Raw genomic sequence first — 55,882 nt, forward strand, 5'->3', positions numbered from 1 at the left:
GGCGGGGGTCGATGTCCATGCAGATCAGCTTACGTCAACCTTTAGCAATCTTTATTTGCGCTTCAGCGCAATAACTCCGGACAATTGCGCGCATGAGCTTCCTCGTTGACGCCCTCGGCTGGCTGGGCGCCGCGTTATTGCTGTTCGGGTACGCCATGGTCTCCTCGTCACGCATGTCCGGTGACGGCGCCCACTACCAGTTGATCAACCTGGCCGGCTCGATCGGCCTGATGGTCAACAGCGCCGCGAACGCCGCCTGGCCCTCGGCGGGCCTGAACCTCGTCTGGGCCCTCATCGGCGCCACGGCCATCTACAAGCTCACCAGGATCGGATTCGCTCAATGATCGTCGAACTCAGCCACCGCATCACCGACGGCATGGTGACGTACCCGGGCATTCCGGGGCCGGTGATCGGTACGCACCTCAGCAGGGAGGCCTCGCGCGAGGTCTACGAGCCGGGCACCGAGTTCCACATCGGCACGATCGCGCTGGCCGCCAATACCGGCACCTACCTGGACACCCCCTACCACCGCTACCCCGACGGCCAGGACCTGTCACAAGTGCCGCTGAGCAAGCTGGCCGATCTGCCAGGGCTGGTGGTACGGGCCGAGGGCGTCAGAAAGGTCGTCCTCGACGAGGACCTGGACGTCCGCGGCCGGGCCGTACTGATCCAGACGGGCTGGGACCGGCACTTCGGCACTGACGAGTATCAGCGCGAGCACCCGTATCTGGCGCCGGAGTCGGCGGCCTGGCTAGCGGAGCAGGGGGCGGCGCTGGCCGGCATCGATTCGCTGAACATCGACGACACCCCGTCGCGCGGCCCGCGCCCGGCACATTCGGTGCTGCTCCAGGCCGGCATCCCGCTGGTCGAGCACATGACCGGGCTCGCGGCGCTGCCGGACGAGGGTTTCCGCTTCCACGCCGCGCCGCCCATGGTGGCGGGCATGGGGACGTTTCCCGTCAGGGCCTATGCGGTGGTCCCTTAATAGCGGGCCATTCAACGCGCATTCAGCGAAAAGCAGGCTACGGCGGGCCACCGCCCGGTCAGCGGCCCGCCGTAGCCTCAGAACTTACTGCGCACTATCGTCTCCGGGCCCACATCCGAGCCCGGATCCGAATTACGAGCAGACCGATGCGATACAGACGTTGATCTTCTTGATGATAACCGTCGGGTTGAACGACGCGTACGTGTTGAAGACCGAGTTCTTGATGGCCGTGACGTTCACGACGGTGTTGTTGCAGGTGACGACGTTGGCGAGGCCGTTGGAGCAGGAATAACCGCCGGTGGCCTGGGCCATGGAAGCGCCACCCACGAGCGCGGAGCCGAAGAGACCGAGCATAAGTGCGACCGAGGCCACTCGCTTGTTCGCCTTCATGGAATTATCCATCCCCTCTTTTGCGTGGCGCCCTTTCCGCGATTACGGAAGAGTGTTCTCCTTGCCGCTGTGCGGCTGATGCGAAAACGGCTCAATTTCTATCTCAAAGCAGCCCCCCTTTCGCCGCCTCGAACTTTCTACCCCGACGTCGGCCGATGACTAGCCCCGAGTTTCGCTCGGCGCTTTATGGTTGATCACCGTCAGCGTTTTAATTCGAGACCTTACGCGCCCCATACAAGCATTTTGAGGATGCTTGTCCGATAAAGAGCTGATTTATTTGGGGGCGTTTGTCCGCCCCAGGCGAATTGGAGTCACAGGGAATCGGTCTTGCCCGTGACAGCGGCACAACCCGAGCCGCTCAGAAGACGACCACGACCTCCAGGCCGCCCCCGGGGTTGGGGCATGCCCGTACGCCCGCCTCGTGTGCCTTCGCGATCGACGCGACGATCGACAACCCGAGTCCGGCACCCTGCTCACGGGTCGTGTGGAGCCGCCGGAAGGGCTCGAAGAGGTCGTCCACACGCTCGCCCGGCACGTCCGGGCCGGTGTTCCGGACAGTCAGAGCTCTGTCGAAGAGCGTCAACTCGACACTGCCGCCGGGATGGTTGTAGCGGACCGCGTTGTCGAGGAGGTTGGTGACGAGCCGGTTCAGCAGGATCGGATCCCCATCGACGGTGAGCGGTTCGATCCGGGTGGTCACGGTGAGGCCGTCCGCGTTCCCTTCGGCCAGGACCACTCTCACCACCTCGTCCAGGGCCACCGGGAGCCGCTGCTCCAGGCCGTGTTCCGCTTGGGCGAGGACCAGCAGGGCGCCGATGAGGCTCTCGGTACGTCGGTTGTGGAACAGGAGCTTGTCGCGGATCTCGCCGACGTTCTCGGGCAGGCCGATCTCGATCGCCGCTCGCTGGACGGCCAGCGGGGTCCGCAGCTCGTGGGAGGCGTTCGCGATGAAGCGCCGCTGCGCCTCGACGGAGTGCTCGAGGCGGTCGAGCATCGCGTCGAAGGTGTCGGCCAGTTCCTTCAGCTCGTCCTTCGGCCCGACGAGCGCGATGCGTTCGTGCAGGGTCGACATGGACAGCCGCTGCGCGGTCGCGGTGATCCGGTGGACGGGCCGCAGGATCCGCCCGGCGACCAGCCAGCCGACGACCACTGACACCACCGTCAGGAGCCCGACCGTCAGCTCGGTCACCCCCCACTGGTACTGGATCACGTCGTCCACCAGATCGGGCAGCACCGGCGGCGGATCGGCCGGCACTTTCCGCAGCGGCGCCAGTGGCGCCACCGGCGCCCCCTGGATCCGCGAGATCCCCCTGTGCAGCGCCTGGCTCAGCAGCAGGTTGACCGTGATCAGCAGCACGGTCGAGGTCAGCAGGAACAATCCGGAGTAGATCAGCGTGAGCCGTACCCGGACCGTCGTCACAACACGTATCCCGCGCCGGGAACCGTCTGGATGCAGGCCGGTTCGCCCAGCTTCGCGCGTAAGCGGCTGATCACCACCCGCACCACCGTCGTGAACGGGTCCACGTTCTCGTCCCACGCCTCTTCGAGCAGCCGTTCAGAGCTCACGACCGCGCCGTCCGCCCTCATCAGCACCTCAAGGACGGCGAACTCCTTGAGCGACAGGTGCAGATGCCGCCCGTCCCGCGAGGCCTGCAGCCGGTGGGCGTCGAGCACGATCCCGTGCCGCGTCAGCACCGGCGGCACCTGCGCCTGGCTGCGCCGCCCCAGCGCCCGCACCCGGGCGACCAGCTCGGCGTAGTCGAACGGCTTGGGCAGGTAGTCGTCGGCCCCCATCCCGAGACCGGCCACCCGCTCCGGCACCGCCGCGGCCGCCGTCATCATCAGGATCCGCGTACGGCTGCCGCGCGCCACCAGCTCACGGCACACGAGGTCACCGTGCATCCCGGGCAGGTCCCGGTCCAGTACGAGGACGTCGTAGTCGCTCACCGCCAGCCGCTCCGCCGCGGCGGCCCCGTCGTACACCACGTCGACGGCCATGGCGTGGCGGCGCAACCCCACCGCCACGAGATCGGCCAGATCGCGTTCGTCTTCGGCCACCAGCACCCGCATGTCGACGTTCGTACCCGAATCGGGGTAACAGCGGCGTTAACGGATCCGTTCACGGCCGTGCAATCCGCTTCCCGTCACGCTGGCGGCCATGATCAGACTCCTCTGCACCGCCGTGCTGACGGCGGCCTGCGCCCTGGCCGCGCCCGCGTCCTCGCCGGCCGCCGCCTCAGACGACCGCTGCGCCGCCGCCACGTCGCCACCGCCGCAATCGGCGCCACCCACCTCGGTGAACACCCTCCGTCAGGCGTACTTCTGTGTGCTGGACCATTACTACAGCGGTCCGGCCATGGATCCGAAGGCCCTGCTGAAGAGCGCTTTCGCCGCCTACACCCAGGACCTGATGCGGCGCGACGCCGACCGGGCCGACCTCCGGCTGCCCGAACTGACCGGCGACCGCGACACCGACTGGGCCGCCTTCGCGCAAGTCCTCGGGGCCGGTGACGTGTCCGCGCTGCGCGCCGCGATCACCGGGATGATCACCGGACTGCACGACAACCATGCCCGCGCGGTCCGGCCGACTCCCCCGCCGGAAGGGGGGCCGACCGGAACGGGCATCGTGGGCGTGTCAGCCGCGCAGGGCCCGCAGCTCGACCCGGCGGCCAAGCCGCCGTTGTTCATCACCCGCGTCCTGCCCGGCAGCCCCGCCGCCAAGGCCGACATCAGGCCCGGCGACATCATCGTCAAGGTCAACGGCATGCCGGCGTTCATCGGGGACACCGCGAACCAGAGCATCGTCAACGCCTTCGCCGCCGACACGGTAACGCTCACGCTCAAGCGCCCTACGACGGGACGGACCCGCACCATCGATCTCAAGGAGGGCCCCGTCACGGTGCAGCCTCCGGGGGTGACGTCGAAGACGCTTCCCGGCGGCGTCGCGTACATCCAGCTCCCCGGGTTCTTCGAAGGCGCCGCCGACCAGGTCATCGCCAAGCTCCAGGACAAACCGAAGGCGGTGGTCCTCGACCTGCGCGGCAACGGCGGCGGGTCGCCCCGTGAGGTGACGCGGCTGCTCGGCGCCTTCGCCCACGGCAAGGTGACCAGCTACTTCTGCCCGCTCCAGGGAGACTGCGTGCCCAACCGGACCGACGACAGCGTCCCGCTGCTCGGCCTGCGCCTCGTCGTCCTGACCGACCGGGCCTGCGCCTCGGCCTGCGAGGACTTCAGCGCGGCCGTCAAGGACAACGGACTGGGCACCCTCATCGGGACCCGCACCGCGGGAGCCATCTCCGGCCCCGCCGAAGGCTACCTCCTCGACGACGGCAGCCTCCTGCTGCTGCCCAAGGTCCGGCACCTCGGGCCCGCCCGCGAGATCATCGACACGATCGGTGTACCGGTCGACCACCACGCCCCGATGACCGCCCTTGACCTGGCCACCGGCCGTGACCCGGGCGTGGCGAAGGCGCTCGCGTCGCTGTAGATCCGCGAGCCCGGACGTAGGATCTGCGGCCTAGTCCTCGTCCTCGTCGGCCTCGTCCCACGCCTTGTTGCGGTCGGCGGCGCGCTGCAGGGCGCCGGCCGCCTCTTGCTCGCTCTCGTAGGGGCCCATCCGGTCCTTGTTGGGGCAGCCCTGTTCGGGCTCGACGCGCATGTGCTTGAGGCAGAACCACCACTGGCCATCGCTCACGGGATCAATCCTGCCCCGTAGACTTGCCTTTCATGACGACATTGCTCCAGCCAGGGCGAGTTTCGCCCATTCGAAAGGTCCCCGCGCACATCCAGCGGCCGGAGTACGTCGGCAAGAAGCGTCCCAAGACCGGTGAATCCGACGTCAAGACCCCGGAGACGATCGAGCGGATGCGGGTGGCCGGCCGGATCGCGGCGCAGGCGATGGCCGAGGTCGCCAAGCACATCCAGCCCGGTGTCACGACCGACGAGCTGGACCGGATCGGCCACGAGTTCCTTGTCGACCACGGCGCCTACCCGAGCACGCTCGGCTACAAGGGCTACCCCAAGTCGCTGTGCACCTCGATCAACGAGGTGATCTGCCACGGCATCCCCGACGACACCGTGCTGCGCGACGGCGACATCGTCAACGTCGACATCACCGCCTTCATCGGCGGCGTCCACGGCGACACCGACGCCACCTACCTGGTGGGCGAGGTCGACGAGGAGTCACGGCTGCTGGTGGAGCGCACCCGCGAGGCGATGATGCGGGCGATCAAGGCGGTCGCGCCGGGCCGGCAGCTCAACGTGGTGGGCCGGGTCATCGAGGCCTACGCCAAGCGGTTCGGCTATGGGGTGGTGCGCGACTTCACCGGGCACGGCATCGGCACCACCTTCCACTCGGGCCTGATGGTGCCGCACTACGAGGACCCGTCGCTGCGGGTCGAACTGGTGCCGGGGATGACGTTCACGATCGAGCCGATGCTGACGCTGGGCACGATCGACTACGACATCTGGCCCGACAAATGGACCGCCGTGACCAAGGACCGCAAGCGCACGGCTCAGTTCGAGCACACGATCGTGGTGACCGACACGGGCAGTGAGATCCTCACCCTCGCCTAGGCACCACGCCGCTGACGGTGGTGCCCTCGCCCTGCGTCCCGGTGACCGACAAGCTCCCGCCTAGTTCGGTGAACGTGGCCCGCATCCGCGCGATGCCGCGGCCCGCTCTGAGCGTGGTGAAGCCCCGGCCGTGATCGCGGATCGTCATCCGGAGGCCGTCCCGGCCCGAGGTCACCGCGACGGAGACAAGGCTCGCGCCGCTGTGCGCCTCGACATTGCCGAGGGCCTCGCGCATGGCGGCCAGCACGCCCGCCCCAATGCGGGACGGCACGTCGGTCGAGGGCAGCGCCCACGTCTCGACGGCGATGCCCGTGCGCTCCGACCACTCCGCCAAGTAGGTCTCCAGCGCCTCCGCCAGGCTTTGCCCCCCGCGCATGCGCGTCTCTTTCGACAACTCTGATCGCCTCTCTGAGCACATGGGGCACCCATCGGCCCCCATACCGATGTCCCATGCGCGTGCGCGAAGTTCCCCCCTCGGGCCTTACGCACACAGCTCATGAGGTTATGCCCGTCTCCCCTGCGAGCAAGGCTACCCGGCGGTTCGGTTACGCGCGGGGGAGGATAGAAGGCCGTGGCCGAACGGCTACTCGGCCCTGTCACTTCTGTTGAGCTTGGCGAGGTAGGCGTTGTAGGAGGCGAGTTCGGGGTCGCCCGCGCCGCCGCGGTCGGCCTTGCGGTCCGCCCGCCGTGCCTGCCGCTCGTCGTCCTGGTACCACTGCATGGCGATCGCCAGCAGCACCATCAAGGTCGGGATCTCGCCGAACCCCCAGGCGATCGCGCCGCCGTTCTGCTGCTCCTCCAGCAGCGGGCCGCCCCACGTACGACCGAGCTGGTCGTACCAGCCGGAGGCCAGCACGGTGCCGGTCATCATCAGCGCGACGCCGAAGAACGCGTGGAAGGGCATCGTGACGAACAGGACCAGCAGCTTGCCCACGTACGGCAGGCGGTGCGGAGCCGGGTCGACCCCGATGATCGCCCAGAAGAACAGCGACCCGCTGAGCAGGAAGTGCAGGGTCATGAAGATGTGCCCGAGGTGTTCCTCCATGGCCGACTCGAACAGCGGCGTGAAGTACAGCGCGTACGTCGAGGCGATGAAGATCGCCGTCGCGATGCCCGGATGGCCGACGACCTTGACGAACCCGCTGTGCAGGATCGTCGTCAGCCACTCGCGCGGCCCCCGGTCACCGCGCTTGGCGGCCGGCCTGAGCGCGCGCAGCGCCAGCGTGACGGGACCGCCGAGGACCAGGAGGATGGGCACGACCATGGCGAGCGTCATGTGCTCGACCATGTGCACGTCGAACATGACCTTGGCGTAGCGGGCCATACCGCTCTGGGTGGCCACGACCAGCAGCGCCACCCCGCCGAACCAGGCGGCGGTGCGGCCCCACGACCAGCTGTCGCCGCGCCGCATCAGCCTGATGACCCCGGCGGCGTAGAGGCCGCCCAGGGCGGCGGCGACCACCGCGAAGAACAGGTCGAGCCACCACAGCGAGGCCAGGTTGCCGATCGTGATCGGCGGCGGCATCGGGAACCCGAGCAGGTCGAAGGCCCGGTCGGCGGGCACGCTGACCGGCGGCGGCGCGGTGCGGGAGAGCACGACGGCCAGGCCCATGGTGGCGGCCATGAGCAACAGCTCACCGCAGGCCAGCCGGGTGAACGCGCCATGGCGGCCGGCGCCCATCCCGGCCAGGGTGCGCTGCCGGTGCCACCAGCCCACGTAGCCGAGCAGGACGAACGCGATGATCTTCGCCACGATCAGCACGCCGTACGCCGACGTCCAGAGATCGGAGACCGAGGTCAGCCGGGCGAGCACGCTGAACACCCCGGACGCGCCGACCCCGATGTAGCACCACAGGGCGAGCCTGGAGAACCTGGCCGCGGCGATCTCCAGCTGCGGCAGCTTCCGTACGGCGTGCAGGGCCACCACGGCGAGGCCGCCCACCCACAGCGACAGCGTGAGCAGGTGCAGCGCCAGCCCCGAGGTGGCCAGGTCGTGGTTGGGCGAGGAGGAGGAGTGACCGGTGAGCGCGGGCGGCAGCAGCGTGGCCAGCGCGAGCACCAGCAGGCCGGCCGCGGCCCCGGCGGTGATGGCACCGCGCGAGAACAGCGCGATGGCCACCCCGAACAGCACTACGAGCGTCAGCGCGATGCCCTGGCCGAACTGGGTGGCGAAGCCGGTCAGGTAGTTGGATTCGAAGATCTCGGTGACCGGGCGGGCGAAGAAGTCGGCCGCCCCGAACATGATCGCGGCGAACGCGGCGGCGGCCCAGGACAGCGCGCTCCAGGAGGCGGCCTTGACGTAGCCGAGCGCGGTCTTGCCCAGCAGGCCCTTGTCGTTGGGCAGCAGGAGGGCGGCGGTCAGCAGCAGGCCGATGGTGACCACGCCGGCCGCGTCCATCCACAGCTTGGAGACCGGCAGCCCCCATCGGGTGATCGGCCCGGCGTCGGGCAGGCCGGCGATGATCCGGGGGAACGCCGCGCCGCCGGCGACCATGGCGATCACCAGGGCGACGAGCGCCGCCCCCACCGCCGCGAGCGCGAGACGCGCGGCCCTGGTCACGGCTTCTTCTCGTCTGTGGGCGGTTGTGTGGGCGGCCCGCTCGGCCGCTTCTGCCGCGCGCTGAGCAGGAAGCCGATGCCGATGCCGACGAGCGCGCCGACCACGACGATCAGCCACACGGGGAACGACGTCGAGGCGGCCCCCGCCTGATCGGCCGGCACGGCAGAAGCCGGAGCCTGGGCCTGGGTTTGGGCTACCGGAGCCTCGGTGACGGGCGCCTGCGACTGCGCGCTCGGTGGCGGCGCGCTCGGCGAGGGCGACGGCGAAGGCGCCCCCTTGACCGTGAACGGGATCTCGCCCTCGATCGGGTGCCCGTCGGAGGAGACGACGCGGTAGGCGATCGTGTATTTCCCATCGGGCAACGCGCCCTTGAGCTCCTGCGTCACCACCTTGCCGTCGGCCCGGGGGTCGCCGCTCTGGTGAGCGGTGCCTTCCGCGCCGCGGACGACCACGACCGGGATGCGCACGCCCGAGGTGAACTCGAGCTTGACTTCGTCGACGGACTCGACCGTGGCGCCCTTGGCCGGGTCACTGCTCTTGAGAGCGTCGTGAGCCAGGGCCGGTCCGGCGGTGCCCAGCAGGACCAGGGCGGCGAGGAACGCGGTGAGAGCCGCGAACGGGGATCTCTTCATGACATCCCCAAGGCTACCGACGCCGCCGCCCGGTCCTGACCCCGCTACAGGCCCGCGCAGGCCAGCGCGCGCTGGTAGGCCTTCACGGCGTTGTCGGCCTCGCCCAGCTGCTCCATGGTCTCGGCGGCGGCGTACCAGGTGGCGGCCACGCTACGGGAGTCCGGCAGCGGGTCGATCCACTGGCGCACGGCCTCGAGCTCGTTGGTGGCCTCACCGAACCTGCCCAGGCCGCCGTAGGTGCGGCTGAGCACGAGACGCAGCTCGGCGTCGAGCGTCCTGGCGGACTCGGGCAGCAGCTCCGTACCGGATCGCGCGTATCTGATGGCCTGCTCGTAGTTGCCGTCCAGGATCTCGGCGCGGGCCAGCTCCACCAGGCAGCTGGCCCGGTCGGCGGTGCTGGCGGAGGACTGGGCCAGCTCGTGGTCGGCCTTGAGGAGCAGCTGACGGGCCTCCTTGGCCGCCGACGGCCTGGCCCTGAGCATCAGCGCCGCGTACGCCTGGCGCATCCTGGCGAGGTTGCGCGGCTGGCCGGTCTCGGACTGGACGGCCAGAGCGCGCTCGGCGAAGCCGAGGGCCTCCTCACCATGCCCGGTGCTCTCGGCCACGATGGCGGCGTTCCAGCAGGCGGCGACCATGGATCGCGGCGTGCCGAGCAGGTCGGCGGCGTTCAGCAGCTCGGCGGCGAACTGGCGGGCGCGCAGGAGGTCGCCGCGCTTCAGGTAGACGTTCAGCAGGGTCGCGCCGAGCTCGATGATCAGGTCGGACCACGCCGGCCGGCTCGCCCCGCCCAGGACCCGCTCGCCGATGCCGACGGCCTCGGTGAGCCTGTCGCTCCTCATATAGAGGCGGCACAGCGCGATGGAGACCTCGATGCGGCGGTCGGGTGAGATGTCCTCCTCGCTCAGCCGATCGAGGAGAGCGATGGCGCCGCTGTGGTCGCCGCAGGCCTCGGTGGCCAGGGCAAGTCCGAATTCGGTGTCTTGACGGAGAGACGTCAGACCTGTCAGGTTATTGTTCGCCATCAGCTCGGCGAAGCGGGTGCGGGCCTCGGTGACCTCACCGTTCTCCAGGGCCAGCCGCGCGTAGCCGAGTGCGAGCTCGATATCCTCCATCTGCTCTGCGGTTACGCCGTTGACCAAGTAGGACAACGAGCAGTCCAGCTTCTGGGCCAGCAGTTCCAGGACGGCAGGAGTCGGGGTACGCTTGCCACTCTCGATCAAGGAGACGTAGCTGTCCGAGAGTTCGGGATGCGCGAGTTGGGCCTGAGACAGGCCACGCTGTCGCCGAACGGTCTTAATACGGAGTCCGACCAGGTCAGATGTGGTCACAGTCGCCGCTCCTTGAGATGATGACAAACGCACAACCCATATAGGCGAGGGAGCCCTAGATGCGCAAGCGTCTTATCCTGTCAGCACTGATTGCGACTGTTTTGGTCGCAGCCACCAATGTTACGACTGCGGAGGCCGAAGTGGCGCCCAGCATCGCATTTGATGTCATTGCGTGCTGCTAGCCACCTCTAGTTAGGCCGCCCGAACCGCTCTCCAGGCCGCGGATCCCTCAGCGTGCCCGGAGCGCCAGAAAAAAATCGACCCGATCCGTCATCGTCGACAGGTCGCGGCCGGTCAGCTCCTCCACCCTCCTGATCCGGTATCGAACCGTGTTGACGTGCACGTGCATCCGCTCCGCGCACGCGTTCCACGAGCCGGCACAGTCGAGGAACGTGCCAAGCGTCCGCACCAGCTCTGACTGGTGCCGCCCGTCATAGTCGAGTAGCGGCGTCAGCAGCCGATCGGCGAAGGAGCGGCGCACATCGCCGGGGGCGGTGGCCAGCAACAGGGCGTGCGTGTAGATCTCATCGCTGGTCACCACTCCGCCGCCGCGCACCTCCGCCAGCCGCCGGGCGTGCCCGGCCTCCTCGACCCCGCCCTTCACGGCCGCCGCGCCGGTGAGCGCGCCGCTCAGTCCGACGCAGACGCGCGTGCCGGGCAGCGCGGACAGCACCTCCGCCCCGGCGCTCAGCCGCTCGGCCACCCCGCTCACGGTCGAGCCTCGCAGCGGCACCAACCCCACCGCGCCGTCGGTCCGTACCGCACCCTCCGCCCGTGCCGCGCTTTCCGTCTGTACCGCGCCTTTCGCCCGTGCCGCGCCTTCCGTCGGTACCGCGGCGACGATCTCGCGGTCCAGCAGTTCCTCCACGGCCTGCCCGCCCAACGTCGCCGCGTCCGGATCGCCCGGCCGGCCCGTCGTGAGGACGGTGGCGTTCACGATCGCGTACGGCTCGGCGGCGTCGAGCCCGCAGGTGCGGAGCCTGGCGTCCAGCTCGGCCGGGCCCGCCCCCGCCAGCGCGGCCGTGACGAGCTGCTCGGCCAGCCGCCGTTCGACCCGGCGCCCCTCCTCCATCCGGCTGTGCTCGACCGCGACACAGGCCGCCAGCTCGTAGCCGAGGTCGGGCCGGTCCAGCAGGTCGCCGTCGCAGGCCAGTACCCAGCCCGCGGCCCGGTGGCCGCGCCCGACGCCGAAGATCGTGTGCTCGCCGACGCGGCAGGGCAGCCGGGACGCCGTCAGGTACGCGCGGGCCAGCCGTGCCGGATCCTCGGCGGAACCCACGATCACCCGGCCGGAGGCGGAGACGACGGCGCCCGTGACGCCCAGCTCCGCGGCCGTCAGCGCGAACAGCTCGGGCAGCGCGGCGCCCTCGGCCACCGCGGTGAGCAGCCTGCGGTGGCGGCCGAGCGCGTCGCGCGCGTCGCCGGACAGGCGGGGCACGACGAGCTCCGCGAGCGTACGGAACGAGGTCTCGGTGGGCACCTCGACGAGCGTCAGCCCGGCCGCCGCGCACGCCGCCACGAGGTCTTCCGGAACGTGGCCGAGCCACGCCTGGCCCGCGCCGAGCGCGGCCACCCCGGCCTCGGCCAGCGCGGCGACGAAAGGGGCCGCGTCGTCCGGCGAGGTGCGCCACATCATCCCCGTGAGCACCAGCTCGCCGCCCGACAGGTAGCGCCCCGGCTCGGGCAGGTCGGTGATGTGCACGCCGGTGAACTCCGTGGCCGGGTCGCCGGTCAGGAGCCTGAGGCGCAGCTCGCCGATGGCCAGCAGGTCACTGATGCGCACTTGGAGGAATATACAAGTCGGCCCGCCAAGCTCTGACCTGGATTTAACGTCACACGCATAGGACCGCCGACACGCTGGTGCTCTACTCGGAAGATGACCGAAACGTCGAGCGAGACGCGGCCGCTCGAGTCCATGGGCGTGGGCGAGAGCGCCCGGCGGCCGGACGCCACACTGAAGGTGACAGGCGAGTTCGCCTACGCCTCCGACCTGTGGCTCGACGGCATGGCGTGGGGCGTGACGCTGCGCAGCCCGCACGTCTCGGCGTGGATCCGCTCGATCGACGTGGGGCCCGCGCTGGCGATGCCGGGGGTGTTCACGGTGCTGACGCACGAGGACGTGCCCGGCGAGAAGTTCTACGGCCTGGAGCTGAAGGACCAGCCCGTGCTGGCCATCGACCAGGTCCGCTATCAGGGCGAGCCGGTCGCGCTGGTGGCCGCCGACCATCCGGAGACCGCGCGCAGGGCCGCGGCGGCGATCGTGGTCGAGTACGAGCCCCGTCCCGCCGTGACAGACCCCCGTGAGTCCCGAAATTTCGTACGACATCAGCCGGTGCGGGTGGGCGACACCTTCGAGGCGGACGTCGTGGTGTCGGCCGAGTACGAGGTCGGCATGCAGGACCAGGCGTTCCTCGGCCCCGAGTCCGGCCTGGCCGTCCCCGCCGAGGACGGCGGCGTGGACCTGTACATCGCCACCCAGTGGCTGCACGTGGACCGCGACCAGCTCGCCCCCTGCCTCGGGCTGCCGCCGGAGAAGGTACGGCTGACCCTGTCGGGCGTCGGCGGCGCGTTCGGCGCCCGCGAGGACCTGTCGATGCAGGCGCACGCCTGCATGCTGGCGCTCCGGCTGAACCGTCCCGTGAAGATCGTCTACAACCGCGAGGAGTCGTTCTACGGCCACGTACACCGTCACCCCGCGTGGATGCGCTACGAGCACGGCGCCACTCGTGACGGCAAGCTCGTCTACGTCAAGGCCGACATCCTGCTCGACGGCGGCGCGTACTGCTCCTCCTCCCCCGCCGTCGTCGGCAACGCCGCCTCGCTCGGCGCCGGCCCGTACGAGGTGCCGAACGTCCGCATCGACGCCACCGGCGTCTACACCAACAACCCGCCGTGCGGGGCGATGCGCGGGTTCGGCGCGGTGCAGGCGTGCTACGCGTACGAGTCGCAGATGGACCTCCTGGCCGAGGCGTGCGGGCTGTCGCCGGTCGAGATCCGGGTGCGCAACGCGGTGTCGCAGGGTTCGTCCCTGGTCACCGGCCAGATCATCGACTCCCCCGCGCCGCTGGCCGGCATGCTCCGCGACCTGGCCGCGATGCCCCTGCCGCCCTCCCGGGAGTCCGATCTGCGCACGCTGCCGGGCGGCGTCTCGCAGACCACCCACGGCGAGTCCGTACGGCGAGGCGTCGGGTACGGCGTGGGCATCAAGAACATCTGCTTCTCCGAAGGCTTCGACGACTACTCCACGGCCCGGGTCCGCGCCGAGCTGATCGGCGGCGAGCCGCACGTCACCGTGCACACCGCGGCGGCCGAGGTCGGCCAGGGCCTGGTGACGATCCAGGCCCAGATCGCCAGGACCGAGCTCGGCGTCGAGAACGTGACCGTGGCGACGGCCGACACCACGGTGGGCTCGGCGGGCTCATCGTCGGCCTCGCGGCAGTCGTACGTCACCGGCGGGGCGGTGAAGGCGGCCTGCGAGGCCGTTCGGGCGCGATTCGAGGGGCTGCCGGCCAGGGAGGCGCTGGAGAAGTACGGGACGATCGAGGAGACGCGGGAGTATCGGCACCGGCCCACGTTCCCGATGGACCCCGAGACCGGGCAGGGTGACTCGCACACCCAGCTCGCCCTGTGCGTACACCGGGCCGTGGTGGACGTGGACGTCGAGCTGGGCCTGGTCAAGGTGGTCGAGCTGGCGGCCGTACAGGATGTGGGACGGATCATGAACCCGCAGGCGCTGGAGGGCCAGATCCACGGCGGCTCGGCGCAGGGACTCGGGCTGGCGCTGATGGAGGAGATCCAGATGCGTGACGGGCGGCTGCTGAATCCGTCGTTCACCGACTACCTGATTCCCACCATTCTCGACATGCCGCCGATGGCGCTGAAGATCCTGGAAAATCCCGACCCCAACGCCCCGTACGGGCTGCGGGGCGCGGGTGAGCCGCCCACGCTCTCGTCCACGCCCGCCATCGCGGCGGCGGTGCGGGCGGCGACCGGACTGCGGTTGACGCGCGTTCCCATCAGACCGGAAGATATCGCCTTGGTTAATGGGCGGATCGACTACGGGGAGGAATCCGATGACCAGCGCACGTGACGCGGCCAAGGCGGAGTTCGAGCGGTACGACACCGACGGTGACGGCCTGCTGTCGACCAGCGAGATCAGGCAGGTCAACGCGGCCCTCGGCGGGCACGGCGTCACCGACGCGGAGATCAGCGCGTTCATCGACGCCATCGACAAGGACGGCGACGGCCGGATCGGCCTGGAGGAGTTCATCGGCCTGGTGGGCGGTGGCAAGCACGAGGCATGATCGGCGCCTTGCGAGGCGTGATCGGCGCCTTGTGGGACCGGCCGGAGGGATGATCACGCACCCGGCCGGGTAAGGCACCCGGCACTCCCCCTTGATCGCGAGGGGGAATGGCCGTGCTCGACAGGTTCTTCGAGCTCTCCGGCCGGTCGACGACGGCCGGGCGCGAGGTGCGCGGCGGCATCACCACATTCATGGCGATGGCCTACATCATCCTGCTCAACCCGATCATCCTGGCCGGGGCCCGTGACGTCACCGGCGCCAGGCTCTCGATCGTCCAGCTCACCACCTCGACCGCCTTGGCGGCGGCCGTCTCGACGCTGCTCATGGCCTTCATCGGCAACGCGCCGTTCGGGCTGGCGGCCGGGCTCGGCCTGAACGCGGTCGTGGCCTACCAGGCCGCGCCCCACATGACCTGGGCCCAGGCGATGGGCCTGGTCGTCCTCGAAGGACTCGCGATCGTCATCCTGGCCGTGACGGGCCTGCGTACCCTGATCATGAACGCGATCCCGCTGGCGCTCAAGCACGCGATCAGCGTGGGGATCGGGCTGTTCATCGCGCTGATCGGCCTGGTCGACGCGGGCTTCGTGGCGGCGGGATCCGGCACGCCCGTGCAGCTCGGCGCGACCGGGCACCTGGCGGGCTGGCCGGTCACGGTGTTCTGCTTCGGGCTGCTCCTGATGATCGTCCTGTACGTACGCCGGACTCCGGCGGCCATCCTCATCAGCATCGCGGTGACTACTGTCCTGGCCGTGGTCGTGAATTCACTGGCCTCCATCGACCCCAAGACCTGGGGCGTGGTGACACCCCGGGTGCCGAAGTCGCTGGTCGCGGCGCCCGACTTCGGGCTGGTGGGACGGTTCGATCTGTTCGGCGGGTTCGTGAGCGCGGGGGCGCTGACGGCGGCCGTGGTGCTGTTCACGCTGATTCTGTCCGGGTTCTTCGACGCGATGGGCACGATCATCGGCGTCAGCGACGAGGCCGGGCTGGTGGACGAGCAGGGGCGGGTGCCGCGGCTGGGCGCGATCCTGACCGTGGACGGCGTCGCGGGCATGATCGGCGGGGCGAGCAGTTCGTCGGCCAACACCGTCTTCGTCGAGTCGGCCGCCGGCGTGGGCGAGGGGGCCAGGACCGGGCTGGCCAGTGTGGTGACCGGGGCGCTGCTGGGCCTGGCCCTGCTGTTCACGCCACTGGCCGGGATGGTGCCCGCGGCCGCGGCGGCACCCGCGCTGGTGCTGGTCGGGGCGCTGATGATGACGCAGAGCAGGAACGTGCCCTGGGAGGATCTGGAGCTGGCGGTGCCCGCGTTCCTGACGATCGCGCTGATGCCGTTCACGTACTCGATCACGAACGGGGTGGGGGCCGGGGTGATCTCGTACACGCTGATCAAGGCGGCTCGGGGGAAGTTCGGGGAGATTCCGTGGCTGCTGTGGGTGGTCTCGCTGATCTTCCTGGCCTATTTCGGGATCACCGCGCTGGAGGAGCTGTTCGGGTAGCTGCTTGGTCGGCTGTCAGCGGATGTCGGCGGTGTTGCAGGCCACGTTGTTCTTGTCGAGGTCGGGGTACCAGGCGTACTCGGGGTGGACGCCCTTGGTGTACGGGCCGTCGCCGGCGGCGACGGCCGCCTTGCAGCTCGCGTAGTGGGGGTCCAGGCTGCCCCGGACGGGAGAGGTGGCACGGCTGGCCGGGGCCGAGGCGCCTGATGTCGGCGCTCCCGCGTTGGGCACGCCCGTCGTACCCGTCGTGCCCGGGGGGGCCTGGCCCGTGGTGGTCGGCGCTCCACCGGTCGGCGCTCCACCCGTTGGGGCTCCACCCGTTGGCGCTCCACCCGTTGGCGCTCCACCCGTCGGTACCCCTGCGGTCGGGGCGGCGTCGGTCGGCCCTCCGTTGGTCGGCGCTCCGCCGGTCGGCGCTCCGGGCGACGGCGTGGAGCCGAGCAGGCTCGCGGCCAGGGCCTCGGCCGCCGCCTTGTCGAAGCCCACGATGCTCAGGCTGTCGCCGTCCATGGGCTGCGTGACGATCGGTGCTGCCACAACGGTCTTGGGCACCTGGACGACCGCCACCTGCCGCTGGTCGGTCACCAGCTCGTCAATGAGGTCCGACACCTTCTGCTTGAACGCGGGCGCGATCGCGATGCGCACCGAATAGGTGCCGTCCTTCTCGCGTACGGCCTCGATCCGCTGTACGGCGTTGACCGTGACCCCGTCCTCCAGCAGGTAACAGGTGGTCTGCTCCTTGTCGAGCACGGCCGTGACACCCGGGCACGGCGCCGGCTTGGTGTCTCTGACCGGCGCGAAGTGGATCGGCGTCGCCAGCCGCAGCGGCGGGACGCCCCCCAGGAGCGGCGCGTCGGGGCTTCTGGTCATCAGGACGGCGACCGTCCCCAGCACGCCGGAGATGAGCACAACGATCACCAGCGAGACGATCAACACGATGGTGGTGAATCTGCTGGCCTTGGGTTCTCCGGGCTCTCCGGGCTCCGCGGGTGGCGGCTCTTCCGGCTTCTCCATCGTTGGCGACCCCATCCTGACGTTCGGGCTGCGGGTGAGCCTATCGAGGACCGGCTGTAGCGGGGTAATCAGGCGAACAATCCTCATCGTCCAGCAAGAAATGGGGAAGATGGGGAAAAGGGCTGCAGATTGTCGATGGATCCTTACGGCGGTCGAGAAGAAAGTGACGCCGCCTGAAGGCAGGGGTTTCCACGCTCAAGGAGTCTCGATGAAGGTCGGCGTTCCCCGCGAGGTCAAGGACAACGAATACCGCGTCGCGCTCACCCCCGCGGGCGTCCACGAACTGGTACGGCACGGCCACCAGGTCCACGTCGAGCACGACGCGGGCCTCGGCTCGTCGATCCCCGACGCCGACTTCGCGGCGGCCGGTGCCGTCATACTCGACCAGGTCGACGACGTCTGGGCCGAGAGCGACCTGGTGCTGAAGGTGAAGGAGCCGATCGCCGAGGAATACCACCGGATGCGCAAAGGCCAGATCCTGTTCACCTACCTCCATCTGGCCGCCTCCCGGGCCTGCACCAAGGCGATGCTCGACTCGGGCGTCACCGGAGTCGCCTATGAGACCGTACAGACGCCGAACGGCGCCCTCCCCCTGCTCGCCCCCATGTCGGAGGTCGCGGGACGGCTCGCGCCTCAGGTCGGCGCGTACCATCTGATGCGCTCGCAGGGCGGCAGAGGCGTGCTGATGGGCGGCGTGTCAGGCGTGCGCGCGGCCCACGTCGTGGTGATCGGCGCGGGCGTGTCGGGCATGAACGCCGCCGCCATCGCGCTCGGCATGCAGGCCGAGGTGCTCCTCCTCGACAAGAACATCGACAAACTCCGCCAGGCCGACATGATCTACCAGGGCCACTGCCAGACGGTCGCCTCCAACACCCTGGAGATCGAGAGCGCCGTACGCGAGGCCGATCTGGTCATCGGCGCGGTCCTGGTGCCCGGCGCGAAGGCGCCCAAGCTGGTGACCAACGAGCTCGTCAGCCGGATGAAGCCCGGCTCCGTGCTGGTCGACATCTCGATCGACCAGGGCGGCTGCTTCGAGGACTCCCGGCCCACCACGCACGCGGAGCCGACGTACCAGGTGCACGAGTCGGTCTTCTACTGCGTGGCCAACATGCCGGGCGCGGTCCCGTACACCTCGACGTTCGCCCTGACGAACGTCACGCTCCCGTACGCCCTGGCCATCGCCGACCGGGGCTGGGCACCGGCCATGCGCCAGGACCGGGCGCTCGCGCTGGGGCTGAGCACGCACGAGGGCCGCCTGACCAGCCAGCCGGTGGCGGAGGCCCACGGGTTGGCATGGACGCCGTTGGAAGACGTACTGACCCGAGCATGACCAGGCGACCGCTGAGCACCTGATTACTGACCTATGCGGCCGTCGATGCGCTCGCGCAGCAGGTCGGCATGACCCATGTGTCGGGCGTACTCCCAGATCATTCCGAGCGCCGCCTCGCGCAGCGACATCAGCCCTCCACCGCTGCCATGCAGATTCGCGGCATCGTCGGCGGTGATGTCGAGACTGGGCGCCTCGGCCATGAACCGCTCGGCGAAGTCCACCTCCGCACGCCATGCCTCCCACGCCTCCGCCACGACCTTGGGGTCGGCGACAGCGCCATCGAAGTCACCGTCGCGGTCGGTCTCGGAGGTGAACAGCTTGGGGACGTCCTGTCCGGCCATCAGCACCCGGAACGTCCCACGCTCCACCTCGGCCAGGTGCCGCACCAGGCCCAGGAGCGACATCGTCGACGGCTCAACGGACCGCCGCGCCATGGCCTCCGCGTCGAGATCCGCGCATTTCATCTCCAAGGTGAGGCGTGCGCAGCGCAGGTTTTCGATCAGCGTGGTGCGCTCGTCGCCCAGCGTTGGCCCGTTCTCACGTGGGTCGTCGTCGGATGGCTTGCCGTCCGCGGTGAACATGTCGGCTCGTCGTGTGGTTGCCATGGCCGCCATCTTGGGCGAAGCGCCTGGCGGCCGACAACTGATTAACGATCCCTAGACTCATGGTCATTCGCCGTAACTCACGGAAGGACGACAGTGGCCAAGACCGCTCTCCTGGTGATGGATGTCCAACGGGTCATCGTGGACCGCTACCCGGACCCCGCCTACCTGCCGCGCCTGCGCGAGGCGATCGACGCCGCCCGGGCCGCCGGCCTCCCGGTGATCTACGCGGCCGTCGGGTTCCGTCCCGGATATGCGGAGATCAGTCCCCGCAACAAGATGTTCGGCGCGATCGCCCGCATGGGGGGAATCGCCGGAAACGAGCAAGCCATGGAGATCCATCCGGACGTGGTGCCGGAGCCTGGCGACGTCGTCGTCACGAAGAAGCGGGTCAGCGCCTTCGCCGGCAGCGACCTCGACATGGTCCTGCGGGCAGGCGAGATCGATCACCTGGTCCTCACCGGCATCGCCACGAGCGGCGTCGTGCTGTCCACCCTGCGCCAAGCGGCCGACCTGGACTTCCAGCTCACCGTCCTGTCCGACGCCTGCCTCGACTCCGATCCCGAGGTGCACCGGGTGCTCGTGGAAAAGGTGTTCCCCGGCCAGGCGGACGTCACCACCGTGGCCGAGTGGGTGGCGACGACCAAGTGATCCGAGGCCGCTTCTATGGCAGCTGGGTGCCGGCGGCCCATTGATCCGAGGCTGTTTGCGTCCCTGACATCTGTTTTCCTGACACCCCGACGGGTACGCCGGGGTGATGCACGAGCCCATGGCAGAGCGGATACGACGACGCGCCGAGCACCTGCTGCCCGAGGAACAGGCAGCAGGCAGCGACGACACCGAGATGCAGGCGGCAAGCATCCTCGCCGACTCCGACGCCCGCGAGGAGTACGCGGAATCAACACCCGATCTACGGATCGACCACCGCACCTCCGAGGAGACCGTCGACCCTTGACGCGCTCTCCGGTGCGAACGCCGGAGATTCAGCCTGTGCCGTCGGGGCCCGGCTGGGGCTGGACGCGCGCCCGACTCCCAGGACCGCCCCGGCGTCCTCTCTGTGCAACGCGCAGGCCGGGGTGTCCGCACACCAGGTGGTGAATTCGGTGAAGACCTGTTCCAGGACGGGCAGGGTCGGCAGTGTCCGGTCGCGCCAGCCGTCGGCGTGGTTGATCGTCCTGTCCAGCTGCGCAGGGAGCTGACCGCCTTCGGCCGCAAGCGGCTGGGTACGGTCGCTCCGAAGGAGATCGCCTTCGAAAGGAAGCTCGCCGCCCCGGCGAGACCAGATTTGCACTGATGGGTACCCCTGGGGGTATATTTGAGACATGGAGCTGAACGAGGGCATGGTGGGTGACGCGCTGACCCGGCTGAAGCGGGCACACGGCCAGTTGGCCGGGGTCATCGCGATGATCGAGGCCGGCGAGGACTGCACGAAGGTGCTGACCCAACTGGCGGCCGTCTCCAAGGCTCTCGACCGTGCCGGCTTCAAAATCGTGGCGACCGGGCTAAGGCACTGCCAGGACGCCCAGAACCGCGGCGATCAGCCGGCTATGAGCGTCGCCGAGCTGGAGAAGCTCTTCCTGGCGCTCGCCTGACACCCGCGGCCACGGCAGACGCCGAGGCCGCACTTTTTTGACCCATCGATACCCCCCCGGGTATAGAAGGAGTGAATGGACCATGGATGTCATGTTGTTCCGGACGCTTGGCCTGGGCGACCAGACCTACCTGCTGACACACGAGGGCAAGGGCGTCCTCGTGGATCCCCAGCGCGACATCGACCGCTTCCTGCGGGCCGCCGCCGAACGGGACGTGGACCTGCGGTTCGTGCTGGAGACCCACCTGCACAACGACTACGTCTCCGGCGGCGAGCAGGCCGCGCTGCGCACCGGCGCCGAGCTGGTGCTGCCTGCCGCCGCGGCCCCCTCCTATCGGCACACACCCGCCTTCCACCTGGAGGAGATCAACGGCGGTGGCCTGACGATCCGGCCCATACACACGCCCGGCCACACCCCCGAGCACACCAGCTACCTGGTGCTCATCGACGGCGAGCCGGTCGCGCTGTTCTCCGGCGGCAGCCTGCTCGTCGCCTCGGCCGGCCGTCCCGACCTACTCGGCCCCGAGCGCGCCCGCTCTCTGGCCCGCCTTCAGCACGGCTCGCTGCACCGCCTGGCAGCACTGCCGCCCGGCATCGCCCTGTATCCGACCCACGGCGAGGGCTCGTTCTGCACCGTCACCGGTGCGGGCAGGCTGACCTCCACCATCGGCGCGGAGCTGAAGGACAACCCGATGCTGGCCATCGAGGGGCCCGACGAGCTGGCCGATACGCTGCTGGCCGCGCCCATGCCCATCCCGGCTTTCTACAAGTTCATGGGTCCGGCCAACACCCTCGGTGTGCCGCCCATGCCCCCCGCCCGAGTGGCTGAGCTCGACCAGCCCGCGCAGGGCAGCCACGTCGTCGACATCCGGCCCCGCCAGGTCCAGGCGCGCGGCATGCTGCCCGGCTCCCTCGGCATCGAACTGGACGACGACTTCGGCAGTTGGACGGGATGGCTGCTGCCGTACGCCAAGCCGATCACGCTGGTCGCCGAGCCCGGCCAGGACGTCGCCGAGGCCGTCACCCAGCTCGCCCAGATCGGCATCGACACCGTCCAGGGCGTCGTGCGCAACCTGGGCGAGGCCGCCACGCAGACCTACCAGCTGGCCGCGCTCGACGCCTTCGTCAAAATGCTGATCCAGCCGACCGCCCAACTGCTGGACGTACGGATGCCCACCGAACGGGAGCAGACCCGGCTGGCGGGCGCGGTGGAGCGCTTCCTGCCCGACCTGTTGACCCAGGGGACCCCCGGCAAGCTCGACCCTGCCCGTCCGGTCCTCATCGCCTGCGCCTCCGGCCGGCGCGCCGCCATTGCCGCCGGACTCCTCGCCCGCGAGGGATACCGGCCGATCGCGCTCACCGGCGCGGGAGTTCCCGAGGTCGTCGCTTCGCTCCGCGAGCGAAACGCCGCCTGACCACCAAGACCAAGCCAGGAGAAACCCCGTGTCCCACATCGACGCCGCCACCGTCCGCTCGCTGATCGCGGCCAACCCCGACGTGCTCGTCGTGGATGTACGCACCCCGGCCGAGTTCGAGTCCGCGCACATCGACGGCGCCATCAACCTGCCGCTCGACCAGGTCGACGCCCACCTGCGGCGCATCGTCGCCGACGCGGGCGGGCGCATGCTGCTCATCTGCCAGTCCGGCAACCGCGCCGAACGTGCGAGGTCGGCGCTGAGCGGCGCCGGTCTGGACGACGTCGCGGTCCTTGACGGCGGCATGAACGCCTGGATCGCCTCCGGAGCGCCGGTCAACCGCGGCCGGGCGCGCTGGCCGCTGGAGCGGCAGGTCCGGCTCATCTCCGGGAGCATCGTGCTCGCCTCGGTCGTGGCGAGCCTCTGGATCCCGGCCACGGTGCTCATCGCCGCGTTCATCGGGGCGGGCCTGGCGTTCGCAGCCGTCACCGACACCTGCGCCATGGGCATGCTGCTGGCCCGGCTGCCCTACAACCGGACGGACGGCGCGGACGTCGAGGCCGCCATCGCGCGCCTGCGCCGAATCTGAGCAGAGACGGACCCCTGACCTCCGACCCGCCGGGCCAATCCATCAAACCCTTATACCCCCGGGAGTATTGGTGATCGTCTTGACCCTTGCTGCCGCTGCCGTGATCGGCGTGACGCTCGGCCTGTTCGGCGGCGGCGGGTCCATCCTCACCGTGCCGGTGCTGGTCTACCTCGTCGGCGTGCCAGCCAAGCAGGCCATCGCCATGTCGCTGTTCGTCGTGGCGATCACCAGCGCGGTCAGCGCCGTCGGCCACGCCCGGGACGGGCGCATCCGCTGGCGTACCGGGCTGATCTTCGGCGCGGCCGGCATGGCGGGCGCGTACGGCGGCGGGCTGATCGGCCCGTACCTGCCCGAGACGCTGCTCATGGCGGCCTTCGCGGCCATGATGCTCGCCACGGCCGTGGCCATGATCCGCAACCGCCGCATCCCCGCCGCCAAGCCTCAGCGTCGCGAACTGCCCGTCCCGCATGTGATCACTGAAGGCGTGGTCGTCGGCCTGGTGACCGGGCTAGTCGGCGCGGGCGGCGGGTTCCTCGTGGTGCCCGCGCTGGTGCTGCTCGGCGGTCTGCCCATGGGGGTGGCGGTGGGCACCTCGCTGCTCGTCATCGCCATGAAGTCCCTGGCCGGCCTGGCCGGCTACCTGCACAGCACGCTCGTCGACTGGTCGATTGCGCTACCGGTGACCGCGGCGGCCGTGGCCGGTGGGCTCCTCGGCGGCTGGCTCGCCGGCCGGATCAACGCCGACCGCCTGCGCACGGCGTTCGGCTGGTTCGTGCTGGCGATGGGCGCCTTCGTCCTCGTCCAACAGACGCCGCCCGCGCTGCTGCACAGCACCTGGAGCGCCGTGCTCACGGCCATCGCGGTGGTGACGGTCGCCGTCACGCTCATGCTGAGGCGCAGACGCCGGTCAATCGTGCGGAACTCGGCTTCGTCGAGTGCTCAGTCCAGCGGCTGTAGCGGGACTTCAAGCCGTCCCAGTCGAGCATGAAGTGCTTCATGTCAGGAGACTCCACGCCCAGGTGGGGTGGACGATAGCGCTTTTGCCGCGCGCATTGTCTGGAGTGAGCAATGCGATTCACCCCGCCGCCGCTGGGGGCAGCGCACGGAGTTCGACGATCACGAACTGTAGAGGCAGGGGCACGCTCAGACTCAGCCAGTGACCGGAAGCGCGTACCGCACGGCGGTCAGCCGTTCCGACAACTCCCACAGCCGGCGTCCGGTCTCGGCGTCGGCGGCGGCCGGGGCCAGTCGCACCCGTGTTGGCGCGCCACGCAGTTCGCCCATGCCGTCCGGCCCGAAGAACTGCCCGCCGGACGCGTTCGGGGCGGTGGCCGCGTACAGCTGGGGCAGTGCGCCCCGGTCCGGGGGCTGGGCGAGCGGGGTGAGGATACGGCCGTACAGCATTTTCACCATGCCGACCGGTGCGCTCGTCTGCAGGTTGGTGGCGGTGTAGCCGGGGTGGGCGAGCATGCTGGCCACCGGGCTGCCGGCGGCGGTCAGGCGGCGGTGGAGTTCCCAGCCGAAGACCGCGTTGGCGAATTTCGACTGGTTGTAGAACCTCATCGGCGCGTACGCGCGCTCACCGGACAGGTCCTCGAAGAACAAGCGGCCCTGCCGGTGGTTGGCCGAGCTGACGGTGACCACGCGGGGGTCGTCGCCGTCGGCCAGGAGGTCGAGCAGCAGGCCCGTGAGGGCGAAGTGGGCAAGATGGTTGACGGCGAACTGCAGCTCGTGGCCCTGCGCGCTGAGGGTACGGGGTGGCGCCATGACGCCGGCGTTGTTGATGAGCACGTCCAGCCGCGCGTGGTCGGAGCGCAACCCGTCGGCGAAGGCGCGGACGGAGTCCAGATCGGCCAGATCGAGGCGGCGTACCTCCAGACGGGCGCCCGGCTGCTCAGCGACGATCTTCGCGACCGCCTGGCGGGCCTTGAGCTCGTCGCGTACGGCGAGGATGACGTGCCCGCCCTTGCGGGCGAGCGCTTGGGTGGTCGCCAGGCCGAGGCCGCTGGTGGCTCCGGTGACGACGAACGTCCGGTTGGTCTGGTCCGGAATATGCGCGGAGGTCCAGGATTCAATCACACGACACACGCTGCCCTTAGAGGCACTGAGTGTCAAGTTGCGCTTCCGTGCTACCAGCGGCATGGGATGTAAGGTGGGCTGGTGACCATTCGCCCCGAAGTGAGCCTGGCCCAGCGCAAACGTCAGCTCGTCTCTGACGAGCTGACACAGGCGGCGCTGAATCTGCTGACCCGGAAAGGGTTCGACGCGGTCACGGTCGACGAGATCGTGACCGCCGCAGGCGTTTCCCGACGCACGTTCTTCCGATATTTCGCTTCAAAGGAGGACGTGGTGGTCCAGTTCTTGGCCGAGATGGGCGCCGGCATGCGTGCGGAGTTGGCGGCCCGCCCCGCCGAGGAGCCGCCATCGGCCGCACTGCGGCACACCGTCTGGGCCTCCGTCAATGCCTGCGCCAGCCATGCCGACCGGGCGCTGCGCGTGGTGCAGCTGATTCTGGACACACCGGCCCTGCTCGCCCGCTTCCTGGAGCGCCAGGCGCAGTGGCGTGCGGAGTTGACGGCGGAGCTGGCCCACCGGCTGGGACTCGACCCCGCGGCCGACCTGTACCCGCACATGGCGGCCGGGATGGCGCTGACCGCTTTCGACGCCGTGCTGCGGCGGTGGAGCGACAGCGACGGTTCCGAGGACCCCACCGCCCTGATCGACCAGGCTTTCGCCGTGATCGCGCCGGCGCTGGACACTGTCGTAGGACAACAGCCGCTATCCACAGGCCGGCCAGCAGAGTGAAGCCGTCCTCACTTGCGCCCGCCAGCGGCAGTCGGAAGCCGGTTCTGTAGTCGCCTATGGTGTGTTCGTGACTGCCAGTCCAGACCGCCGTGACCAGCTCAAAGAGTTTCTGCGTGCCAAGCGGGAAGCTCTCTCCCCCGCCGACGTCGGTATGCCCGCCGGAGGGCGCCGCCGTACTCCGGGACTGCGCCGGGAAGAGGTGGCAGTGCTCGCCGGGGTGGGAGTGTCCTGGTACACCTGGCTGGAGCAGGGACGCGACATCAAGGTCTCCGATGCCGTGCTGGACGCGGTCGCCCGCGTGCTGAAGCTTGACGAAGCCGAGCGGGCGCACCTGTACGTACTCGCCGGGCTGAATCCACCGGACCCCGCAGGCCGGCCGGGCGCGCCGGTGAGCGAGCAGTTGCGCGCGGTACTGGACGCATGGATGCCCAATCCGGCGCACGTACTGGATCGGCACTACAACCTGGTGGCCATGAACGACGCCGCCAGGTGGGTGTTCGGATTCGACGACGATGTCCGGAACTGCATGGTGGCGTTCTTCACCCACCCGATCTACCGCGGCAGGTTCACCGAATGGCACGAGTTCGCCCCGGACATGGTGGCCGACTTCCGTGCCAGCGCGGCCCGCTATCACGACGATCCGGTGTTCGGCCAGATCGCCGACGAGCTGTGCGGCGCCAGTGCGGAGTTCGCCGAGCTGTGGGCCCGGCCGGACGTACGCTCCCGCTCCCAGGGGATCAAGGCGATCACCCACCCCGAGGCCGGGAACCTCACCTTCGAGTACTCGCTGTTCCGGCTGCCGGATCGTACGGACCTCAACGTGGTGCTGCACACACCGCATCCCGACACCGACACCAAGGAGAAGGTGGAAAGCCTGGTGGTGGCACACCCAGGATGAGCTGACACTGCCTTCCCGAAAGTCTTCCCACCACGATGGAAGACATGAAGGCAATCACGATTCCCGAATTCGGCAGTGCTGATGTCCTCCGCCTCGATGAGGTCGAGCTCCCCGAGCCCGGGCCAGGGCAGGTCTCCATCGACGTGGCCTACGCGGGCGCCAACTTCGCCGAGATCCTCTACCGGCAGGGCGTGGTGGACGTACCGCTGCCCTTCGTGCCCGGCATCGAGGTGTCCGGCCGCATCCGGGCGCTCGGCCCCGGCGTCGAGGGGCTGCGTGTGGGCCAGTCGGTCGCCGCGCTGACGATCGTCGACAGCGGCGGCTACGCGGAGGTGGTGACTACCTCCGCCGACCTGGTGGCCCCGTTGGACGGCTACGACCTGGGGCTGGGCGTAGCGGCGGCGCTGCCCTCCAACAGCACCACCGCGTTCCTCGTACTCGACCGGGTAGCCCGCATCGAACCAGGCGAAACCGTGCTCGTGCACGCCGCCGCAGGAGGCGTGGGCAGCCAGCTCGGCCAGGCCGCCCGGCTGCTGGGCGCGGGCCGCGTGGTGGGCACCGTGGGCAGCCCCGCCAAGATCGAGACCGCCAAGGCGTTCGGCTACGACGAGGTCGTGCTGCGCGAGCAGGTGGCCGAGGCCGGTCGGTTCGACGTCGTGGTGGACATGGTCGGCGGTACGGCACGACGCACCAGCCTGGACCTGCTCGCGCCGATGGGCCGGATGGTGGTGATGGGCAACGCCTCCGGCGCCGAGGACGTCGGGATCTCGGCCGACGAACTGTGGTTCACCAACAAGACGGTCTCCGGGTTCAACCTGGCCGCGTTCTCCGCCGCTTTCCCGGCAGAGGCGGGTCGGGCGCTGAACCGGGCTGTCGCGGCGGCCGCCAGCGGGGAGCTTCGGGTGCAGGTGGAGTCGCTACGGCTGGAGCAGGCCGCAGAGGCGCACCGCCGCATCGAGTCCGGCCGTACGACCGGCAAGCTCGTGCTCGAAGTCGAACGAATCTGACGTTTGCTCGCTCCGCCTCGCTCAAAGACCTTGGCCAGGCCGTGGCGGTTCTCTGTGGATGCACTCCGGCATCGCTTGTACCTCTCCGCTTGTACGGCTCTGTCCCCATGGCATTCACTCCCACGGGACGACTCCATTGCACATGCGTGGCCTGCCGGTTCGGCAACTGGCGACGCTCCGGTCACTCGCGGGTCTCCGGCGACCGGTCGGAATAGCCGTGGCAGGCCGGCGCCGACCAGGCGGCCCGGCACTCAGCCCGCTTCGTCGAACAGCCCTTGGAGGGTCTGGGCGGTGGCCGCTCGGGCGAGCCAGGTCTCGAGTTGGGCAAGGTCCGTGCAAGTGACGATCCGGGTGCTCACCTCGTCGGGAACGTTGAAGCCACGGGCAGCCAACACGAGCAGCACCGACCTGCCGGCCTCTTCCGCCTTGCCCTCTGTCCTGCCCTCCGCCTTACCTTCTGCCTTACCTTCGGCCTTACCTTCGGCCTTGCCTTCTGCCTTACCGTCTGCTTTGCCGCGGCCGTAGTGCTCGCGGGCGAAGGGGCTGTAGACCGGCCATTTGGTGGACGCGGACTTCATGATCTCCTCCAGGAGGCAGCGGATGGCGGGCGTGGACATGCTGTATGCGTATTCATAGTAATCCGGAGCGTGTTCGTCGGTCACGTCCGCCAGGGCGGTGGCGAACGCCTCGACGACCTTGGGGTCGCGGCCGTGCACCATGACCGACATGGCCGCGAGGTCGGGGTGCGCGGCGGCCTCTTGGGGGTCGGTGATGGCCGGGATGTCGTCCGGCCCCAGCACCCAGGGTCGCAGGCGGTAGCCGGTCAGCCCGGACTCGATCGGCTGCGCATAGTCCTCGGCGACTCTGCGGTCGGGACAGACGACCAGGACCGAGACGTCGCAGCCCAGCATCAGCCACAGGGCGGCGGCGTAACGGGCGAACTGCCGGGGGTTCTTGGTCTTGTCCTGCTGGATCTCCACGATGATGGCGTGGACGGGCGATTGTGGTGGCCCCAGCACCAGAACCAGGTCGGCCTCGATGTCATCGGAAGGGCGGGTGTTGAAGGTGCTCGTCTCCCGCCGGATCAGCGGAGTGGCGGGCAGGTCCACCCCCAGGAAGTCACGCAGGATCTCCACCGCCAGTTGAGGGCGGTGGGCGAACAGCTTGACGAGGGTGTCATGTGGAGGGGATGGCATGACACTCATTGTTACATCAAGAGCACGCAAAGTGACGATCATTCGCCTACCTCCGGCCCTGCCCGGACGTCAAGGCGCCACAGCGCGTTCCCGTAGTACTCCAGTGACACCGCCCACGGATACCCGCGGTCTTCATCAGAGCCATCAGCGGCCTCTCCGTGGGTGCGGAGCAGTGCTAGAAGGCCAGTTCACCGGTGGTCAGGTTGCGGCGGCGGATCAGCAGCCCCCGGTATCCCTCGGCGGTGGTTTCGTCGATGCACCCAGACCCAGGCATACCAGCGCGATCCTATGGCGCCATGGCCGGCGCGGTAGCGGTGCCAGTGCCGATCGGCCACCCCGACGGCGATATCGGCGGCGCTGCTGTCGGTTCCATCCGGGTTCACCCGCCGGTTGCCCGCGATCGCCAGCACGTAGTCGACCCCGCGCTGCTCCAGCAGGCCGCATAGGCGCGGGTCCTGGCCGTAGACCTCATCACCCCCCACTGGGCCGACAGTCCAGCAGCCTGTGCCCCCGCGTCTGACAGCCGCGACGGGATCGCGTCCGGGGGTAGCGGGGGCTAGCAGGCCCCCGCCGAAAGGCGGAGCCCCACAAAAGACAGCCTGAGCGAAGAGCGAAGACCATGCTTTTCGGGGGTCGAAGGGGGCGGAGCCCCCTGGGAGGCGCCGCCCGACCGCCAGGGAGGCCCGAGCTTGGGGTTACTTGTTGGTGGGGCTGGGGCTGATCATTTCCGTGGGGGGCTGGCTGGCCTGCCCCTTGGGCTCCGGGGGGAGGGGGGCCTGGTCTGCGGTCGTGGTGATGGCGTCGGGGCCGCCGCAGATGGCGCCGGCTTCAGGGGTGTCCGGGCCGTTCTGGTACTTCTTGATGAACGCCGCGAGCTTCGGGTCGTCGGCCTTGTCGAGCTTCAGCTGGTGGCCCCAGGAGGATGCCACGACCGGAGCGGGCAGGTTCGGGTACGGGCTGACCAGCATGTAGTCCTGCTGCCCCGTCGAGGTGGCCGTCTTCTTCAGCGCGTCGACCTGCGCCTTCGGCAGGTCGGGGCGGTAGGTGATCCACAGGGCGCCGTGCTCCAGCGAGTGGACGGCGTGCTCGTTGTGGATCGGCTTGTCGTAGACCGCGCACTGCTGCCAGTAGTTGTTGTGCTGGCCACCGACCGGCGGGGTCTCCTTGTACGTGACCGTGTTCCAGACGTGCTGGCCCGCCTCGTACTTGTAGTTGGCCACATCCCCCAATGACGTCTCTTTGGCCTGCTTGACCAAGTAGAAACCGACCACTCCGACGAGCAGCACGATGACGAGTCCGCCTGCCCCCCACATCAACAGCGCGGCGCGGCGCTCCTTGCTCTTCTGCTGCGCTCGCATCTTCTGCAGATGCTCGCGCCGCGCCTGCGCCTTCTCCTTCGTCATCGTTCCTCCATCGGCATGCCAACTCCGGGTCACCCTATGCCCTAGTGCAGTATGCGGAGAATAAGAGCGTCTTAAGTGTCCGGACTCGTCTCGGCGATGAGATGGGTACGCTGGACGAGCCATGGAAAAGCCCGCCAAGAACTCACTGCTCATCGCCTGCGCCGTGCTCATACTCGCCGGAGCGGTGATCTTCCTCGTATGGGGTCGGAGCGGCACTCCCGGCGACGCCTCGGCGGAGGCCGGATTCGCTCGCGACATGGCCACGCATCACGCGCAGGCCGTCGACATGTCGTTCACGATCAGGGACAAGACGCAGTCCAAGGACATCCGGAACCTGGCCTACGACATCATCACCACCCAGTCCAACCAGCGGGGCATGTTCCAGGGGTGGTTGCAACAGTGGGAGCTCGACCAGGCCACCGACCGCCGGCCGATGGCCTGGATGGCCGGGCACGGGCACAGCGGGTCGGGGACGTCGGCCGCCCCCGCGGCCGTCCCCGTGGGCGGGTTGATGCCGGGCATGGCCTCGCCGGACCAGCTGACCAAGCTCAAGGAGTTGCAAGGTACGGCTGCCGAGGTGCTCTTCCTGCAGTTGATGATCCGCCATCATGAGGGCGGGGTGCAGATGGCCGAGGGTCTGCTGAAGCTGTCCACGCGGGACGAGGTGGTCAGCATGGCGCAGAAGATCGTCAATGGGCAGACCGGCGAGATCAAGCTCATGACCGAGATGCTCAAGCAGCGCGGCGCGCAGCCGTACCCGACCATCCTGAAGTGAGCGCAAGGCGTCTCAGGGCAATGGGCTGGATTGAGGCGGGCCTCAAGTGGGCTCGCGGCGCCAGGGACTGAGGCGGGGATGAAGTGAGCGCGCGGCGTCACGGATTGAGGCGGCCCTGAGGTGAGTGCCGACGCCGTTGTGGTGGGGTCCGGGCCGAACGGGCTTGTCGCCGCCGTGCTGCTGGCTCAGGCCGGGCGTGAGGTGCTGCTGCTGGAGGCGGCCGATCAGTTCGGCGGGGGGCTGCGGTCGGCTGAGGTGACGCTGCCCGGGCGGGTGCATGATCTGGGTGCGACCGTGATGGCGATGGCGCTGGCCTCTCCTGCTTTCAGGGAGCTCGGCATCAGTGGATCCGGCGCCAAAGAGCCCGGTCTCCATGTGGGAGAGTTCGGTTCGGTGGAGTTCGTGCATCCCGCTGTGGTCGCCGCTCATCCGCTCGACGATCGGCCCGCCGTGCTCGTGCACCGTGATGCCCGCCGTACCGCGACCGGTTTGGGGAGGGATGCGGCGGTATGGGAGCGGACGGTGGGGGCGGCGGCGCGGGCCGGGTTGCCGCTGGTCGATCTGCTGCTCAAGCCGCTCGGGCCCTGGGAGCCGCGGCCGCGGGTGTTCGCGCAGGCGGCCAGGTTCGGAGTGGCGGCGGGGCTCCCGGTCACCACGCTCGGGCGGCGGGCGTTCCGGACCGTCGAGGGGCGGGCGGTGCTCGCGGGCATGGCCGCCCACTCCATGCTCGACCTGCGCTCGCCCATGACGAGCGGGTACGGCCTGCTCCTGGCGGCCCTGGCGCACCTGGTGGGGTGGCCGGTGGTGAAGGGCGGGTCGCAGGTCCTGGCCGACGCCCTGGTGGCCAGGCTCAGGGCGCTGGGCGGGGAGGCGGTCACCGGGCATCGGGTACGTCACCTGCGGGAGCTGGATGCCGAGACGGTGGTGCTCGACGTGACCCCCCGGCAGTTCCTGACGATGGCCGAGCTGCCGGCCGGGTATCGCAGGGGGTTGGAGCGCTACCGGTACGGCCCAGGGGTGTTCAAGCTGGACTGGGCGCTCGACGGGCCCGTGCCGTGGCGGGATCCGGCGGTGGCGGCGGCCGGGACGGTGCATCTCGGGGGCACGCTGGAGGAGATCGCGCTCAGCGAGGCCGAGATGGCCCACGGGCGGCACTCACCGCGGCCGTACGTCCTGCTCGTGCAGCCGTACGCGGCCGATGACAGCCGGGGCGGGCACACGTTGTGGGCCTACTGTCATGTGCCGAACGGGTCCAGGGTCGACATGACGGACGCCATCGAGGGGCAGATCGAACGGTTCGCGCCGGGGTTCCGCGACCGGGTGCTGGCCAGGCACGCGATGGGGCCCGCCGAGCTGGAGGCGGCCAACCCCAACCTGGTGGGCGGCGACATCGGGGGCGGGCTGGCGAGCCTGGGGCAGTTCGTCAGGCGGCCGGTGTGGTCGGCGGCGCCCTGGCGGACGCCGCTGCCGGGGGTGTTCCTCTGCTCGGCGGCCACACCGCCCGGGGCGGCCGTGCACGGTATGGGCGGCTGGCAGGCCGCCCGCCTCGCGCTCACCGACTGAGAGCTCGAAGCCCTAAGAACCCGCAAGCCCTAAGAGTCCTGAGGGCCCAAAGAGTCAGCCCATCTCCTCCCGGATCGCGGCCGCGAACGCGTCCACGTCCGCTTCCGTGGTGTCGAAGGCGCACATCCACCGCACCTCCCCCGTCGCCTCGTTCCAGGTGTAGAACCGGAACCGCTTCTGCAGCCGCTCCGTCACCTCACGCGGCAGCACCGCGAACACCGCGTTCGCCTCCACCGGGCGCGGCACCTCGACGCCGGGGATGTCGCGGACCGCCGCCGCCAGTCGCTGTCCCATGGCGTTGGCCTGGCGGGCGTTGCGCAGCCACAGGTCGCCGGAGAGCAGCGCCTCGAACTGCGCGGACACGAAACGCATCTTCGACGACAGCTGCATGAACGTCTTGCGGATGTAGTCGATGCCGCCGGCCGCCTCGGGGTTGAGCACCACGACCGCCTCGCCGTACAGCAGGCCGATCTTGGTGCCGCCGAAGGAGAGGACGTCGACGCCCGCGTCGGTGGTCAGCGCCCGCAGCGGGACGTCGAGGGCGGCGGCGGCGTTCGTGAGGCGGGAGCCGTCGAGGTGGACGAGGAGGCCACGCTCGTGCGCGTGGGCGCAGACGGCCGCGATCTCCTCGGGGGTGTAGAGGGTGCCGAGTTCGGTGGTGTTGGAGATGGACACGACGCGGGGCTGGGCGCGGTGGACGTCGCCGAAGCCCCAGGCCTGGCGGTCGATCAGCTCCGGGGTGAGCTTGCCGTCAGGCGTGGGTACGGTCAGCAGCTTGATGCCGCCCACGACCTCCGGCGCGCCGCCCTCGTCGGTGTGGATGTGGGCGGTCTCGGCGCAGATGACCGCCTCCCACTGGGCGGTCATGGCGCGCAGGGAGACGACGTTCGCGGCGGTGCCGTTGAACACCGGCCAGACCCGGGCCCGTTCGCCGAAGTGCCGCTGGAAGACGCTCAGCAGGGCCTCGGTGTAGACGTCGTCGCCGTAGGCGATCTGGTGGCCGCCGTTGGCGTCGGCGATGGCGCGCAGGATCTCCGGGTGTACCCCCGCGTAGTTGTCGCTGGCGAAGCTCTTGAGCTGCGGGTCGTGCCGGGCAATCACTGAGTGAGGTCCAATCTGGTGCCGTTGAGCTGCGCGGCGGGCCGGTCGTAGAGGTCGCCGATCGCCTCCGCCAGCGTATTGACGTCGGTGTAGCCGGTGAAACGGGCGTCCGGCTTGGCGGCGCGCATGGCGTCGTTCACCAGGGCCTTGACGACCAGGATGACCGCCGCGCTGCCGGTGTCCTTCAGGGCGTCGGCCAGGGCCAGGGTCCACGCCTCCGCGGCCGCCTTGGCGGCGGCGTAGGGAGCGCCGCCCGCCGTGGGGTGCTGGGCCGCCTTGGCGGAGACGATCACGAAGCGGCCGTTCTGGCTCTTGCGCAGCAGCGGCTCGAAGGCCAGCGAGACGTGCTGGAGCGTGCGGATCAGCAGGTCGTGCAGGGCGTCCCAGTCGTCGAGGTCGGTCTCGGCGAACGACTTCGCGCCGCGCCAGCCGCCGACCAGGTGCACCACCCCGTCGACGTGGCCGTGCTCGGTGGAGATCCGGTCCGCGAGCGCTTGTACGGCCGCGCGGTCGAGAAGGTCGACGTCGTCCCTGCCGACCCCGATCACAGTGTGCCCATTTTTCCGGAAAAATCCGGAGACGGCCTGACCCGTGGGGCCGCCGGCACCCGTAACCAGAATGATCATGCCCGGATCCCCCTAGTCGATTCGACCACTTCGGCCAGCTTACGGCGCAGCGCCTCATAGAACATGCTCAGCGGGAACTCGTCCGGCAGCACCGCGTCCACCTTGGCCTTCTGCTCCTCCGGCAGCGCCTGGATCCCCTTGGCCCACGTCGATCCGGGGCTCGGCTCGACATACCCGCTCACCAGCTCGTACGCGGCCAGCCAGTGCGCCAGCTTGGACCGGTCGATGCTGTCCCGGTACAGCTTCTCGACCTCGCCCCGCAGATCGGCCACGCCGCCCGCCACGCGCTCCCAGTCGACCGTGAGCCGGTTGTCGGTCCACCGCACCACGTCGTTGCGGTGCAGGTAGGCGAAGAGCAGCTGCCCCCCGAGCCCGTCGTAGTTGCGCACCCGGTCACCGGTGATCGGGAAGCGGAACAGCCGGTCGAACAGGATGGCGTGCTGGACGTATCGCGCGTGCGGCACCCCCTTCTCCTCCAGCCGTACGGCCTCGCCGAACGCCGTCAGGTCGCAGCGCAGCTCTTCGAGCGAGTAGAGCCAGTACGGCATGCGCTGCTTGATCATGAACGGGTCGAACGGCAGGTCACCGTGGCTGTGGGTACGGTCGTGGATCAGGTCCCACATGACGAAGGTGTCCTGGGCCAGCCGCTGCGACTCCAGCAGCCTGGCCGCGTCCGGCGGCAGGTCGAGCTTGAGCGTCGCCGTGGCGGCCGTGGCGACCCGCCGGAACCTGGCGGCCTCACGGTCGGCGAAGATGCCGCCCCAGGTGAACCGCTCGGGCGCCTGACGTACGGCGACGGTCTCCGGGAAGAGCACGGCCGAGTGGGTGTCGTAGCCGGAGGTGAAGTCCTCGAAGGCGATCGGCACGAACATCGGGTTGTCGTAGCCGGACGACTCCAGCTCGGCCAGCCAGTCAGGCCAGATCGTCCGGAGCCAGACGGCCTCCAGGGTGCGGTTCGGATTGCCGTTCTGGGTGTACATGGGGAACACGACGAGGTGCTCCAGGCCGTCCACCCGCTGGGTGTCGGGGTGGAACAGCTCCAGGGAGTCGAGGAAGTCCGGTACGCCCAGATCTTGGGCGCTCCACTTGGCCAGGTCGGCGCGGACGGCGGCCAGGTAGGCGGCGTCCTGCGGGAAATATGGCGATATTTCGGCTAGCTGGCTGTCGATCGCAGCCACCAGCGCCTTCGCCCGGGGCTTGTCGTCGGGCACCGAGCCGTCCTTGATCTGGAGCGGGCGGAGCTCTTCGACCGTCGCCTTGAGAGCGGCGAACAGGGCCGCCTTCCGCTCGTCCCGGGAGCCGGTGGCGCCGTCGTCCGGCACGCGGGCCGCCCAGGTGACCACGTTCCCCCACAGGGTGCGGTGGTCGTAGTCCTCGATCGAGTCGTCGCCGAACAGGTCCGAGTCGGCGAACACCACGACCCGGCCGCGCCCGTGCCGCACAGCCAGGGCCAGCGGCGCCCCCGCCGGATCCGCACTCGCCGAACTGGCGAACAGCACGGTCGCGTCCACGGACGAATCCTCAAGAGCCAGCGCACCGGAGCGGTAGAAGCAGGCGGTCTTGACCCCGGCCAGCACCCCGTCACTCGTGGCCCGCTCGCCGAGCACCCAGGTCGCCACCCCTCGGTGAGCGTGCCCGGGATCCCGCACCGTGGCGTGCGTCACGCCCACCCCGAACCGGCCCAGCAGCTCGGCCAGGTTGTTGCCGTACTTGTCCTGCTCCTCCTCCGCCAGCACCACCAGCCCGCCGCCACCGGCGACGAACGCCTCCACCGCGTCCAGCTCGGCGGCGGAGAACATCGGGCTCCCCTGCCCCGTGGTGCGCTCCCACCGCTCCCCCGACGGATGCGCGATGACCAGCATGTCCTGCTCCTGGAGCGTTCCCGCGTCCAGCGGTCCGGTCAGACGGGCCGTCACCGTGTGCCCCAGGCGCCGCAGCAGCTCGGCCGCGCGGGCGTAGCTGTTGTCGTCGGGGTGGGCCGGGTTGATGGCCTCGGCGACCTCACGCCGGATGGTCCACGACTCGCTGTGGGCCTCGTCGAACAGCACCCTGGGGAACGCCTGCATGAAATATCTCCCGCCATAAGCATCTTCTACGGGAAAATATACATATAAGGACGCCCAAAACCGCCAAACATGTCCGCATGGTGAGATGTCAGGAGAGGTGGACGCTCTGCCTGACGCGGCCCTCGGTGGCGTCGTCGCAGCGGTTCTTGGCGCAGAAATACAGCACCAGCAGCGGTTTGGGCCGGCGGTCGATGACGTAACTGACGAAGCCGAGCCGGTTGCCGCTGTTGCGGTCGCGCAGGGAGCCGTCGTACCGGGTGGCGTCGCTGTCGCCGGCGCGGTCGGGCACGGGCTGGTCCACCACGATCTCGCCGGGCAGCAGCCCTTCCAGCATGGCCTTCATCTGGGCGGCGGTCGCGCTCGCGCTGAGCGCGTCGGAGACCTGCACGTACACGCCCACGGCGTTGTCGGCGTCGCCGGTGATGACCTCGTTCACCGAGGTCCAGTCCGCGGCCGCGCCGGAGACGAACATCGACTCGAACTCGGCGGCGTGCGGCGAGGCCACCACGAACAGGTCGCCATGCGTCCGGACGGTCCAGTCGGCCGGGTACTCGAAGGTGAGCGGGGCGGCGGTGGTGCTCTGGTAGCGGGCCCAGGAGTCGCCCTTCTGGGTCATGACGAGCAGCACGACCAGCGACAGCGCCGCGATGGCCGCGATCACCGTGGCCACCACGAGCGGCAGCTTGCTCGGGCCGGAGGTGGCCGAGGCCGCCTTCTGGCGCTGGCGTACCGCCGACGACGGGGTGGGCGACGGCGTGGCGGGCTGGCCGCTGATCGCGTCGCGCAGCGCGGTGACGAACGCCGTGCACGACGGATAGCGCTGCTCGGGTGACTTGGCCAGCGCCCGCATCATCACGCCGTCGACCTCGACCGGCAACTCCGGCCTGACCTGTGACAGCGGCGTGGGCTGCTCGGCCAGGTGCGCCCAGAGCAGCGCGATGTCGTTGTCGCGCGGGAACGGCAGCCGCCCCGACAGCGCCTCATAGGCGACGCAGGCCAGCGCGTACTGGTCGCAGCGCCCGTCGATGTGCTCCTTGTTGATCTGCTCGGGCGCCATGTAGCGCGGCGTGCCGATGAACTGGTCGGTCTGGGTCAGCCCGGAGATCGACGTACGGTGCTTGGTGATGCCGAAGTCGGTCAGGTAGACGTGGTCCCCGGCCAGCAGGATGTTGGCCGGTTTCACGTCGCGGTGGATCAGGTCGTGCGCGTGCGCGGCGTCGAGCGCGGCGGCCACCTGGGAGATGATCTGGTTCGCCTGCGCGATCGGCAGCGCCCCCCGGTCGTAGATGAGGCGTCGCAGGTCGAGCCCGTCGACGTAGCGCATGGCGATGTAGAGCACGCCGTCGGCGTCGGCGTTCGCCTCGTAGATCGGGATGATGTTGGGGTGCTCGATGCTGGCGACCGTCCGGGACTCCAGAATGAAGCGCTGCCTGAACCGGTCGTCGACGCTGAGCACCGGGTTCAGGATCTTCAACGCCACCCGCCGGCTCAGCCTCGGATCGAGCGCCAGGTAGACGACGGCCATGCCGCCCTTGCCCACGATGTCCTCGATGTAATAGCCGGCCACCTCCTGGCCCACGAGCGATCTGTCGTTCACGGGCATCACGTCTCGATGGGGTGGCCGCAGTAGCCGCAGAAGCGGTGCGCGGCCCCCAGCCGCATTCCGCACGCGGTGCAGTATTTGACCGACGGCTGGTCCTGCTCGGTGAGCACCTGCTTCTGCTGCGGGATCACCTGGAAGGGCTGCGACCTGCGGACCACGACGGTCTGGTTCGCGCCCTCGTCGAGCGGCACCGGCGGTGAGGTCGGCGCGGACGACACCGACGAGGCCGCGGCCGCCGCCGCTGCCGCCGCGACCAGCGGTGGTGGCTGGTCCGGTTGGTCGTCAGGAGTTTTGTCGTTAGGAGTACGGCGTCGCCGCCACAGCAGGAACGCCCCGGCGCCCGCGGCCACGAACAGCACCCCGGCTGCGACGATGAACGGCCAGAGCGGCATGCTCCTGGGCGCCGGTGCCACGGTCTGCTTGCTGCCCGCGTCCTCCGGGCCGCCCCGCTTCTGCAGGGAGGTCTGCAGCAGCTTGGCCGCCACCACGTTGCCCGGGTAGAGCTCCAGTACGCGCTGGAAGCCCGGTGCGGCCTCGGTGTAGTACTTGGTGTGGTAGCGGGTCAGCGCCGCCTCGAAGGCGGCGTCGATGGCGCCACGTCGCGGCGCGACCCCGGCCTTGGCCAGGGCGGCGAGGATCTCCCTGACGCCGATCATCCTGGCTTCCTTGCCGCCGCCGATCAGCATGCCGATGACGTGGCCGTCCTTGTCGCCGATGACCGGCGCGCCGAGCAGACCGCGATCGACCAGGGCGCCGAGCTTCACGGGCTCGTCGATCTTCTTCTCCGGGTCGGCGAAGCTCCGGCCGGCGTCCTGTCCGCCGCCGCCTTTGCCCAGGTGCGCGATCTCGACCGTCTCCTTGACGTTCGCGCCGGGCCGGTCGGTGAACCCGGCCACGTTGGTGGGCGAGCCCTGCTGGTCGGGCACCTTGTCGGCGAGGGGCGCGGTGGGCATGCCGACGCTGCCGACGGTCCGGCCCGTGGGGACCAGGACGGCGGGGCTGTCGGGCTGCGGGCCGGTCTTGACGATGTCGGCCTTGATGCCCTTGGGGTCGGCCGGGGAGACGTTCGGAAATATCGTGACGTTGGTGGTGACGTTGATGATGCAGGTCGACACGTTGGTCTTGGGCGGGTAGCACTCTTTCAAGTGGTGCTCAAGCAGGTCGTCCTTGACCTTGTGCCGCTCGAAGTCGATCGGGATCTTCACTTTGTGGTGCTCGGCGAAGATCTTGTTGGCCGCGTAGATCGCCACGTCCTTGTCGGTCTTGACCACGCGGGTGAGGGTGACGACGGCGCCCTCGGGGTTGACCACGATGCCCGTTCCCACGCCTAAGGGGATGTCGTAGGACCGTTCCACATGCATCAGCTCGCCTATGTGATCGAGCAGAGTGATCTCGACGTGCGAGGAGGCTTCCACGCGAACCACGGCCGGGGTTACGAGGTCGGTGATACCGCTAGGGTGCTCGTGCGCCGCCGCGGGCAGGGCAAGCAGAACGAGTGTCGCCGCGACACCCCCGGCAAGAGCTGTGAGACGTGCCATCTCCGCTCCAATTTCGCAGTTATCGAAATAAGGGTCTCAATCACCTGCCGGAAGTCAATAGACGCGTTCATAGACAAGCGCTTGCTTGGACGTCTACGGTACCGGAATGGGCTACGCGATCGGCATCGACGTAGGCGGTACCTTCACCGACGTGGTCCTGCGCGGTCATGCGGGCGAGGTAACGGTAGCCAAGTGTTTGAGCACCCCCTACGACCCCATCGCCGGAATTACGGACGGTGTTACACACGTGCTCGCCGGCGTGGACCCCACGTCGGTCACCCGGGTGGTGCACGCCACCACGCTGGCCACCAACGCCGTGCTCGAACGCAAGGGCGTGCGGGTGGCCTACGTCACCACCCAGGGCTTCCGCTCGGTCGTCCCCCTGGGCCGGTACGCCCGGGTCGAGGAGGACCGCTACGACCTGCGCTTCACCCCGCCGCCCCCGCCGGTGGCCGCGGGCGACTGCTTCGAGGTGGTGGAGCGGGTGTCGGCGCGCGGGGCCGTACTGACGCCCCTCGATCTGGAGTCCGTACGGCGGGTGGCGGCGGAGATCGCGCGGCGGGGCATCACGTCGGCTGCGGTGTGCCTGATGCACTCCTACGCCAACCCCGACCATGAGCGGCAGGTGGCCGCGATCCTTCGCGAATCGGTCGAGAACGTGGTCGTCTCGTCCGAGGTGTGGCCGGAGATCCGCGAGTACGAGCGAGCCACAACAACCATCATGTCCGCCTATATCGGACCGATCATGGCCTCGTACCTCTCCAGGCTGCGCGACCAGCTCGCCTCGCTGGGCGTGGAGGCGCCCATCCACGTGATGGAGTCGAGCGGCGGCGTGATCTCCGCCGAGCTGGCCGCCAGGCGGGCGGTCGCCATGATCGAGTCCGGCCCGGCGGCCGGGGTGCTCGCGGCGGCGGGCAGCGGGTTCGCGAACGTCATCTCCTTCGACATGGGCGGAACGACGGCCAAGACCTGTGTGGTGCGTGACGGGCGGCCGGAGATCACGCACGAGTTCCACGTCGGCGGCAAGGGCAGCTTCGGCGGGCGGCGGGCCGGGACCGGGGTGCCGATCAAGACTCCGGCCATCGACCTGGCGGAGGTAGGCGCGGGCGGCGGCAGCATCGCCTGGCTCGACGCCGCCGGAGCGCTGCGCGTCGGCCCGCACTCGGCGGGCTCCGACCCCGGGCCCGCCTGCTACGGACTGGGCGGCTCCGAGCCGACGGTCACGGACGCGAACCTGGTGCTCGGCTACCTGACGTCGGCGTCGATCCCACTGTCCGCGCCGCTCGCCGACAAGGCGCTGGAGCGGCTGGCCGGGCCGCTCGGGGTGTCCAGGGCGGCGGCGGCGCATGCCGTCCACGAGATCGTCAGCGCCTCGATGGCCGCGGCCGTGCACGTGGTGACCGTGCAGCGGGGGATCGATCCGCGCGGGTACGCGCTGGTGGCCTTCGGCGGGGCCGGGCCGATGCACGCGGCGCGGGTGGCGGAGCGCTTCGGGATCGGGACCGTGGTGGTGCCCGCCCACTGCGGGGTCGCGTCGGCGGCCGGGCTGCTGGTGGGCGACCTGTCGACGGACCGGGTGCTGTCGCGGCTGGACGCCGGGGATCCCACGGAGGTGTTCGACTCGCTGGCCTCTTCGGCGGCGGAGGATCTCGGGGTGTCGCCGACCGATCCGGAGGTGCGGGTCTCGCGGTCGGTGGACGTACGGTTCCGGGGGCAGTCGCATGATCTGACCGTGCCGTGGAGCTCGTCGCGTACGGAGTTGGAGGGGCGGTTCTTCGACCGGTACGAGCGGGTTTATGGGATCTCGCAGCGGGGCGAGGTGGAGATCGTCAGCTACCGGGTCCGCGTCACCCTGCCCGCCGCCCCGATCCCGGCTGTCACCGACGTCCCCGGGGCTTCTTCGGGGCTTTTTGGAGTGCGGCCCGCCTACTTCGCCGAGGTGGGCGGGTATGTCGAGGTGCCGGTGCACACCCGCGACACGCTGGCGGTGCTGCCCGGTCCGGGGATCATCGAGGACGCCGAGTCCACGATCGTGGTGCCGCCCGGGTGGACCGCCACGCTGGGCCCGGCGCGGGCCATACATCTGACCAGGGAGCCGCATGAATGACGTGCTGACCGCCGAGGTGCTGCGGAACGCGCTGGTGGTCGCCGCCGAGGAGGCCAGCATCGTCGTCGTGCGGTCGGCGTACTCGACGTTCATCGTCGAGGGGTCCGACGCCTCCGCCGCCGTCCTGGACGCGCGCGGGCGGCTGATCGCGCACTCCATGGCCACCACGCTCATGAACAGCATGGCACTCAAGGTCGCCCTGCCGGAGCTCGTCCGGGACGTGCCGCTGGAGGTCATGCGGCCCGGTGACGTGTACGTGCTCAACGACGCCTACCGGGGCGGCGTGCACACCAACGACCTGCTCGTCTATCGGCCCGTCTTCGTCGGGGACCGGCCCGCGTACTTCGCCGCGACCATGATCCACGTGTCGGACCTGGGCGGGCTGTCCGCCGGTGGCATGGCACCGCTGGCCACCGACATCTTCCTCGAAGGGCTCCAGCTGCCTCCCGTACGGCTGGCCACCTCCGCCGGTCTGGAACCTGCTGTGGAGGCCATCCTGCGGGCCAACAGCCGTACGCCGGACAAGGTCATGGGCGACGTACGGGCGCTCGTGGCGGGCACCGCCGTGGCGGCCGCCCGGGTCGGGGCGCTGGTGGCGGAGTACGGGGCGGCGGGGCTGGCGAGCGGGATCGACGACTACCTCGACTACACGGAGGCCAGGACACGGGCCGCGCTGGCCGATCTCCCGGAGGGCCGCTTCGAGGCGTCGTACCCGATCGACGACGACGGGATAAGCCCCGAAAAATCACATGATGTCCGGGTGGCCATCACCCTGGAACGCCACTCCTCCGGTGGCGGGCGCATCGAGCCTGAGGCGTCCGCGACAGGGGCGGAGGGCGAGACTCAGGCGCCCGAGATTCGGACGGACGGCGCGCCTCAGGTGCCGGCCACAGTGGGTGTCGAATCGCAGGAGACACGCGCCGTGGTGGATGTGGGACCACCGGAGATGCGAGCCGTGGTCGACTTCGCCGGGACCGGGGCCCAGGTGCCGGCGGCGATCAACGCGTCCGCGTCGCAGTCGCTGGCCGCCGCCGTGTTCGCGGTGCGCTGCTTCCTCGATCCGACGATCCCCATGAACGACGGCTGCCTGCGCGCGATCGAGGTACGACTGCCGGAGGGCTCGCTGCTCAACGCCCGCTCTCCCTACCCGTGCGGCGGACGGTACGTGCCGATCTACGCGGCCATGGAGGCCATCTTCCAAGCGCTGTCGGACGCCGTACCGGAGCGGGCCATCGCGCCCAGCGGCATCCTCCAGCCGTTCTCGATCGCGGCCGTCGGAGCGCCGTACTGGATCCATCTGTCGTACGACTTCGGCGGCGTCGGCGCGCGGCGGGGGCTCGACGGGCCGGACGCGACAGGCGTGCACTTCGGCATCGGCCGCAACTCGGTGCCGCAGGCCGAGCCGGTGGAGAGCCGCTGCCCGCTGATCGTGGAGTCGATCGAGACCATCCCCGACTCCGGCGGCCCCGGACGGCATCGCGGCGGGCTTGGCTCGCGGACCGTGTACCGGTTCCTGGCGGATTGCCACGTCACGACGCGCGGCGACCGGCTGCGCCTGGCCCCGCCGGGTCGCGATGGCGGACTGCCGGGACGGGTCGGCGGCTTCTTCAAGCGCCACCTGGACGGGACGGTCGAGCGACTGGCGTCGAAGGTGAACAACGTGCGGTTCGCCGCGGGTGAGGCGTTCGTGGTGGAGACGACGGGCGGGGGCGGAATGGGCTCCCCGCACGAGCGGGACCGCGAAGCGGTACTCGCCGACCTCGACGCGGGCCGCGTCACGGAACGCGGCGCCCAGGAGGGCTACGGCCTCACCCGCTGATCCGGCGACCGCGGACGTCCGCTCTTCCCCGCCCCCGGATCCCCCGATGGGGGTATCGCTCCGCAAGGACGCCAACTACCACAGTCCGCTCCCCAGAGGGGACATTCCCTCGTGGGGTTCCAACCACCACAGACCGTCCCCCTCCCCCGAAGGGGTATTCCTCCACAAGACCTCAGCCGCCGCAGACCGTCACAGGGGATCGGGACAGTCGTGAGACGAACCACCCCAGGGGACCATCGTCCTAGCTCCGGGGCCGCCAGGAGGCCGCGCCCTGGTGGACGGCGGAGTGGACGGCGCGGGCCAGGCGGGCACCCCAGGTCGAGCGGGGGCCGCCGAAGAGCTCCTGCGGCCCCTCAGCGCGTACGGCCAGGCACAGGGCGTCCGAGGCGGTGCCGGTGCACGGGAAGCCCGCTTCGATCAGCGCCTGGGACTTGGCCTCCGTCATCGTCATCACGGCGTTGACCAGGGCGGCGTCGGTCATCGCGACCGGCAGCACGGCCATCAGGTTGATCGTCCCCACGGGCGGCGCGAGGGTGCTGAGCATCGGGGCCAGTTCGGGGTCGGTGGCGCCCTCGGGGGCGGCGGCCCAGGTGGGGACGCGTAACCCGACCGTCGCCACGACCTCCGCGCCGCCGTCCACCGCCCGCGCGTAGCGCTCCACCGAGGCGGCGGTCATCATCCCCACCCCGCTGCCGTCAGGCCCGAGGTCGAGCAGGTGCTCGACCGGGTCCATCCGCGAGTAGCCCGCCACGACCTGCGCGTTCAGCACCCACGTACGCTCCCCGATCCCCCCGCCCAGAAGCGCCGACGAGATCATCCGCCACCCCGGCCCGAACTCCCACAGCAGCGACCCGAGCCGCGCTCCGTCCTCAACCCGATACGTCAGCTCCACGAGACCCCCTTCAGGACAACGCCCTCGACCCGATAGGCCGGCGCCACTTTCACGAGACACCCCTGACCAGGTGCACGACGGGCCGGCCTCCGGGACCCGGCGCGATCTCGACCCGGGCGTCGAAGTGGGTGCCGACCAGTGCCTCCGTGAGCACCTGGCCCGGCTGCCCGGCGGCGACGGCCCGGCCGCCGGCGAGCAGGAGGAGCCGGTCGGCGTACTGTCCGGCGAGGGTCAGGTCGTGCAGCGTCGTCACCACGGTCAGCTCGTCGGCGAGCCTGAGCCGGTCGACCAGCTCCAGTACCTGCTGCTGGTGTCCGAGGTCGAGCGCGGTCGTGGGCTCGTCGAGCAGGAGCGCGGGCGCCTCCTGGGCCAGTGCCCTGGCCAGGACCACCCGCTGGCGTTCGCCGCCGGACAGCTCCCCCAGCCGGCGCGTGGCGAACTCGGTGAGGTCGAGACGTTCGAGCACGGACCTGGTGACCTCTTTGTCGTGGCGGCTCTCGCTGCCGAGGTAAGGGATGTACGGGGTGCGGCCGAGCAGGGCGTAGTCGTACACGGTGATGTCGGGAGGCAGCGAGGGCGTCTGGGGGGCGTAGGCGACCAGCCTGGCCCGGTCCCTGGGCCTGAGCGTGTTCGCGGCCCGGCCGCCGACGGTGACGTCGCCCCGGTGGGCGACGACGCCCATGACGGCTTTGAGCAGGGTGGACTTTCCGGCGCCGTTCGGGCCGATGATCGCCAGCCATTCGCCGCGCCGTACCGAGAGGTCGACCTCGGTGAGCACCTCACGCTCGTCGAGTCGTACGGACAGTGCGCTCGTCTCGATCATCCAGGCCGGCCGGGCCGTGTCGGCGGTCACGCGGCGGCCTGCCAGGACGTGGCGGCGGTCATGTGGCGGTCTGCCGGGTCATGCGCAGGACCGCCACGAAGAACGGCGCGCCGACGAACATGGTGACCACTCCGATGGGCAGTTCGGCGGGGGCGATGACGGTGCGCGCGACCAGGTCGGCGAGCACGAGGAAGGCGGCGCCGCCGATCAGCGACAGCGGTAGCACGATCCGGTAGGAGCCGCCCGCCAGCCGCCTGACCACGTGCGGAATGACGATGCCGACGAACCCGATGAGCCCGCTCACCGCCACTGCCGCCGCGGTGGCCAGGGAGGCGGCGAGCAGTACCGCCAGCCGTACCCGCCCGGCGCGGACGCCGAGGCTGGTGGCCTCCTCGTCCCCCACCGAGAGCACGTCCAGCATCCGCCCGTGCGCGAGCAGCAGTACGGCCGAGACGGCGGCGTACGGCAGGACCAGCCAGAACTGGTCCCATCCGCCGCCCACGTCGCCCAGGATCCAAGAGTAGATGCGCTGCAACTGCTCGACCTTGAACTGCTGGATGAACGTCTGGATCGCGGTCAGGAACGAGGTGACGGCCACCCCGGCGAGCACCAGCGTGGCGGTGCCGCCCGAGCGCCCGGCGGTGTTGCCGAGCACGTACGCGAGGAACACCCCGCCGACCGCCCCCGCGAAGGCGGCCACCGGGATGCCGACGGCAGGGGTCGGCACGAGCACGATGACCACGGTGGTGGTCAGCCCGGCTCCGGCTGCGGCGCCCAGCAGGTAGGGGTCGGCCAGCGGGTTGCGGAACACCCCCTGGTAGCCGGCCCCCGCGATGGCCAGCAGCCCGCCGACCACGGCCGCCACCAGCACCCTGGGCAGCCGCAGCTCGAACAGCAGCCCTTGCTCCACGGGGGCCAGCCCCGAGTCCACGTGTACGTACGGCAGCCAGTCGAGCACCTGGAGCACCACCTGCCACGGTGAGATGTCGGCGGCCCCGCCGAGCAGCCCGGCGACCATGGAGACGGCGAGCACGGCCAGCGCGCCCGCCGTCCACATCGGTCTGGACCTCACTGGCGGGTGGCCGCCTTGCCGACGGCGTCGCTGATGGTCTGCGCCAGGTCCACGACCCGCGGGCCCCAGCGCGAGGCGATGTCGTCGTCGAGCTGGATCACCTGGTCACCCTTGACCGCCGACAGTCCTTTCCAGCCGGGGCGCTTGGCCAGCGTGTCCTTGCTCTGCTGGCAGCACTTCACGTCCGCCAGGAAGATCAGGTCGGGGTCGGCCTGGGCGACGAACTCCGCCGACAGCTTGGGGTAGCCGCCCGCCGGGTCCGGCGCCTTGTCGGCGATGTTGGTGAGGCCGAACATGGCGTAGATCTGCCCGATGAACGTGCTGGACGTCGCCGCGTAGGGGGTCTGGTCGAGTTCGTGGTAGTAGGTGAGCTTCTTGTTCTTGGGGGCGTTCGCCGAGAGCTTGTCGAGGGATGTCTTCATGCCTGTCACGACTTGTCCGGCCTTTTCGGTGTTGCCGGTGGCGGCGCCGAGGTCGGTGATCTCGTCGTACGCCTCGTCGAGCTTGGTGGCGGCGGGCTCCAGGAGGACGGGCACGTTCACCTTGCCCAGCTTGGCGACGATGCCGTCGATGTCGTTGGAGACGATCACCAGGTCGGGCTTCTGGGCGACGATGGCCTCGACGTTCGGCTTGAAGCCGGACAGGTCGGTCTTGGGGACGCCGGCCGGGTAGTTGGACTGGTCGTCCACCGCGATGACCTGGGGGCCCGCGCCGATGGCGAAGAGCGTCTCGGTGTGGCTGGCGGAGAGCGAGACGATCCGCTCCGGCTTTTTGGCGATGCCGACCTTGCCGTTGCCCGCCTCGACCGTTACGGGGAAGGCGGCGGAGCTGGTCGAGCCGGTCGTACCGGTGGGGCTCGCGGGGGACGGGGTGGTGGTAGTGCTGGTCTGACCACATCCGGCCAGAACGAGCGTTCCCAGCAGCGCGCCCGCGAAGGCCGTGCGTACGGGCCTCACGAGAAGTCCTTTCACACTGTCGGAACCGAGAGACCCGCTGGAGAGCGACGGATCACCCTTTTCCACGAGGGTTGATGACGTCAGCGCGGAGGCAGGCGACCTGGCTATGACAGTTGCGGGACAGCGCCGGACTCGCACCGGACTTCGCTGCAACTCTGCGCGTCGGACAGACGCTATCAATGCGCCAGATGGGCGTTAAGTCAAGGGGTGCCCAATTGGGCTTCCGCCTCGGCGATGATCTCTTGCAACCTGAGCCCGTGGGCCGCGTCCAGCGGGTGCCCGCCGCCCTGGCGTACGGTCCGCGCGAACTCCTCGGCGATGGTCTCGAACGGATCGTCGTCATCACTGGGCATCAGCGTCACGCTGCCCGTCCTGCCGAACACCGCGACGCTGGCCGGCGGCAGGTCACCGGCGGCGGCCATGCACAGCGACGCCTCGCTGGCCGCGCCGCCCTCGTGATCGAGCAGCAGTCCGGTCCAGCCGAGCGGGTTGCCGTGCGCGCGCACGCCGGTCACCCGGCCGAGCGCGGCGTCGAGCAGGTCGATCACGTGCGGCCCGACGTCCAGGAGCGCCCCGCGCTCGAGCCGCCACGGGGTGCCGAAGAGGTGGCCGCCCAGCAGGACATTGGAGATGTTCGCGGCGTGACCGCCGAACGCCTCGATTTCCGCGCAGCGCGCCAGAAACTCCCTGACCTGCTTCATATAACGCATGCTGAGCACCATCTGGGAGGCCACACCGGCCTCACGCACGGCGTCGGCGAGCCGCCGCGCGTTCTCCAGCGAGTCGGCGAGCGGCTTCTCCAGCAACAGCGCCTTCCCGGCCTTCGCCGCGCGCACCCCCAATTCGGCCTGTACGCCCGGCGGCACGCAGAACGCCACGGCCTCGCACGCCTCGAACAACTCCTCGACCCGCTCGAACACCGGCGCCCCCAGCCGGGCGGCAGCCTCCGGGCGCCGGGCCCACACGCCGGCGAACCGGAGATGCGGACTGTTGACCAGCATGGGCGCATGCGCGCGCTCCGCCCACGGCCCCGCCCCGACCAACCCGACCGACACCGGCTCCATTCATCCCCCTTGATCCGCCACAACCTTAATGCGGTTCCTAGGAATGTTCTGCGGGCATCCGGTCTTCCACTCCCCCGCAGGAGTGTCCCTCCACGGGCTCCCTGCCACACGGACCGCCTTCCTCCGCTCCCCCGCAGGGGCATCCCTGAAAGGACCCCAACCACCACGGACCGACTTCCTCCGCACCCCGCAAGGGCCTCCCCCACAAGGACCCCAAGCACGACAGACCGTCACTGGGATCGAGACGGTCGTGTGACGAACCACCCCAGGGGAATCCCGGTGGTCACCGCACCAGCATCACCCCGCCGCGTCGCGCCATTGGCGCAGGGCGTGTTCAGGGCGGTGGGCCATCGTGCCGGAGTCGATGACGATGGTCTGTCCCGTGATGCACCGCGACTCACCCGAGGCGAGGAAGGCGACGAGGTCGGCCACGTCGTCCGGGGTGCAGGCCCAGGGCAGCAGCCGTTCGGCCGCCTTGTCGGCCAGCCGCTCCCGGCCGAGGGCCTGCGCGGCCGCGTCGGTCAGGACCAGCGCGGGCGCGACGGCGTTGCAGCGGATGCCGCGCGAGCCGTACTTGGTGGCCACGTAGCGCACGAAACCGGTCAGCGCCGCCTTCGAGGTGCCGTACGCGACGTGCGCGACGTCGCCCAGCAGGCCGGAGACCGACGAAGTGACGACGAACGCGCCGCCCTCGGCCATCACGGGGGCCGCGTGCTTGACCATGAGCAGGCAGCCACGCAGGTTCACCGCCATCGTGCGGTCCCAGACGGCGACGTCGAGGTCCTCAAGGTCGCGGTCACGGCCGTAGGTGCCGGGGTCGAGCGCGGCCGCGTTGGAGTGGACGACGTCCAGGCGGCCGAACGAGGTGACCAGGTCGCCGATCGCCTCGGCCACCTGCTTCTCGTCCGACACGTCACAGACGAGCGCCGTGGCCGTGCCGCCTCTGGCGCGGATGGCGGTGGCGATCGACTTGGCGCCCGACGCGCGCACGTCCAGGACGCCCACGCAGGCACCTTCGGCAGCCAGGCGCGACGCGCACGCCGCACCGATGCCCGACCCCGCGCCCGTCACCAGGGCCACCCGCCCATCGAACCGGCCCGGCGCGGCACTCACCACGTCACCCGCAGGGCCGTCAGTCCCCGGCCCACGATGGACTTGCGGTAGACGATGGGCTCGTCGGCGAGCCTGAGCGAGGGCAGGCGGCGGCCGAGCACGTCGAGTGCGGTCCGAAGCTGCAGCCGGCCGAGCGCGGCGCCCACGCAGAAGTGGATGCCGTAACCGAACACCATGTGGGCGTCGGCGTTGGCCCGGTCGATGACGAACCGGTCCGGGTCGGGGAAGACGGTCTCGTCGTGGGCGGCGGAGTCGGTGGAGAGGAGCACCAACGACTTCTCCGGAATTATCACGTCGTGGAGTGAAATATCGGTGGTGGCGTACCGGAACGACCCGAGGGAGGCGCCGTCGATGCGCATGCACTCCTCGACCGCGTTCTGGATCAGCGGCGGCGCGACCGGCCAGGCGTCCTCGCGCAGCAGCCGCAGGACGCTGTTGGCGAGCTGGTTCGGCACGGTGTCGTTGCCACCGAGCAGGATCGTGGAGATCAGCTCCACCACCTCGCGATGGCTGAGCTCGGAGCCGATCAGCGAGGTCATGAGCGAGGTGAAGTCGTCGCGCGGCTCCTTGGCGCGGGCCGCGACCAGCCGATCCACGTAATCCAGATAGGTCAGGAAACTGTCGGCCAGTTCGAGCTGGCGGTCTGGCGGCTGCGGCGACAGGAAGAGCTGGAACCAGTCCTTCACATGCGCCTGTACGAAACCCTCGTCCGACTCGGGAACCCCGATGAACCGGGCGGTCAGCTTGATCGACGGCTCGTGCCCGATCTCGGACACGAAGTCGGCCTCGCCCCTGGGCGCCACGCGGTCGAGCAGGTCCTCGTTGAGCCGCCGGAAGTGCTGCTCCATGGCCGAGACCGCCCGTGGCGTGAACGCCTTCGACACCGAACGCCGCAGCCTGGTGTGGTCGGGCGGATCGACGTTCGCCACGAAGCTGGACAGAAACGACCCATGCTCGCCCAGCCTGTCGCGCGTCTCACGGGTGAGGCTGCGGGAGATGGTCAGCGAGCCCTCCGAGGAGAACCGCCTCGGGTCGCCGTACGCCGCGCGCACGTCGGCGTGCCGGGTCAGCACATAAGCGCCGAGATGCTCGCTGCGGAACACCGGCCGCTCCCGGCGCAGCCTGCCGAGGAACTCGTACGGCGAGGCGACGTGCCAGTCCGAGCCGACGTCGAAGTCCTCGATCGCGTCGTCGGTCGCGTCCTCGATCGTGCCGTGGCTCGTGCCGCTGGCCGTCCCGCCAGCCGTGCCATCGGTCATGCTGTCGGTCGCGTCCTTGAGCGTCCCGTCGGTCGTGCCCTCGATCATGCGAAGATCCTCCGGGGATTGTCGACGAGCATCTGGTGGATCTGCTCCTCGGTGACGCCCCTCTTGCGCAGCTCGGGCAGGACATCGCGGGAGATGTGCAGGAGGTGGTAGTTCGGGTGGCGCTGCCGTACGACCTCGGCGTCGAACCGATCGTTGAAGCAGTACGAGTCGTGACTTAGCACCATTTGGTCGGCGTGGCCGCGCGCGCACATCGTCGCCACGATCGACACCCGGTCTTCGAACGGCGAGAGCGTCTCGATGCCGAAGCGGTCCATGCCGAGGTAGGAGCCGTTCGCGGCCAGCTCCTCCAGGTAGGCGACGTCGGTCGAGTCGCCCGCGTGGCCGATGACGACCCTGGTGAGGTCGACGCCGAGTTCGCCGAGCAGCCGCTGCTGCTCCAGGCCGCCCCTGGAGGCGCTGTGGGAGTGGGTGGTGATGGGCACGCCCGTCTCCAGATGCGCCTCCGCGACCGCACGGAAGACCCGTTCGGTCCCCTTGGTCATGCCGAGATGGTCGGTGGCGCATTTGAGCATGCCCGCCTTGACCCCGGTCCGGCCGATTCCCTGAACGATGTCCCGTACGAAGAACTCCGCCAGCCGATCAGGCCCGCCGAACAGCGAGCCGGGACCCCGGTTGCCGAAGTACGGGGGCAGGGCGTCGTAGGTGTAGAGGCCGGTGGCGGCGACGATGTTCACGCTGGTCAGCTCGGCAACCCGCTGGACGGCGGGGACATACCTGCCGAGCCCGATGACGGTCAGGTCCACGATCGTGTCGATGCCCTCGGCCCGGAGGTCGTCCAGTTTGGCCGCCGCCTCCCTCGCCCGCCGTTCGAGGTCCCACCCTTCTGGGATGTCCGGCCAGTTCCAGAGAATCTCCGGACTGAGCCCGAACACGTGCTCATGCATGAGCGTGGCGCCCAGCTCGCCCACCAGCCCTCTCACGGTCTCAGGCATACGCGTCTCCCAGCCGCGCCTCGCTCAGTGCGGTGTCTCTCACCTGCACGTCTCTCACCTGCACGTCTCTCACCTGCACGTCTCTCACCTGCGCGTCTCCCGCCTGTGCGTCTGGGGCGCTCACACGCACGGGAACCTCGGGTGGTCGAACGGCCGGTTCACCTCAAGGTCGAGCCCGTCCGTCTGCTGGTACGGCGTGCCGGTGTAGAGGGCGTTCGCGTCGAAGTACGTGACGGTGAACGACAGGCGCGGCTGGTCGCGGTGGTTGGCGGGTGCTCCGTGCACGGTCAGCGCATGATGCACGGTCGCGTCGCCCGCCGCGAGGTCGAGGGGCGGCGACAGCTCCAGTTGCTTGAGCCATGGGTGCTGGCTGAGCTGGTCGTCCCCCGTCCGGGTGAAGCTCCGCCCGAGCAGTCCGTACCGGTGCGAACCGCTGAAGAAGCGCAGCGACCCCATGTCCGCCGGTACGTCCACCAGCGCCAACCAAACCGTCAGCATCGCCGAGCGGTCCATCGGCATCCACGGGAAGTCCTGATGGAACTCGGTCGCCGCGTGCTCCCCGGGCTCCTTGACGAGCAGGTTCGTGACCTGCACGCGTACGGCCTCCACACCGTGCAGCAGCCGGGTCGCGTTCACGCCCATGGCCGGGCTCAGGGCCAGCGTCCGGAACGCCTCGTCGCTCTCGGCGATGTCGCGCGACTGCCCGAACGCCTGGTCGACCAGCGTCCGCCGCTCCTTCGCGCGGGCCGCGAGGTAGCCGGTCGCCCGCTGCCTGAGCTCGGCCACGGCGTCGGGGGGCACGAGGGCGGGCAGCCGCACCCATCCGTGCTCGTGAAAGAAGCCCGCCTCGTCGTCCGACGCGGCGCGCACGGGGATCTCCATGCCCCACAGTCTTGCACCTGAGCAAGCGCTTGGTAAGTGCCCTTGCCCCTTCGGTCAACTCGAGCCCTCAAATACGGAAGGGGAACCATAAAACGGATACAGGCCATAAAAGTGGGCAGGGAACTCTTGTTCGTCGCGCGCGGGGGAGGCGTTCGACGTCCGCGATATGGGGGAGGAATCATGGCCGTTGCCCAGTCTCGAGCGCGTTCGTCCAAAGAACTAGCGATTGATCTGCCGATGATGAGCGTTCAGGTCCATCCCCCGGATCTGCGGATGCCGCACGTTGAGATGCCGCGTCTAGGGTTGCCGCGTCTTGGGCTGCCGCGCCTTTCCCGGCGGGAGCTCGGTCACGCCGTGGACGTTGCGCGGACGTTCCTTCCGCCGCCCGAGCGCCTCGCGTACTACGGCGCGCTCGGCGCGCTCGCGGCGTTCGGCGTGCTCGACTGGCCGGTGGCCGCCGCCATCGGCGCCGGTGCGCTGATCGCGCGGCGCGGCCAGGAGGGGCGGCGCGGACAGCAAGGGGAGAGCGGGACACCCGCCCGCGGTACGCAGGCGTCCCCGCCCGCCACCGCCCGCGCCACGACCTCCACCGCCCGCGGTCGCGCCACGTCCTCCGGCACCCGTGGTCGCGCCACCACGTCCGGCACCCGCAGCCGCGCTGCGTCCGGCACGACCCGTAGCCGTGCCACGACCTCCACCGCCCCTGGTCGCGCCACGACCTCCGGCACCCGCAGCCGCGCTGCGTCCGGCACGACCCGTAGCCGTGCCACGACCTCCGCCGCGCGCAGCCGCACCGCGACCGCCGCGACCGCCACGCCGAAGAGCGACACCGAACAGAAGAGCGCCACCACGTCCCGGAGTTCGGCCGCACCGAAGAGCACCACCACCTCCAGAGCCACCACCACACCGAAGACCACCACCGCCTCCCGGAGTTCGGCCGCACCCAAGAGCACCACCTCGTCCAGGACCACCGCCGCACCAAAGAGCACCGCCTCGGAAGGGACCGCCACCTCGGGTCGGCGTACCGCTTCGGGCAGGCGCGGCACCTCCTCGACGAGCGCCGCCGCGACCACCGGCTCCTCGAAGAGGGCCTCCTCCCAGCGCAAAACGGCCTCCTCCACCACGTCACGAGGTGCTCGGGCGAGCACCACCGGGCGTGCGCGGTCGGGCCGGTGAGACCGGGTTGCCACGTGTTCTGAGCAGCCTGCGCGCCTTCACGGTTCCGCACGTTCCGGACAGTCTGCGCGCCTGGACGGTTCCGCCGAGCGGCCTGCGCGCCGCCCGCACAGTTCCGCCGAGGGGACGACATGTGGCCGTTCTCCGCTGACACGGTCCTGAGCGTGCTCCCCGAGCCGGTAAGGAGCATGCTCCCCCGCCCTCGCCGGATACAGAAGTGCGCGGGCGGCGTACGCATCGAACTGCGGCATGTCGGCGGCCCCGGCACGGAGCCGGCCGCCCGCGTCCTCGAAGACCGGCTGCGCGCGGCCGGGGTAGACCGGGCCGAGGTGAACGGCGCGCTCGGCTGCGTGTTCGTGAGCTGCGACGCGGCCACGGCCGATCTGGACAAGCTCGCGACCATCGTCGACGAACTCGACGTGGAGGGCACCAGCGGCTCGGTGGCGCTCGACGGTGTGCAGCAGCAGGCCCGCGCCGCGATGAGCCTCGGCCTGCACGTCCTGGGCACCGGGCTCGCGCTGGCCGGCCGGGTCGCCCGCCTGCCGAGCCTGTCGCCGGCCGTACCCGCCGTCCTGTCGCTGGCCGAGCACACCCCGCGGATCCGGCGCGAGCTGGAGCGGTACATGAGCATTCCCACCGCGGAGGCGGTGGTCGCGTCCACTCGCCTGGTCTCCCAGACGTTGGCGGTACGGCCCGTGTCGATGCTCGTCGACTCCGTCGCGGCGGCCATCCGCTTCGTCGACTCGTGCGCCGGGCGGCGGGCCTGGGAGCTGCGCGAGGAGGAGTTCGCCGACGCCGACGGGGCGTACCGGCACATCAAGGTCGCGGAGCGGCCTAGACCTGTTCCGCTGCCGCACGGGCCCGTCGAGCTGTACGCCAATGCCGCGAGCACCGCCACGGTGGTGACGCAGGCGGTCACCACCGTGGTGGGCGGCGGCCACGAGCGGGGGCTCTCCGTGCTCATCACGGGGATCCCGAAGGCCGCGCACTTCGGCAGGGACTCCTTCACCAGCGTTCTCGCGCGCGCCCTGGCCAACCGCGGTGGAATGGTGCTTCACCGCCGCGCGCTGGGCCGCCTGGATCGCGTCGACACGGTCCTCCTCGACGCCGCCGCGCTGACCACGGGCGGGTGGACGATCGACGGCATCGTCCCGCTCGGCGAGAACCTTGGCACGGACCACCGCGTGAACCACGGCACGAACCTCGGCACAGACCACCGCACGGACATCGGCACGAACCACCGCGCGAACATCGGCACAGACCACGGCGTGGACAAAAGCCTGGATGAGCTGCACGCGCGGATCTACACGCTGCTCGACCTCACCGATCCAGCGGCCCGGCGCGAGCGGGACGGCTGGTCGGCGGGGCCGTACTCGGCGACGCGCGAGCCCGCGGAGGTGCGGAAGTGGCGCCGTCAGGGGATCCGGCCGGTCAGCGTCTCTCGGCAGGGGGTCCCGGTCGCCCTGGTCGGGGTGGCGCCGGAACTCCACCCGCTGGCCGAAGCCGTGGTCGCCGCCGCGAAATGCGCGGGTGACGTGGTCCTGGCCGGTGGGGAGGCGTACCTCGGCCCGCGACTCGGTGTGGATCGGGTCGTCGAGGGCGGCTCCCGGCTGGTCGCCGCGCTCCGGTCGCTGCAGTCCGAAGGACACGTCGTGGCCGTGGTGTCCCGTACGTCGAGGCGCGGCCTGCGCCAGGCCGACCTGGGCATCGGCGTGCTCCGAGGGGCGCGGCGCGTGCCGTGGGACGCCGACGTGATCAGCGACCTCGACGGGATCCACCTGCTGCTGCGCTGCGTCCCGTACGCGAAGAAGGCCAGCAGGCGCAGCGTGCGGGTGGCCGCCACGGCGGGGGTCGTCGGCGCGGGCCTGGCCGTGCTCGGCCCGGCCAGGACGTCGGTGGCGCGGGCGCACCTGGTACGCGACTGCACCTCGGTGGCCGCCCTGGTCACCGGGGAGTGGGTGGGACGGAACGTCAGGCGGACGGCACCGCCGGTGCCCGCCGATCGCACGCCATGGCACGCGATGGCGGTGCCCGACGTCCTCGCCCTGCTGCGCACCTCGCCGCACGGGCTGAACGAGAGGGAGGCCGAGCGCCGCAGGACGAAGCCGGCGCGGCCGGATTCCGCCGGGCCCACCTCTCTGGTCATGGCGTCCCTGGAGGAGCTCGCCAACCCGTTGACGCCGGTCCTGGCGGCGGGCGCGGGGCTGTCGGCGTCGGTCGGTTCGGTCCTGGACGCCGTACTGATCGGCGGCGTGATGGTGGTCGACGCCGTCATCGGCGGGGCGCAGCGGCGCGGCGCCGACCGGGAGGTGCACCGGCTCACCGAGAT

The 55,882-nt window shown here is 70.0% G+C and carries 54 protein-coding genes and 1 riboswitch (2 of these 55 cut by a window edge); of the genes, 23 read left to right on the top strand and 31 right to left on the bottom strand.

The window, feature by feature from the left end:
- Positions 1 to 19, bottom strand: partial view of a LysR family transcriptional regulator gene (locus tag ACIBO2_RS08875; RefSeq protein ID WP_397296089.1) — the beginning only. Its footprint begins 935 nt before the window's first position; the window shows 19 of its 954 coding nt (coding positions 1-19); it begins with the start codon at positions 17 to 19; its stop codon lies beyond the left edge, outside the window.
- 73 nt (positions 20 to 92) lie between these two features.
- On the opposite strand from ACIBO2_RS08875, the gene ACIBO2_RS08880 reads away from it, so the two are divergent.
- On the top strand, positions 93 to 344 hold the full coding sequence (locus ACIBO2_RS08880; protein ID WP_358551116.1) for a hypothetical protein: 252 nt from the start codon (positions 93 to 95) through the stop codon (positions 342 to 344).
- On the top strand, positions 341 to 985 hold the full coding sequence (locus ACIBO2_RS08885) for a cyclase family protein (RefSeq protein ID WP_358551114.1): 645 nt from the start codon (positions 341 to 343) through the stop codon (positions 983 to 985). Before ACIBO2_RS08880 ends, ACIBO2_RS08885 begins: the two co-directional genes overlap by 4 nt.
- Before the next feature lie 132 nt (positions 986 to 1,117).
- Here ACIBO2_RS08885 and ACIBO2_RS08890 read toward each other — a convergent pair whose 3' ends face one another.
- From ACIBO2_RS08890 to ACIBO2_RS08900, 3 genes are all read right to left on the bottom strand, one after another.
- Positions 1,118 to 1,375, bottom strand: coding sequence for a hypothetical protein (locus ACIBO2_RS08890; RefSeq protein ID WP_397296091.1), 258 nt, complete (start codon positions 1,373 to 1,375; stop codon positions 1,118 to 1,120).
- 358 nt (positions 1,376 to 1,733) lie between these two features.
- Positions 1,734 to 2,795: an ATP-binding protein gene (locus tag ACIBO2_RS08895; protein ID WP_358551110.1), complete on the bottom strand. Its 1,062-nt coding sequence runs from the start codon at positions 2,793 to 2,795 to the stop codon at positions 1,734 to 1,736.
- Positions 2,792 to 3,445, bottom strand: coding sequence for a response regulator transcription factor (locus tag ACIBO2_RS08900; protein WP_358551108.1), 654 nt, complete (start codon positions 3,443 to 3,445; stop codon positions 2,792 to 2,794). The genes ACIBO2_RS08895 and ACIBO2_RS08900 overlap by 4 nt, the downstream gene beginning before the upstream one ends.
- Before the next feature lie 88 nt (positions 3,446 to 3,533).
- On the opposite strand from ACIBO2_RS08900, the gene ACIBO2_RS08905 reads away from it, so the two are divergent.
- Positions 3,534 to 4,862, top strand: a complete 1,329-nt coding sequence (locus tag ACIBO2_RS08905; RefSeq protein WP_397296094.1) for a S41 family peptidase — start codon at positions 3,534 to 3,536, stop codon at positions 4,860 to 4,862.
- Between the two features lie 30 nt (positions 4,863 to 4,892).
- Here the strand turns inward: ACIBO2_RS08905 and ACIBO2_RS08910 are convergent, their stop codons facing one another.
- On the bottom strand, positions 4,893 to 5,069 hold the full coding sequence (locus ACIBO2_RS08910) for a hypothetical protein (RefSeq protein ID WP_358450280.1): 177 nt from the start codon (positions 5,067 to 5,069) through the stop codon (positions 4,893 to 4,895).
- A gap of 32 nt (positions 5,070 to 5,101) precedes the next feature.
- Between ACIBO2_RS08910 and map the strand changes: the two genes are divergently transcribed.
- A complete protein-coding gene (gene map / locus ACIBO2_RS08915) occupies positions 5,102 to 5,950 on the top strand; it encodes a type I methionyl aminopeptidase (protein WP_358551104.1) in 849 nt (282 codons plus the stop codon).
- Here map and ACIBO2_RS08920 read toward each other — a convergent pair.
- The 5 genes from ACIBO2_RS08920 to ACIBO2_RS08940 form a co-directional block, all read right to left on the bottom strand.
- Positions 5,937 to 6,326: a hypothetical protein gene (locus ACIBO2_RS08920; RefSeq protein WP_357961296.1), complete on the bottom strand. Its 390-nt coding sequence runs from the start codon at positions 6,324 to 6,326 to the stop codon at positions 5,937 to 5,939. The two genes, map and ACIBO2_RS08920, sit on opposite strands and share 14 nt — an antisense overlap.
- 207 nt (positions 6,327 to 6,533) lie before the next feature.
- Positions 6,534 to 8,510 (bottom strand): cytochrome c oxidase assembly protein, encoded by a 1,977-nt coding sequence (locus ACIBO2_RS08925; RefSeq protein WP_358551099.1) that lies wholly within the window; start codon positions 8,508 to 8,510, stop codon positions 6,534 to 6,536.
- On the bottom strand, positions 8,507 to 9,142 hold the full coding sequence (locus ACIBO2_RS08930) for a copper resistance CopC family protein (protein ID WP_358551097.1): 636 nt from the start codon (positions 9,140 to 9,142) through the stop codon (positions 8,507 to 8,509). The genes ACIBO2_RS08925 and ACIBO2_RS08930 overlap by 4 nt, the downstream gene beginning before the upstream one ends.
- 44 nt (positions 9,143 to 9,186) lie before the next feature.
- Positions 9,187 to 10,503 carry a helix-turn-helix domain-containing protein gene (locus ACIBO2_RS08935; RefSeq protein WP_397296097.1) on the bottom strand — a complete coding sequence of 439 codons (1,317 nt, stop codon included), beginning with the start codon at positions 10,501 to 10,503 and terminating at the stop codon, positions 9,187 to 9,189.
- 196 nt (positions 10,504 to 10,699) lie between these two features.
- The gene (locus ACIBO2_RS08940) at positions 10,700 to 12,253 is read right to left on the bottom strand and encodes a helix-turn-helix domain-containing protein (RefSeq protein ID WP_358551093.1); all 1,554 of its coding nucleotides are present in this window, start codon (positions 12,251 to 12,253) and stop codon (positions 10,700 to 10,702) included.
- A 93-nt stretch (positions 12,254 to 12,346) separates the two neighbouring features.
- Between ACIBO2_RS08940 and ACIBO2_RS08945 the strand changes: the two genes are divergently transcribed.
- The 3 genes from ACIBO2_RS08945 (at position 12,347) to ACIBO2_RS08955 (ending at position 16,267) form a co-directional block, all read left to right on the top strand.
- A complete protein-coding gene (locus ACIBO2_RS08945) occupies positions 12,347 to 14,560 on the top strand; it encodes a xanthine dehydrogenase family protein molybdopterin-binding subunit (RefSeq protein WP_397296099.1) in 2,214 nt (737 codons plus the stop codon).
- Positions 14,544 to 14,774 (top strand): EF-hand domain-containing protein, encoded by a 231-nt coding sequence (locus tag ACIBO2_RS08950; RefSeq protein ID WP_358551089.1) that lies wholly within the window; start codon positions 14,544 to 14,546, stop codon positions 14,772 to 14,774. The genes ACIBO2_RS08945 and ACIBO2_RS08950 overlap by 17 nt, the downstream gene beginning before the upstream one ends.
- 107 nt (positions 14,775 to 14,881) lie before the next feature.
- Positions 14,882 to 16,267 carry an NCS2 family permease gene (locus ACIBO2_RS08955; RefSeq protein WP_358551087.1) on the top strand — a complete coding sequence of 462 codons (1,386 nt, stop codon included), beginning with the start codon at positions 14,882 to 14,884 and terminating at the stop codon, positions 16,265 to 16,267.
- 15 nt (positions 16,268 to 16,282) lie between these two features.
- Here the strand turns inward: ACIBO2_RS08955 and ACIBO2_RS08960 are convergent, their stop codons facing one another.
- Positions 16,283 to 17,281: an excalibur calcium-binding domain-containing protein gene (locus tag ACIBO2_RS08960; RefSeq protein ID WP_397296102.1), complete on the bottom strand. Its 999-nt coding sequence runs from the start codon at positions 17,279 to 17,281 to the stop codon at positions 16,283 to 16,285.
- A gap of 208 nt (positions 17,282 to 17,489) precedes the next feature.
- On the opposite strand from ACIBO2_RS08960, the gene ald reads away from it, so the two are divergent.
- Positions 17,490 to 18,611, top strand: coding sequence for an alanine dehydrogenase (gene ald / locus ACIBO2_RS08965; RefSeq protein WP_397296104.1), 1,122 nt, complete (start codon positions 17,490 to 17,492; stop codon positions 18,609 to 18,611).
- 23 nt (positions 18,612 to 18,634) lie between these two features.
- On the opposite strand, the gene ACIBO2_RS08970 is transcribed toward ald, so the two are convergent.
- Positions 18,635 to 19,216, bottom strand: coding sequence for a DinB family protein (locus tag ACIBO2_RS08970; protein WP_358551081.1), 582 nt, complete (start codon positions 19,214 to 19,216; stop codon positions 18,635 to 18,637).
- A 93-nt stretch (positions 19,217 to 19,309) separates the two neighbouring features.
- Between ACIBO2_RS08970 and ACIBO2_RS08975 the strand changes: the two genes are divergently transcribed.
- The 7 genes from ACIBO2_RS08975 (at position 19,310) to ACIBO2_RS09005 (ending at position 23,796) form a co-directional block, all read left to right on the top strand.
- On the top strand, positions 19,310 to 19,864 hold the full coding sequence (locus ACIBO2_RS08975; protein WP_358551079.1) for an isochorismatase family cysteine hydrolase: 555 nt from the start codon (positions 19,310 to 19,312) through the stop codon (positions 19,862 to 19,864).
- A gap of 118 nt (positions 19,865 to 19,982) precedes the next feature.
- Complete coding sequence (locus ACIBO2_RS08980; RefSeq protein ID WP_358551077.1) at positions 19,983 to 20,168, top strand: hypothetical protein; 186 nt, start codon at positions 19,983 to 19,985, stop codon at positions 20,166 to 20,168.
- Between the two features lie 207 nt (positions 20,169 to 20,375).
- Positions 20,376 to 20,507 carry a hypothetical protein gene (locus ACIBO2_RS08985; RefSeq protein ID WP_358551075.1) on the top strand — a complete coding sequence of 44 codons (132 nt, stop codon included), beginning with the start codon at positions 20,376 to 20,378 and terminating at the stop codon, positions 20,505 to 20,507.
- Between the two features lie 28 nt (positions 20,508 to 20,535).
- On the top strand, positions 20,536 to 20,805 hold the full coding sequence (locus ACIBO2_RS08990) for a metal-sensitive transcriptional regulator (protein WP_358551073.1): 270 nt from the start codon (positions 20,536 to 20,538) through the stop codon (positions 20,803 to 20,805).
- Positions 20,806 to 20,887: 82 nt separating this feature from the next.
- Positions 20,888 to 22,219, top strand: a complete 1,332-nt coding sequence (locus ACIBO2_RS08995; RefSeq protein ID WP_397296107.1) for a rhodanese-like domain-containing protein — start codon at positions 20,888 to 20,890, stop codon at positions 22,217 to 22,219.
- 28 nt (positions 22,220 to 22,247) lie between these two features.
- The gene (locus tag ACIBO2_RS09000) at positions 22,248 to 22,808 is read left to right on the top strand and encodes a rhodanese-like domain-containing protein (RefSeq protein ID WP_397296109.1); all 561 of its coding nucleotides are present in this window, start codon (positions 22,248 to 22,250) and stop codon (positions 22,806 to 22,808) included.
- Between the two features lie 70 nt (positions 22,809 to 22,878).
- A complete protein-coding gene (locus ACIBO2_RS09005; RefSeq protein ID WP_358551067.1) occupies positions 22,879 to 23,796 on the top strand; it encodes a sulfite exporter TauE/SafE family protein in 918 nt (305 codons plus the stop codon).
- Between the two features lie 161 nt (positions 23,797 to 23,957).
- Here the strand turns inward: ACIBO2_RS09005 and ACIBO2_RS09010 are convergent, their stop codons facing one another.
- A complete protein-coding gene (locus ACIBO2_RS09010) occupies positions 23,958 to 24,887 on the bottom strand; it encodes an oxidoreductase (protein ID WP_358551065.1) in 930 nt (309 codons plus the stop codon).
- A gap of 81 nt (positions 24,888 to 24,968) precedes the next feature.
- On the opposite strand from ACIBO2_RS09010, the gene ACIBO2_RS09015 reads away from it, so the two are divergent.
- The 3 genes from ACIBO2_RS09015 to ACIBO2_RS09025 all read left to right on the top strand — a co-directional run bounded on the left by ACIBO2_RS09015 (position 24,969) and on the right by ACIBO2_RS09025 (position 27,518).
- A complete protein-coding gene (locus ACIBO2_RS09015) occupies positions 24,969 to 25,613 on the top strand; it encodes a TetR family transcriptional regulator (protein WP_358551064.1) in 645 nt (214 codons plus the stop codon).
- 67 nt (positions 25,614 to 25,680) lie between these two features.
- Complete coding sequence (locus tag ACIBO2_RS09020; protein WP_358551062.1) at positions 25,681 to 26,511, top strand: helix-turn-helix transcriptional regulator; 831 nt, start codon at positions 25,681 to 25,683, stop codon at positions 26,509 to 26,511.
- A gap of 44 nt (positions 26,512 to 26,555) precedes the next feature.
- A complete protein-coding gene (locus ACIBO2_RS09025) occupies positions 26,556 to 27,518 on the top strand; it encodes a zinc-binding dehydrogenase (protein WP_358551060.1) in 963 nt (320 codons plus the stop codon).
- Between the two features lie 251 nt (positions 27,519 to 27,769).
- Here the strand turns inward: ACIBO2_RS09025 and ACIBO2_RS09030 are convergent, their stop codons facing one another.
- From ACIBO2_RS09030 to ACIBO2_RS09040, 3 genes are all read right to left on the bottom strand, one after another.
- Entirely contained in the window at positions 27,770 to 28,714 is a 945-nt protein-coding gene (locus tag ACIBO2_RS09030; protein WP_397296112.1) for a hypothetical protein, read from the bottom strand.
- A 188-nt stretch (positions 28,715 to 28,902) separates the two neighbouring features.
- Positions 28,903 to 29,196, bottom strand: a complete 294-nt coding sequence (locus ACIBO2_RS09035; protein ID WP_358551056.1) for a hypothetical protein — start codon at positions 29,194 to 29,196, stop codon at positions 28,903 to 28,905.
- A 213-nt stretch (positions 29,197 to 29,409) separates the two neighbouring features.
- Positions 29,410 to 30,117: a DUF3105 domain-containing protein gene (locus ACIBO2_RS09040; RefSeq protein ID WP_358189138.1), complete on the bottom strand. Its 708-nt coding sequence runs from the start codon at positions 30,115 to 30,117 to the stop codon at positions 29,410 to 29,412.
- A gap of 121 nt (positions 30,118 to 30,238) precedes the next feature.
- On the opposite strand from ACIBO2_RS09040, the gene ACIBO2_RS09045 reads away from it, so the two are divergent.
- The gene (locus ACIBO2_RS09045; protein WP_358551054.1) at positions 30,239 to 30,892 is read left to right on the top strand and encodes a DUF305 domain-containing protein; all 654 of its coding nucleotides are present in this window, start codon (positions 30,239 to 30,241) and stop codon (positions 30,890 to 30,892) included.
- A 120-nt stretch (positions 30,893 to 31,012) separates the two neighbouring features.
- Positions 31,013 to 32,455, top strand: a complete 1,443-nt coding sequence (locus ACIBO2_RS09050) for an NAD(P)/FAD-dependent oxidoreductase (protein ID WP_358551052.1) — start codon at positions 31,013 to 31,015, stop codon at positions 32,453 to 32,455.
- Positions 32,456 to 32,509: 54 nt separating this feature from the next.
- On the opposite strand, the gene ACIBO2_RS09055 is transcribed toward ACIBO2_RS09050, so the two are convergent.
- The 5 genes from ACIBO2_RS09055 to ACIBO2_RS09075 form a co-directional block, all read right to left on the bottom strand.
- Positions 32,510 to 33,556 (bottom strand): threonine aldolase family protein, encoded by a 1,047-nt coding sequence (locus tag ACIBO2_RS09055; RefSeq protein ID WP_397296115.1) that lies wholly within the window; start codon positions 33,554 to 33,556, stop codon positions 32,510 to 32,512.
- Positions 33,553 to 34,182: an SDR family NAD(P)-dependent oxidoreductase gene (locus tag ACIBO2_RS09060; RefSeq protein WP_358551048.1), complete on the bottom strand. Its 630-nt coding sequence runs from the start codon at positions 34,180 to 34,182 to the stop codon at positions 33,553 to 33,555. Before ACIBO2_RS09060 ends, ACIBO2_RS09055 begins: the two co-directional genes overlap by 4 nt.
- Positions 34,179 to 36,248: a DUF6421 family protein gene (locus ACIBO2_RS09065; RefSeq protein WP_397296118.1), complete on the bottom strand. Its 2,070-nt coding sequence runs from the start codon at positions 36,246 to 36,248 to the stop codon at positions 34,179 to 34,181. The genes ACIBO2_RS09060 and ACIBO2_RS09065 overlap by 4 nt, the downstream gene beginning before the upstream one ends.
- An 88-nt stretch (positions 36,249 to 36,336) precedes the next feature.
- A complete protein-coding gene (locus tag ACIBO2_RS09070; protein ID WP_358551044.1) occupies positions 36,337 to 37,851 on the bottom strand; it encodes a serine/threonine-protein kinase in 1,515 nt (504 codons plus the stop codon).
- Positions 37,851 to 39,389, bottom strand: coding sequence for a hypothetical protein (locus tag ACIBO2_RS09075; protein ID WP_397296120.1), 1,539 nt, complete (start codon positions 39,387 to 39,389; stop codon positions 37,851 to 37,853). Before ACIBO2_RS09075 ends, ACIBO2_RS09070 begins: the two co-directional genes overlap by 1 nt.
- Positions 39,390 to 39,495: 106 nt before the next feature.
- Between ACIBO2_RS09075 and ACIBO2_RS09080 the strand changes: the two genes are divergently transcribed.
- Positions 39,496 to 41,496: a hydantoinase/oxoprolinase family protein gene (locus ACIBO2_RS09080; RefSeq protein WP_397296122.1), complete on the top strand. Its 2,001-nt coding sequence runs from the start codon at positions 39,496 to 39,498 to the stop codon at positions 41,494 to 41,496.
- A complete protein-coding gene (locus ACIBO2_RS09085) occupies positions 41,489 to 43,315 on the top strand; it encodes a hydantoinase B/oxoprolinase family protein (RefSeq protein ID WP_397296124.1) in 1,827 nt (608 codons plus the stop codon). Before ACIBO2_RS09080 ends, ACIBO2_RS09085 begins: the two co-directional genes overlap by 8 nt.
- A gap of 241 nt (positions 43,316 to 43,556) precedes the next feature.
- Here the strand turns inward: ACIBO2_RS09085 and ACIBO2_RS09090 are convergent, their stop codons facing one another.
- From ACIBO2_RS09090 to ACIBO2_RS09135, 10 genes are all read right to left on the bottom strand, one after another.
- Complete coding sequence (locus ACIBO2_RS09090) at positions 43,557 to 44,207, bottom strand: adenosylcobinamide amidohydrolase (RefSeq protein WP_358551036.1); 651 nt, start codon at positions 44,205 to 44,207, stop codon at positions 43,557 to 43,559.
- A 49-nt stretch (positions 44,208 to 44,256) separates the two neighbouring features.
- Positions 44,257 to 45,060 (bottom strand): ABC transporter ATP-binding protein, encoded by an 804-nt coding sequence (locus tag ACIBO2_RS09095; protein ID WP_358551034.1) that lies wholly within the window; start codon positions 45,058 to 45,060, stop codon positions 44,257 to 44,259.
- 28 nt (positions 45,061 to 45,088) lie between these two features.
- The gene (locus ACIBO2_RS09100) at positions 45,089 to 46,087 is read right to left on the bottom strand and encodes an iron ABC transporter permease (RefSeq protein ID WP_358551224.1); all 999 of its coding nucleotides are present in this window, start codon (positions 46,085 to 46,087) and stop codon (positions 45,089 to 45,091) included.
- Positions 46,088 to 46,098: 11 nt separating this feature from the next.
- Positions 46,099 to 47,058, bottom strand: a complete 960-nt coding sequence (locus tag ACIBO2_RS09105; protein ID WP_358551032.1) for an ABC transporter substrate-binding protein — start codon at positions 47,056 to 47,058, stop codon at positions 46,099 to 46,101.
- Positions 47,059 to 47,130: 72 nt separating this feature from the next.
- Positions 47,131 to 47,251: riboswitch (cobalamin riboswitch) on the bottom strand.
- A gap of 7 nt (positions 47,252 to 47,258) precedes the next feature.
- Positions 47,259 to 48,122: a Gfo/Idh/MocA family oxidoreductase gene (locus ACIBO2_RS09110; protein ID WP_358551030.1), complete on the bottom strand. Its 864-nt coding sequence runs from the start codon at positions 48,120 to 48,122 to the stop codon at positions 47,259 to 47,261.
- Positions 48,123 to 48,419: 297 nt separating this feature from the next.
- A complete protein-coding gene (locus ACIBO2_RS09115; protein ID WP_358551028.1) occupies positions 48,420 to 49,235 on the bottom strand; it encodes an SDR family NAD(P)-dependent oxidoreductase in 816 nt (271 codons plus the stop codon).
- Positions 49,232 to 50,542: a cytochrome P450 gene (locus ACIBO2_RS09120; RefSeq protein WP_358551026.1), complete on the bottom strand. Its 1,311-nt coding sequence runs from the start codon at positions 50,540 to 50,542 to the stop codon at positions 49,232 to 49,234. The genes ACIBO2_RS09115 and ACIBO2_RS09120 overlap by 4 nt, the downstream gene beginning before the upstream one ends.
- Positions 50,539 to 51,495, bottom strand: coding sequence for a phosphotriesterase (locus tag ACIBO2_RS09125; RefSeq protein WP_397296128.1), 957 nt, complete (start codon positions 51,493 to 51,495; stop codon positions 50,539 to 50,541). The genes ACIBO2_RS09120 and ACIBO2_RS09125 overlap by 4 nt, the downstream gene beginning before the upstream one ends.
- Positions 51,496 to 51,615: 120 nt before the next feature.
- Positions 51,616 to 52,377: a phytanoyl-CoA dioxygenase family protein gene (locus tag ACIBO2_RS09130; protein WP_357960077.1), complete on the bottom strand. Its 762-nt coding sequence runs from the start codon at positions 52,375 to 52,377 to the stop codon at positions 51,616 to 51,618.
- A 401-nt stretch (positions 52,378 to 52,778) separates the two neighbouring features.
- Complete coding sequence (locus ACIBO2_RS09135) at positions 52,779 to 53,483, bottom strand: hypothetical protein (protein WP_397296131.1); 705 nt, start codon at positions 53,481 to 53,483, stop codon at positions 52,779 to 52,781.
- Between the two features lie 201 nt (positions 53,484 to 53,684).
- On the opposite strand from ACIBO2_RS09135, the gene ACIBO2_RS09140 reads away from it, so the two are divergent.
- Positions 53,685 to 55,882 carry the start of an HAD-IC family P-type ATPase gene (locus tag ACIBO2_RS09140; protein WP_397296133.1) on the top strand. It continues 2,233 nt past the right edge of the window, so 2,198 of the gene's 4,431 nt are visible here — the first part of the coding sequence; it begins with the start codon at positions 53,685 to 53,687; the stop codon falls past the right edge of the window.

This window comes from Nonomuraea sp. NPDC050022, assembly GCF_044460705.1.
Classification (GTDB): domain Bacteria; phylum Actinomycetota; class Actinomycetes; order Streptosporangiales; family Streptosporangiaceae; genus Nonomuraea.

What these genes read in the sequence shown, in the direction of transcription:
- ACIBO2_RS08880 (WP_358551116.1), top strand. Translation starts at nt 93, where the DNA reads ATGAGCTTCCTCGTTGACGCCCTCGGCTGGCTGGGCGCCGCGTTATTG.
- ACIBO2_RS08885 (WP_358551114.1), top strand. Translation starts at nt 341, where the DNA reads ATGATCGTCGAACTCAGCCACCGCATCACCGACGGCATGGTGACGTAC.
- ACIBO2_RS08890 (WP_397296091.1), bottom strand. Translation starts at nt 1,375, where the DNA reads ATGAAGGCGAACAAGCGAGTGGCCTCGGTCGCACTTATGCTCGGTCTC.
- ACIBO2_RS08900 (WP_358551108.1), bottom strand. Translation starts at nt 3,445, where the DNA reads ATGCGGGTGCTGGTGGCCGAAGACGAACGCGATCTGGCCGATCTCGTG.
- ACIBO2_RS08905 (WP_397296094.1), top strand. Translation starts at nt 3,534, where the DNA reads ATGATCAGACTCCTCTGCACCGCCGTGCTGACGGCGGCCTGCGCCCTG.
- map (WP_358551104.1), top strand. Translation starts at nt 5,102, where the DNA reads ATGACGACATTGCTCCAGCCAGGGCGAGTTTCGCCCATTCGAAAGGTC.
- ACIBO2_RS08920 (WP_357961296.1), bottom strand. Translation starts at nt 6,326, where the DNA reads ATGCGCGGGGGGCAAAGCCTGGCGGAGGCGCTGGAGACCTACTTGGCG.
- ACIBO2_RS08930 (WP_358551097.1), bottom strand. Translation starts at nt 9,142, where the DNA reads ATGAAGAGATCCCCGTTCGCGGCTCTCACCGCGTTCCTCGCCGCCCTG.
- ACIBO2_RS08945 (WP_397296099.1), top strand. Translation starts at nt 12,347, where the DNA reads ATGACCGAAACGTCGAGCGAGACGCGGCCGCTCGAGTCCATGGGCGTG.
- ACIBO2_RS08950 (WP_358551089.1), top strand. Translation starts at nt 14,544, where the DNA reads ATGACCAGCGCACGTGACGCGGCCAAGGCGGAGTTCGAGCGGTACGAC.
- ACIBO2_RS08955 (WP_358551087.1), top strand. Translation starts at nt 14,882, where the DNA reads ATGGCCGTGCTCGACAGGTTCTTCGAGCTCTCCGGCCGGTCGACGACG.
- ACIBO2_RS08960 (WP_397296102.1), bottom strand. Translation starts at nt 17,281, where the DNA reads ATGGAGAAGCCGGAAGAGCCGCCACCCGCGGAGCCCGGAGAGCCCGGA.
- ald (WP_397296104.1), top strand. Translation starts at nt 17,490, where the DNA reads ATGAAGGTCGGCGTTCCCCGCGAGGTCAAGGACAACGAATACCGCGTC.
- ACIBO2_RS08970 (WP_358551081.1), bottom strand. Translation starts at nt 19,216, where the DNA reads ATGGCAACCACACGACGAGCCGACATGTTCACCGCGGACGGCAAGCCA.
- ACIBO2_RS08980 (WP_358551077.1), top strand. Translation starts at nt 19,983, where the DNA reads ATGGCAGAGCGGATACGACGACGCGCCGAGCACCTGCTGCCCGAGGAA.
- ACIBO2_RS08990 (WP_358551073.1), top strand. Translation starts at nt 20,536, where the DNA reads ATGGAGCTGAACGAGGGCATGGTGGGTGACGCGCTGACCCGGCTGAAG.
- ACIBO2_RS08995 (WP_397296107.1), top strand. Translation starts at nt 20,888, where the DNA reads ATGGATGTCATGTTGTTCCGGACGCTTGGCCTGGGCGACCAGACCTAC.
- ACIBO2_RS09025 (WP_358551060.1), top strand. Translation starts at nt 26,556, where the DNA reads ATGAAGGCAATCACGATTCCCGAATTCGGCAGTGCTGATGTCCTCCGC.
- ACIBO2_RS09030 (WP_397296112.1), bottom strand. Translation starts at nt 28,714, where the DNA reads ATGCCATCCCCTCCACATGACACCCTCGTCAAGCTGTTCGCCCACCGC.
- ACIBO2_RS09040 (WP_358189138.1), bottom strand. Translation starts at nt 30,117, where the DNA reads ATGACGAAGGAGAAGGCGCAGGCGCGGCGCGAGCATCTGCAGAAGATG.
- ACIBO2_RS09045 (WP_358551054.1), top strand. Translation starts at nt 30,239, where the DNA reads ATGGAAAAGCCCGCCAAGAACTCACTGCTCATCGCCTGCGCCGTGCTC.
- ACIBO2_RS09060 (WP_358551048.1), bottom strand. Translation starts at nt 34,182, where the DNA reads ATGATCATTCTGGTTACGGGTGCCGGCGGCCCCACGGGTCAGGCCGTC.
- ACIBO2_RS09065 (WP_397296118.1), bottom strand. Translation starts at nt 36,248, where the DNA reads ATGCAGGCGTTCCCCAGGGTGCTGTTCGACGAGGCCCACAGCGAGTCG.
- ACIBO2_RS09070 (WP_358551044.1), bottom strand. Translation starts at nt 37,851, where the DNA reads ATGCCCGTGAACGACAGATCGCTCGTGGGCCAGGAGGTGGCCGGCTAT.
- ACIBO2_RS09075 (WP_397296120.1), bottom strand. Translation starts at nt 39,389, where the DNA reads ATGGCACGTCTCACAGCTCTTGCCGGGGGTGTCGCGGCGACACTCGTT.
- ACIBO2_RS09080 (WP_397296122.1), top strand. Translation starts at nt 39,496, where the DNA reads ATGGGCTACGCGATCGGCATCGACGTAGGCGGTACCTTCACCGACGTG.
- ACIBO2_RS09085 (WP_397296124.1), top strand. Translation starts at nt 41,489, where the DNA reads ATGAATGACGTGCTGACCGCCGAGGTGCTGCGGAACGCGCTGGTGGTC.
- ACIBO2_RS09100 (WP_358551224.1), bottom strand. Translation starts at nt 46,087, where the DNA reads ATGTGGACGGCGGGCGCGCTGGCCGTGCTCGCCGTCTCCATGGTCGCC.
- ACIBO2_RS09110 (WP_358551030.1), bottom strand. Translation starts at nt 48,122, where the DNA reads ATGGAGCCGGTGTCGGTCGGGTTGGTCGGGGCGGGGCCGTGGGCGGAG.
- ACIBO2_RS09120 (WP_358551026.1), bottom strand. Translation starts at nt 50,542, where the DNA reads ATGATCGAGGGCACGACCGACGGGACGCTCAAGGACGCGACCGACAGC.
- ACIBO2_RS09125 (WP_397296128.1), bottom strand. Translation starts at nt 51,495, where the DNA reads ATGCCTGAGACCGTGAGAGGGCTGGTGGGCGAGCTGGGCGCCACGCTC.
- ACIBO2_RS09130 (WP_357960077.1), bottom strand. Translation starts at nt 52,377, where the DNA reads ATGGAGATCCCCGTGCGCGCCGCGTCGGACGACGAGGCGGGCTTCTTT.